Annotated in this window: 54 protein-coding genes, 1 tRNA gene and 1 riboswitch (2 of these 56 cut by a window edge); of the genes, 23 read left to right on the forward strand and 32 right to left on the reverse strand. The window is 66.2% G+C overall.

The annotated features are described in order from the left end of the window. On the forward strand, positions 1 to 75 hold the 3' end of the coding sequence (locus V6W80_RS02715) for a LysR family transcriptional regulator (protein ID WP_338545790.1). The gene continues 834 nt to the left of window position 1, outside the view; only the last 75 of its 909 coding nucleotides appear in the window; the start codon falls outside the window, past its left edge; the stop codon is at positions 73 to 75. Positions 76 to 180: 105 nt separating this feature from the next. Continuing rightward, on the forward strand, positions 181 to 549 hold the full coding sequence (locus tag V6W80_RS02720; protein WP_068385040.1) for a hypothetical protein: 369 nt from the start codon (positions 181 to 183) through the stop codon (positions 547 to 549). A 497-nt stretch (positions 550 to 1,046) separates the two neighbouring features. On the opposite strand, the gene V6W80_RS02725 is transcribed toward V6W80_RS02720, so the two are convergent. Beyond that, positions 1,047 to 1,922 (reverse strand): LysR family transcriptional regulator, encoded by an 876-nt coding sequence (locus tag V6W80_RS02725; RefSeq protein ID WP_338545791.1) that lies wholly within the window; start codon positions 1,920 to 1,922, stop codon positions 1,047 to 1,049. A 102-nt stretch (positions 1,923 to 2,024) separates the two neighbouring features. On the opposite strand from V6W80_RS02725, the gene V6W80_RS02730 reads away from it, so the two are divergent. Then, entirely contained in the window at positions 2,025 to 3,212 is a 1,188-nt protein-coding gene (locus V6W80_RS02730) for an MFS transporter (RefSeq protein ID WP_338545792.1), read from the forward strand. Between the two features lie 106 nt (positions 3,213 to 3,318). Further along, the gene (locus tag V6W80_RS02735) at positions 3,319 to 3,603 is read left to right on the forward strand and encodes a hypothetical protein (RefSeq protein ID WP_338545793.1); all 285 of its coding nucleotides are present in this window, start codon (positions 3,319 to 3,321) and stop codon (positions 3,601 to 3,603) included. Here V6W80_RS02735 and V6W80_RS02740 read toward each other — a convergent pair. The 9 genes from V6W80_RS02740 to V6W80_RS02780 all read right to left on the reverse strand — a co-directional run bounded on the left by V6W80_RS02740 (position 3,576) and on the right by V6W80_RS02780 (position 11,444). After that, positions 3,576 to 4,487, reverse strand: a complete 912-nt coding sequence (locus V6W80_RS02740) for a LysR family transcriptional regulator (protein WP_064309314.1) — start codon at positions 4,485 to 4,487, stop codon at positions 3,576 to 3,578. The two genes, V6W80_RS02735 and V6W80_RS02740, sit on opposite strands and share 28 nt — an antisense overlap. Before the next feature lie 167 nt (positions 4,488 to 4,654). Beyond that, a complete protein-coding gene (gene ychF / locus V6W80_RS02745) occupies positions 4,655 to 5,755 on the reverse strand; it encodes a redox-regulated ATPase YchF (RefSeq protein ID WP_064309308.1) in 1,101 nt (366 codons plus the stop codon). A 42-nt stretch (positions 5,756 to 5,797) separates the two neighbouring features. After that, entirely contained in the window at positions 5,798 to 6,382 is a 585-nt protein-coding gene (gene pth, locus V6W80_RS02750; RefSeq protein WP_338545794.1) for an aminoacyl-tRNA hydrolase, read from the reverse strand. 34 nt (positions 6,383 to 6,416) lie between these two features. After that, positions 6,417 to 7,040: a 50S ribosomal protein L25/general stress protein Ctc gene (locus V6W80_RS02755; protein WP_338545795.1), complete on the reverse strand. Its 624-nt coding sequence runs from the start codon at positions 7,038 to 7,040 to the stop codon at positions 6,417 to 6,419. 122 nt (positions 7,041 to 7,162) lie between these two features. Beyond that, positions 7,163 to 8,104: a ribose-phosphate pyrophosphokinase gene (locus V6W80_RS02760; protein WP_017641089.1), complete on the reverse strand. Its 942-nt coding sequence runs from the start codon at positions 8,102 to 8,104 to the stop codon at positions 7,163 to 7,165. Positions 8,105 to 8,145: 41 nt separating this feature from the next. Beyond that, positions 8,146 to 8,220 (reverse strand) — tRNA-Gln (locus tag V6W80_RS02765). A gap of 25 nt (positions 8,221 to 8,245) precedes the next feature. Next, positions 8,246 to 9,106 carry a 4-(cytidine 5'-diphospho)-2-C-methyl-D-erythritol kinase gene (gene ispE / locus V6W80_RS02770; protein ID WP_430707781.1) on the reverse strand — a complete coding sequence of 287 codons (861 nt, stop codon included), beginning with the start codon at positions 9,104 to 9,106 and terminating at the stop codon, positions 8,246 to 8,248. After that, the gene (gene lolB, locus V6W80_RS02775; protein ID WP_064309306.1) at positions 9,103 to 9,723 is read right to left on the reverse strand and encodes a lipoprotein insertase outer membrane protein LolB; all 621 of its coding nucleotides are present in this window, start codon (positions 9,721 to 9,723) and stop codon (positions 9,103 to 9,105) included. Before lolB ends, ispE begins: the two co-directional genes overlap by 4 nt. Beyond that, the gene (locus V6W80_RS02780; RefSeq protein ID WP_338545796.1) at positions 9,720 to 11,444 is read right to left on the reverse strand and encodes a tetratricopeptide repeat protein; all 1,725 of its coding nucleotides are present in this window, start codon (positions 11,442 to 11,444) and stop codon (positions 9,720 to 9,722) included. The genes lolB and V6W80_RS02780 overlap by 4 nt, the downstream gene beginning before the upstream one ends. 245 nt (positions 11,445 to 11,689) lie before the next feature. Between V6W80_RS02780 and hemA the strand changes: the two genes are divergently transcribed. From hemA to V6W80_RS02810, 6 genes are all read left to right on the forward strand, one after another. Further along, positions 11,690 to 12,958, forward strand: a complete 1,269-nt coding sequence (gene hemA, locus V6W80_RS02785; RefSeq protein WP_017641085.1) for a glutamyl-tRNA reductase — start codon at positions 11,690 to 11,692, stop codon at positions 12,956 to 12,958. Then, positions 12,955 to 14,037 carry a peptide chain release factor 1 gene (prfA, locus tag V6W80_RS02790; protein WP_017641084.1) on the forward strand — a complete coding sequence of 361 codons (1,083 nt, stop codon included), beginning with the start codon at positions 12,955 to 12,957 and terminating at the stop codon, positions 14,035 to 14,037. The genes hemA and prfA overlap by 4 nt, the downstream gene beginning before the upstream one ends. A gap of 3 nt (positions 14,038 to 14,040) precedes the next feature. Next, the gene (prmC, locus tag V6W80_RS02795; RefSeq protein ID WP_017641083.1) at positions 14,041 to 14,871 is read left to right on the forward strand and encodes a peptide chain release factor N(5)-glutamine methyltransferase; all 831 of its coding nucleotides are present in this window, start codon (positions 14,041 to 14,043) and stop codon (positions 14,869 to 14,871) included. After that, positions 14,865 to 15,620: a molybdopterin-synthase adenylyltransferase MoeB gene (locus V6W80_RS02800; protein WP_338545797.1), complete on the forward strand. Its 756-nt coding sequence runs from the start codon at positions 14,865 to 14,867 to the stop codon at positions 15,618 to 15,620. Before prmC ends, V6W80_RS02800 begins: the two co-directional genes overlap by 7 nt. Continuing rightward, the gene (gene murI / locus V6W80_RS02805; protein ID WP_160924125.1) at positions 15,613 to 16,404 is read left to right on the forward strand and encodes a glutamate racemase; all 792 of its coding nucleotides are present in this window, start codon (positions 15,613 to 15,615) and stop codon (positions 16,402 to 16,404) included. Before V6W80_RS02800 ends, murI begins: the two co-directional genes overlap by 8 nt. Before the next feature lie 151 nt (positions 16,405 to 16,555). Then, complete coding sequence (locus V6W80_RS02810; protein WP_017641080.1) at positions 16,556 to 17,083, forward strand: acyloxyacyl hydrolase; 528 nt, start codon at positions 16,556 to 16,558, stop codon at positions 17,081 to 17,083. 28 nt (positions 17,084 to 17,111) lie between these two features. On the opposite strand, the gene V6W80_RS02815 is transcribed toward V6W80_RS02810, so the two are convergent. The 4 genes from V6W80_RS02815 to V6W80_RS02830 all read right to left on the reverse strand — a co-directional run bounded on the left by V6W80_RS02815 (position 17,112) and on the right by V6W80_RS02830 (position 21,547). Next, a complete protein-coding gene (locus V6W80_RS02815; protein WP_338545798.1) occupies positions 17,112 to 18,533 on the reverse strand; it encodes a cryptochrome/photolyase family protein in 1,422 nt (473 codons plus the stop codon). Further along, positions 18,530 to 19,453: a MerR family transcriptional regulator gene (locus V6W80_RS02820; protein ID WP_064309298.1), complete on the reverse strand. Its 924-nt coding sequence runs from the start codon at positions 19,451 to 19,453 to the stop codon at positions 18,530 to 18,532. The genes V6W80_RS02815 and V6W80_RS02820 overlap by 4 nt, the downstream gene beginning before the upstream one ends. 10 nt (positions 19,454 to 19,463) lie before the next feature. Continuing rightward, the gene (locus tag V6W80_RS02825) at positions 19,464 to 20,435 is read right to left on the reverse strand and encodes a YbgA family protein (protein ID WP_093254280.1); all 972 of its coding nucleotides are present in this window, start codon (positions 20,433 to 20,435) and stop codon (positions 19,464 to 19,466) included. Between the two features lie 125 nt (positions 20,436 to 20,560). Next, entirely contained in the window at positions 20,561 to 21,547 is a 987-nt protein-coding gene (locus V6W80_RS02830) for an NAD(P)/FAD-dependent oxidoreductase (protein WP_338545799.1), read from the reverse strand. Positions 21,548 to 21,723: 176 nt separating this feature from the next. Between V6W80_RS02830 and V6W80_RS02835 the strand changes: the two genes are divergently transcribed. Together V6W80_RS02835 and V6W80_RS02840 are read left to right on the forward strand one after the other, a co-directional pair. After that, on the forward strand, positions 21,724 to 22,632 hold the full coding sequence (locus V6W80_RS02835; protein ID WP_338545800.1) for a TIGR01777 family oxidoreductase: 909 nt from the start codon (positions 21,724 to 21,726) through the stop codon (positions 22,630 to 22,632). Further along, positions 22,629 to 23,684 (forward strand): ferrochelatase, encoded by a 1,056-nt coding sequence (locus tag V6W80_RS02840; RefSeq protein ID WP_338545801.1) that lies wholly within the window; start codon positions 22,629 to 22,631, stop codon positions 23,682 to 23,684. Before V6W80_RS02835 ends, V6W80_RS02840 begins: the two co-directional genes overlap by 4 nt. Before the next feature lie 22 nt (positions 23,685 to 23,706). Here V6W80_RS02840 and V6W80_RS02845 read toward each other — a convergent pair whose 3' ends face one another. Together V6W80_RS02845 and upp are read right to left on the reverse strand one after the other, a co-directional pair. After that, positions 23,707 to 24,924 (reverse strand): uracil-xanthine permease family protein, encoded by a 1,218-nt coding sequence (locus V6W80_RS02845; protein WP_338547337.1) that lies wholly within the window; start codon positions 24,922 to 24,924, stop codon positions 23,707 to 23,709. A gap of 50 nt (positions 24,925 to 24,974) precedes the next feature. Next, complete coding sequence (gene upp / locus V6W80_RS02850; RefSeq protein ID WP_017641072.1) at positions 24,975 to 25,613, reverse strand: uracil phosphoribosyltransferase; 639 nt, start codon at positions 25,611 to 25,613, stop codon at positions 24,975 to 24,977. Positions 25,614 to 25,870: 257 nt separating this feature from the next. Between upp and V6W80_RS02855 the strand changes: the two genes are divergently transcribed. The 3 genes from V6W80_RS02855 (at position 25,871) to V6W80_RS02865 (ending at position 27,296) form a co-directional block, all read left to right on the forward strand. Further along, positions 25,871 to 26,425 (forward strand): hypoxanthine-guanine phosphoribosyltransferase, encoded by a 555-nt coding sequence (locus V6W80_RS02855; protein ID WP_017641071.1) that lies wholly within the window; start codon positions 25,871 to 25,873, stop codon positions 26,423 to 26,425. Beyond that, entirely contained in the window at positions 26,422 to 26,892 is a 471-nt protein-coding gene (locus V6W80_RS02860; RefSeq protein WP_173150299.1) for a WbuC family cupin fold metalloprotein, read from the forward strand. The genes V6W80_RS02855 and V6W80_RS02860 overlap by 4 nt, the downstream gene beginning before the upstream one ends. A 116-nt stretch (positions 26,893 to 27,008) precedes the next feature. Continuing rightward, positions 27,009 to 27,296: a PA4642 family protein gene (locus tag V6W80_RS02865; RefSeq protein WP_184291962.1), complete on the forward strand. Its 288-nt coding sequence runs from the start codon at positions 27,009 to 27,011 to the stop codon at positions 27,294 to 27,296. Between the two features lie 210 nt (positions 27,297 to 27,506). Here the strand turns inward: V6W80_RS02865 and V6W80_RS02870 are convergent, their stop codons facing one another. The 3 genes from V6W80_RS02870 to ahcY all read right to left on the reverse strand — a co-directional run bounded on the left by V6W80_RS02870 (position 27,507) and on the right by ahcY (position 31,870). Beyond that, positions 27,507 to 29,390 (reverse strand): DEAD/DEAH box helicase, encoded by a 1,884-nt coding sequence (locus V6W80_RS02870; protein WP_338545802.1) that lies wholly within the window; start codon positions 29,388 to 29,390, stop codon positions 27,507 to 27,509. A 184-nt stretch (positions 29,391 to 29,574) separates the two neighbouring features. Beyond that, entirely contained in the window at positions 29,575 to 30,411 is an 837-nt protein-coding gene (metF, locus tag V6W80_RS02875; RefSeq protein WP_017641067.1) for a methylenetetrahydrofolate reductase [NAD(P)H], read from the reverse strand. 52 nt (positions 30,412 to 30,463) lie between these two features. Further along, the gene (ahcY, locus tag V6W80_RS02880) at positions 30,464 to 31,870 is read right to left on the reverse strand and encodes an adenosylhomocysteinase (RefSeq protein WP_017641066.1); all 1,407 of its coding nucleotides are present in this window, start codon (positions 31,868 to 31,870) and stop codon (positions 30,464 to 30,466) included. A 22-nt stretch (positions 31,871 to 31,892) separates the two neighbouring features. Then, positions 31,893 to 32,034, reverse strand: a riboswitch (S-adenosyl-L-homocysteine riboswitch). 151 nt (positions 32,035 to 32,185) lie between these two features. On the opposite strand from ahcY, the gene V6W80_RS02885 reads away from it, so the two are divergent. Then, complete coding sequence (locus V6W80_RS02885; protein WP_064309293.1) at positions 32,186 to 32,581, forward strand: acyl-CoA thioesterase; 396 nt, start codon at positions 32,186 to 32,188, stop codon at positions 32,579 to 32,581. Here V6W80_RS02885 and V6W80_RS02890 read toward each other — a convergent pair. The 12 genes from V6W80_RS02890 to V6W80_RS02945 form a co-directional block, all read right to left on the reverse strand. Continuing rightward, positions 32,565 to 35,339 carry a hybrid sensor histidine kinase/response regulator gene (locus V6W80_RS02890; RefSeq protein ID WP_338545803.1) on the reverse strand — a complete coding sequence of 925 codons (2,775 nt, stop codon included), beginning with the start codon at positions 35,337 to 35,339 and terminating at the stop codon, positions 32,565 to 32,567. The two genes, V6W80_RS02885 and V6W80_RS02890, sit on opposite strands and share 17 nt — an antisense overlap. Before the next feature lie 94 nt (positions 35,340 to 35,433). Further along, the gene (gene purD, locus V6W80_RS02895; RefSeq protein WP_338545804.1) at positions 35,434 to 36,717 is read right to left on the reverse strand and encodes a phosphoribosylamine--glycine ligase; all 1,284 of its coding nucleotides are present in this window, start codon (positions 36,715 to 36,717) and stop codon (positions 35,434 to 35,436) included. Between the two features lie 90 nt (positions 36,718 to 36,807). Beyond that, positions 36,808 to 38,400 (reverse strand): bifunctional phosphoribosylaminoimidazolecarboxamide formyltransferase/IMP cyclohydrolase, encoded by a 1,593-nt coding sequence (purH, locus tag V6W80_RS02900; RefSeq protein ID WP_160924116.1) that lies wholly within the window; start codon positions 38,398 to 38,400, stop codon positions 36,808 to 36,810. A gap of 66 nt (positions 38,401 to 38,466) precedes the next feature. Further along, positions 38,467 to 38,784, reverse strand: coding sequence for a DNA-binding transcriptional regulator Fis (gene fis / locus V6W80_RS02905; protein WP_026083845.1), 318 nt, complete (start codon positions 38,782 to 38,784; stop codon positions 38,467 to 38,469). After that, positions 38,781 to 39,773 carry a tRNA dihydrouridine synthase DusB gene (gene dusB / locus V6W80_RS02910; RefSeq protein ID WP_338545806.1) on the reverse strand — a complete coding sequence of 331 codons (993 nt, stop codon included), beginning with the start codon at positions 39,771 to 39,773 and terminating at the stop codon, positions 38,781 to 38,783. Before dusB ends, fis begins: the two co-directional genes overlap by 4 nt. 155 nt (positions 39,774 to 39,928) lie before the next feature. Then, positions 39,929 to 41,353 (reverse strand): DUF3426 domain-containing protein, encoded by a 1,425-nt coding sequence (locus V6W80_RS02915; RefSeq protein WP_338545807.1) that lies wholly within the window; start codon positions 41,351 to 41,353, stop codon positions 39,929 to 39,931. 110 nt (positions 41,354 to 41,463) lie between these two features. Then, positions 41,464 to 42,339 (reverse strand): 50S ribosomal protein L11 methyltransferase, encoded by an 876-nt coding sequence (gene prmA, locus V6W80_RS02920; protein WP_338545808.1) that lies wholly within the window; start codon positions 42,337 to 42,339, stop codon positions 41,464 to 41,466. Between the two features lie 210 nt (positions 42,340 to 42,549). Beyond that, a complete protein-coding gene (gene accC, locus V6W80_RS02925; protein ID WP_064309286.1) occupies positions 42,550 to 43,896 on the reverse strand; it encodes an acetyl-CoA carboxylase biotin carboxylase subunit in 1,347 nt (448 codons plus the stop codon). Between the two features lie 16 nt (positions 43,897 to 43,912). Then, the gene (gene accB / locus V6W80_RS02930; RefSeq protein WP_017641057.1) at positions 43,913 to 44,374 is read right to left on the reverse strand and encodes an acetyl-CoA carboxylase biotin carboxyl carrier protein; all 462 of its coding nucleotides are present in this window, start codon (positions 44,372 to 44,374) and stop codon (positions 43,913 to 43,915) included. Positions 44,375 to 44,427: 53 nt separating this feature from the next. Continuing rightward, positions 44,428 to 44,874, reverse strand: coding sequence for a type II 3-dehydroquinate dehydratase (gene aroQ, locus V6W80_RS02935; protein WP_017641056.1), 447 nt, complete (start codon positions 44,872 to 44,874; stop codon positions 44,428 to 44,430). 116 nt (positions 44,875 to 44,990) lie between these two features. Beyond that, complete coding sequence (gene dsbD / locus V6W80_RS02940; RefSeq protein ID WP_338545809.1) at positions 44,991 to 46,754, reverse strand: protein-disulfide reductase DsbD; 1,764 nt, start codon at positions 46,752 to 46,754, stop codon at positions 44,991 to 44,993. 56 nt (positions 46,755 to 46,810) lie between these two features. After that, entirely contained in the window at positions 46,811 to 48,430 is a 1,620-nt protein-coding gene (locus tag V6W80_RS02945; protein WP_068384974.1) for a response regulator, read from the reverse strand. Between the two features lie 268 nt (positions 48,431 to 48,698). Between V6W80_RS02945 and V6W80_RS02950 the strand changes: the two genes are divergently transcribed. The 7 genes from V6W80_RS02950 (at position 48,699) to V6W80_RS02980 (ending at position 54,286) form a co-directional block, all read left to right on the forward strand. Next, entirely contained in the window at positions 48,699 to 49,715 is a 1,017-nt protein-coding gene (locus V6W80_RS02950; protein WP_064309283.1) for a DUF2333 family protein, read from the forward strand. Next, positions 49,715 to 50,266, forward strand: a complete 552-nt coding sequence (locus V6W80_RS02955) for an NUDIX hydrolase (RefSeq protein WP_017641052.1) — start codon at positions 49,715 to 49,717, stop codon at positions 50,264 to 50,266. Before V6W80_RS02950 ends, V6W80_RS02955 begins: the two co-directional genes overlap by 1 nt. A gap of 143 nt (positions 50,267 to 50,409) precedes the next feature. Further along, positions 50,410 to 50,754, forward strand: coding sequence for a translation initiation factor Sui1 (locus tag V6W80_RS02960; protein WP_017641051.1), 345 nt, complete (start codon positions 50,410 to 50,412; stop codon positions 50,752 to 50,754). Positions 50,755 to 50,840: 86 nt separating this feature from the next. Continuing rightward, positions 50,841 to 52,754, forward strand: coding sequence for an arginine decarboxylase (gene speA / locus V6W80_RS02965; protein WP_007161593.1), 1,914 nt, complete (start codon positions 50,841 to 50,843; stop codon positions 52,752 to 52,754). A gap of 206 nt (positions 52,755 to 52,960) precedes the next feature. Further along, positions 52,961 to 53,215 (forward strand): hypothetical protein, encoded by a 255-nt coding sequence (locus tag V6W80_RS02970; RefSeq protein ID WP_064309282.1) that lies wholly within the window; start codon positions 52,961 to 52,963, stop codon positions 53,213 to 53,215. Beyond that, on the forward strand, positions 53,212 to 53,775 hold the full coding sequence (locus V6W80_RS02975) for a lipocalin family protein (RefSeq protein WP_160924113.1): 564 nt from the start codon (positions 53,212 to 53,214) through the stop codon (positions 53,773 to 53,775). Before V6W80_RS02970 ends, V6W80_RS02975 begins: the two co-directional genes overlap by 4 nt. A gap of 16 nt (positions 53,776 to 53,791) precedes the next feature. Then, positions 53,792 to 54,286 (forward strand): YbhB/YbcL family Raf kinase inhibitor-like protein, encoded by a 495-nt coding sequence (locus V6W80_RS02980; protein WP_093254254.1) that lies wholly within the window; start codon positions 53,792 to 53,794, stop codon positions 54,284 to 54,286. Between the two features lie 17 nt (positions 54,287 to 54,303). Here V6W80_RS02980 and V6W80_RS02985 read toward each other — a convergent pair whose 3' ends face one another. Beyond that, a protein-coding gene (locus V6W80_RS02985; protein WP_338545810.1) for a hypothetical protein crosses the window boundary here: on the reverse strand, positions 54,304 to 54,945 show its 3' portion. Its footprint extends 162 nt past the window's final position; 642 of the gene's 804 nt are visible here — the last part of the coding sequence; the start codon falls outside the window, past its right edge; it ends in the stop codon at positions 54,304 to 54,306.

A 54,945-nucleotide genomic window follows, 5' to 3' on the forward strand; every position in this document is an offset into this window, starting at 1 on the left:
GCCGCCCAGGACCAGGATCCCGGCGAGCGCTGGTTGCGCGGCGAGATCGTCAGATTCATGGGCGAGACCTCCTAGCGAACTGGGCTATCAGCCACGTCGATATGCGCTATCCGCCGGTACGATTTATTGGCGAGGGGGTTGGCTTTCTAGGATGGCTGCATGTCTTCCGGAGCCCCTCCCATGAACCTCGCCACCTTCCGCAACGCCCTCCGCCTGCTGGCCTGCGCCGGCTTCCTCGCCCTGCTGGGCGGCTGCGCCAACTCCCACAACGCCTACCTCAAGGATGGCAGCACGGCCTACCTGGTGCAGTGCAACGGAGTCTTCGGCCGCTGGTCCGGCTGCGCTGGCGAGGCGGCCGCACGCTGCCCCACCGGCAGCTACCAGGTCCTTGCCCGCAACCACCTGGACGGCGCCAGCGAAGCCCAGGCCGAGGCCAGCGTTGCCGGCCAGTCCTATCCGGTGCGCAACCTGCTGGTGCAGTGTCAGGGCGAACAACTGGCCTGGCGAGTGGGCAACTTCGTGCGCCGGCTGCCGGTGAGCGAGGGATGAGGGTAGCTCAGCGGACTGCCGCGTTTTCCAGGCTGCGGCGCTGCAGTCAGACCGTAGGTTGGGTTGAGATGGCTCCAGCGTCGAAGCCCAACAGGGATGCTCAGCCTTGGGCAATGTTGGGCTTCGCTGCGCTCAACCCAACCTACGAGTGTCCGTAGGCGCGGCGCATCGGCGGACCACCAGCGCCGCTATAAAGCGCGCGGACGCCGGTCAGACCGTAGGTTGGATTGAGACGGCTCCAGCGTCGAAGCCCAACAGGGATGTTCAGCCTTGGGCGATGTTGGGCTTCGCTGCGCTCAACCCCACCTGCGCGGGCTATTAGCCGTAGCCGCATCGGCGGACCACCATGCGCGCGGACGGCGGTCAGACCGTAGGTTGGGTTGAGACGGCTCCATCGTCGAAGCCCAACAGGGATGCTCAGTCTTGGGCGATGTTGGGCGTCGCTGCGCTCAACCCAACCTACGAGGGCGCCGTGGGCGCAACCGCAGCGGCGAGGGCTACTCCGCCAGGGCCTCTTCCAGCACCTTGAGGAATTCCCGCGTCGCCGGTGTCGGCAGCGGCGACCAGATGGCATGGACGTTACGCTGGGGCGCATCGCTGACCGGCACCCGGGCGAGGCCGGCAAAGGTACTGGCGATACTGTCAGGCACCAGACCGATCGCCAGCCCGCGCCGGACGAAGCGTTCCAGCAACTGCATGTTGCCCGTCTCGAAACGCACCCGGTGGGGCAGACCCAGGGCGGCGAAGGCCTCATCGGTCTGCCGCCGCGCCCCGCTGCTGGCGGGCAGGTCCACCAGCGGCAGATCCATCAGCTCATGCAGAGAGAGTCGGTCGCGTCTGGCCAGGACGTGCCCTGCCGGCAGCACCGCCACCAGCTCCTCGCTGAGCAGCAGGCGGCTGTCGACCCCCTCCAGCCGCACCTGGCGCGACACCCCGATCAGAGCGAAATCCAGCTGCCGCTCGCGCACCGCCGCCAGCAGCGTCTCGCTCTTGTCCTGGCGCAGCTCGATGTCCACCTGGGGATGGCGGGCATGGAAGGCTGCCAGTAGCTCGACGATGTCCAGCCGCGGCACCGAGGAGATCAGGCCCACTGTCAGGCTGCCGCGAATGGCACCGACCGCCGCAGCCACGTCCTGCCGCGCTCTTTCCACCGCCGCCAGCGCCTGGCGCGCCTGGACCAACAGCGCCTCGCCGGCGGGGGTGATGCGTACCTGACGCGGCAGGCGCTCGAACAGGGTGGCGCCCAGCTCGGCTTCCAGCCGGGCGATCTGGTGACTGAGCGCCGACTGCACCACATGGCAACGCTCGGCGGCCCGGGTGAAGTGGCGCTCCTCGGCCAGGGCGACGGCGAATTCCAGCTGCTTGAGATTCATGGCGCTATCTTGAAATGAGATCAAGGTCATCTTAACGATTCATTTAACCGATAGCTGCCGTTGTCCGATACTGACCAGCCCCTCCCTTGCCGGACCCCGCGGATGTCGAACCCCACGCCTCCTCTCAGCCGCTGGCTGACCCTGCTCATGGCCGTCGCCACCGGCATCGCCGTGGCCAGCAACTACTACAACCAACCGCTGCTGCACACCATCGCCCAGCGCTTCGACCTCAGCTACACCCAGGCCGGCAGCATCGTCACCACCGCCCAGCTCAGCTACGCCGCCGGACTCCTGCTGCTGGTGCCCCTGGGCGACCTGCTGGAGCGCCGCCGACTGATCGTCACCATGAGCGTGATCGCCGCCGCCGGCCTGGCCCTGAGTGCCACCGCCACCAGCCTGACCTGGCTGCTAGTGGGCACCGCCATGACCGGACTCTTCTCGGTGGTGGCTCAGGTGCTGGTGCCCTTCGCCGCGACCCTGGCCGCGCCGGAGCAGCGGGGCAGGGCGGTGGGCACCGTCATGAGCGGACTCATCCTCGGCATCCTGCTGGCCCGCACCGTGGCCGGGGCGCTGTCGTCCCTGGGCGACTGGCGTACCGTCTACGCCGTGGCGGCCGGGCTGATGCTGGCCACCGCCCTTGCCCTGCGTCTGGCACTGCCGCGCTATCAGCAGTCGGCGGGCCTGAGCTACCCACGGCTGCTGGGCTCGGTGTTCGTGCTCTTGCGCGACGAACCTCTGCACCGGCTACGCACCCTGCTGGGCTGTCTGGGCTTCGCTGTCTTCGCGGTGTTCTGGACGCCCCTGGCCTTTCTGCTGGCCGCCGAGCCCTATGGCTTCAGCGATGGCACCATCGGCCTGTTCGGTCTCGCCGGGGCAGTGGGGGCGCTGGCCGCCAACCTGGCCGGGCGCATGGCCGACCAGGGCAAGGGTGGTCTCGCCACCAGCATCGGCCTGGCCTCCCTGACCCTCGCTTGGCTGCCATTGGCCTTCGCCCAGCAATCGCTGGCGGCGCTGCTGGTCGGCATCCTGGTGCTGGATCTCGCCGTGCAGCTCAGCCACGTCAGCAACCAGAACGTGGTCTACCGCCTGCGCCCGGAGGCCCGTAGCCGCCTCAACGCCGGCTACATGACCGGCTACTTCCTCGGCGGCTCCCTGGGTTCGCTGCTGTCGGCGCGGCTGTACGAGCACTTCGGCTGGACCGGCGTCAGCCTGGCCGGCTGCCTGCTGGCCGCCGCGGCGCTGGCCGTCTGGTGCCTGTTCCTGCTGCGCCAGCGTCAGGCGCGGGCCTGAGCGCCATCATCAGCGTGGTCGATGATCGCTATCCCGCGGGACGATTTCTAGGCGCGGGGTGGGCTGGTGACAATGAGTCCACACCCACCCGACACAGGTACTCGCCATGAAAGCCCTCACCTCTCTTTTCGCCGCCACTCTGCTCACTACCGCCATCGCCCAATCCGCCCAGGCTGAGGAAAGCGCCCTGCGCCCCCTGGGTTCGCTGATCGAAAAGCACCAGCAGCAGGATCGCACCCTGGCTGAGAACGGCACTGACCGCAGCCTGCAACCCTCGATCCAGCGCCAGCAGCAGCGTCTCGACCCGCGTCGCGCCCTGGCCGCCGACGGCGCCGAGCGGACCCTGCAGCAGTGGCCCCAGCGTCAACCGACCCGCGGCGCCGTGGCGTGAGTCGGCTGAACCGTCAAGCGGTCGCGCAGATAGTCCGAGAACAGCTGGACGATGCGCGCCGACTGACGATGCTGGGGATAGACCGCATAGACCGCCGCGCTGGGCAGGGCGAAGTCTTCCAGCACCTGCACCAGCGCCCCTGAGGCCAGCGCCGCGCCGATGATGAAGGTCGGCAGCACCGCGATGCCCTGACCGGCAATGGCCGCATCCCGCACCACCTCACCGTTGTTGGCCCGGAGCTGACCCTGCATGGGCAGTACCAGCGGCTTGCCTCCGCGCTGAAAGCGCCATTCCACCTGGCGGCCATGGCCATAGAGCAGACAGCTGTGCTCGGCCAGATCCTCCGGCTGCAGCAGCGGCGGCGCCTTCTGTAGATAATCCGGACTGGCACAGGTCACCAGTTGCATCTCGGTCAGCCGCTTGGCGATCAGACTGGAGTCGGCCAGGGTGCCGATGCGGATCGACATGTCGTAGCCCTCGGCGAGCAGATCCACCGCCCGGTCATTGAGATCCAGCTCCAGGCGGATCTGCGGATAGGCCGAGAGAAAATCCGGCAGCAGGGGACTCAGGTGCAGGGTGCCGAAGGTCATGGGCGCACTCACGCGCAGCACCCCCTGGGGCACCGTCCGCCGGCTGGAGAGCAATTCCTCGGTGTCGTTGACGTCCTCGAGGATCTTCACTGCCCGCTCATAGAGCAGCATCCCCAGTTCGGTCGCCTGCAGGCGTCGCGTGGTGCGATTGAGCAGCCGCACCCCCAGACTTTCCTCCAATGCCATGGTCCGCCGGCTGACGAACTGCTTGGAGAGCCCCAGCTTGTCGGCGGCGGCGGTGAAGCTGCCCTCGTTCAGGGTGGTGACGAACAGGCGTAGGTCATCGAAATTCATGGCGGCATCCAGGCAGCGGGTCGAGCTTTAGGCGATCGGACGACCGTCATTGTGCCAAATCGACGATCTATGAGCCGTGCCTTTGCGCTGCGACAGTTAATCTCCGCGCAAAAGAAAACCCCCTCGCCACCTTGCGGTGAGGAGGGGGTTCTGGCGTTCGCCGTCGCTTAGACGTTGAAGCGGAAGTGCATGACATCACCGTCCTTGACGATGTACTCCTTGCCTTCCAGGCGCCACTTGCCGGCTTCCTTGGCGCCGTTCTCGCCCTTGAAGGCGATGAAGTCGTCATAGGCCACCACTTCGGCGCGGATGAAGCCCTTCTCGAAATCGGTGTGGATGGCCGCGGCCGACTGGGGCGCGGTGGCGCCGACGCGGACGGTCCAGGCACGAACTTCCTTCACCCCGGCGGTGAAGTAGGTCTGCAGGTTAAGCAGTTCGTAGCCGGCGCGGATCACCCGGTTCAGGCCCGGCTCTTCCATGCCCATGGACTCGAGGAACATCTGCTTTTCCTCGTCGTCGTCCAGTTCGGCGATTTCCGCCTCGATCTTGTTGCACACCGGCACCACCACGGCGCCTTCTTCCTCGGCGATGGCGCGGACCACGTCCAGGTGCGGGTTATTCTCGAAGCCGTCTTCGGCGACGTTGGCGATGTACATCACCGGCTTGCTGGTCAGCAGGTGGAAGCTGCGCACCAGGCGCTTCTGCTCCTCGTCCAGCCCCTTCATCAGGCTACGAGCAGGCTTGCCGGCCTCGAAGTGGGGAATCAGCTGTTCCAACAAGGCCTTTTGCGCCAGGGCTTCCTTGTCGCCGCCCTTGGCGTTGCGGGTGACGCGCTGCAGCTGCTTCTCGCAGCTGTCGAGGTCGGCGAAGATCAGCTCCAGGTCGATCACCTCGATGTCCCGCTTGGGATCCACCGAATTCGACACGTGGATGACGTTCTCGTCTTCGAAGCAGCGCACCACATGGGCGATGGCATCGGTCTCGCGAATGTTGGCGAGAAACTTGTTGCCCAGGCCTTCACCCTTGGAGGCACCCGCCACCAGGCCGGCGATATCGACGAACTCCATGGTGGTGGGGATCACCCGCTCGGGCTTGACGATCTCCGCCAGGGCGTTCAGCCGCGCATCGGGCATGGGCACGATGCCGCTGTTGGGCTCGATGGTGCAGAAGGGGAAGTTTTCCGCCGCGATACCGGATTGGGTCAGGGCATTGAACAGGGTGGACTTGCCGACGTTGGGCAGGCCGACGATGCCGCAATTGAATCCCATGGTGTGTGTCCTCGCGGAAGAAAAGGAAGAGGGTAGGGTAGGTCAGGCTTTGCGGCTGTGCAGGCGTTGCATGGCCCGGGTCAGGTCGCCGGAGAGCAGCTCCGGTACCACTTCCAGGGCGGCGTCGATGCTGGTGTCGAGCAGCTCCTGCTCGCTGCGCGGGGCGCGACCCAGCACGAAGTTGGAGACCAGGCTGGCATGCCCCGGATGGCCGATGCCCAGACGTAGACGTTGGAAACCGTTCTGATTGCCGAGCTGGGCGATGATGTCGCGCAGTCCGTTGTGCCCCCCATGGCCGCCGCCGGTCTTGAGGCGGGCGGTGCCGGGTGGCAGGTCGAGTTCGTCATGGGCCACCAAAATGGCCGCCGGCGGGATGCGAAAAAAGCCGGCGAGTGCCCCCACGGCCTGGCCGCTGCGGTTCATATAGGTGGTGGGGATGAGTAGACGAACCTCGTTGCCCGCGTGGCGAAAGCGCCCCACGAGGCCATGATACTTGCGCTCGACAGCCAGGCTCGCACCTTGGGCAGCTGCCAGTCGCTCAACGAAAAGGGCCCCTGCATTATGCCGGGTCTGGTCGTATTCGGGGCCTGGATTACCCAGGCCGACGATCAGTTGAACGGCAGTCATGTCAGGAGCCCTTCTCTTTCAGGCGTGCGCGAACTTACTCGGCAGTGCCTTCTTCGGCAGCGCCGTTTGCAGCTTCTTCACGGATGCGCGGCAGGTGGATGCTGGCAACCGGCAGATCGCTGCCGTGGGCCAGGGACACCAGCTCGACGCCAGCCGGGACGTTCAGGTCGCTCAGGTGCACGATCTGGTCCAGCTCGACCTTGGCCATGTCGACTTCGATGAATTCCGGCAGGTCTTTCGGCAGGCAGGAGACTTCGACTTCGTTGATGGTGTGCAGGATCTCGCCACCCTGTTGCTTCACGCCCACGGAGGTTTCCTGGTTCATGAAGTGCAGGGGCACGTGAGCGGTCAGCTTCTGACCGGCGATGACGCGCAGGAAGTCGGCGTGCATGACGTAGCCCTTGGAGGGGTGACGCTGCAGGGCTTTGACCAGCACGCTTTCGTTGCTGCCATCAACCTTCAGGGTGATGACGCTGGCGAAGGCGGCTTCGCTTTCCAGCATCTTGGCCAGGTCTTTGCCGACCAGGGTGATGGACGTCGGAGCCTTGTCGCCACCGTAGATCACGGCGGGAACGTTACCGGCATTACGACGCAGGCGGCGGCTCGCACCTTTCCCCAGGTCGGAACGCACTTCGGCATTCAGAGTGAAATCAGACATTGTGAATCTCCAGGATAAGGAATCGGCAGACCGGGACTTGCGACCAGTTCCACGGCCCTACCGACTAAAAAGCCCCGGTAGACCGTCACGGCCTTCCGGGGCGCTTCCAGAGCGGCTGTTCCTTAACGGAACATCGCGCTGATGGATTCTTCGTTACTGATCCGGCGTACCGCCTCGGCCACCACCGGCGCGATGTCCAGTTGGCGGATACGGCTGCAGGCCTGAGCCGCGGCGGACAGCGGAATGGTGTTGGTCACCACCAGCTCGTCCAGCACGGAGTTGTCGATGTTCTCGATGGCGCGACCCGACAGCACCGGGTGGGTGCAGTAGGCCAGGACCTTGGCGGCGCCGTGTTCCTTCAGCGCCTTGGCCGCGTGGCACAGGGTGCCGGCGGTATCGACCATGTCGTCGACCAGCACGCAGGTGCGGTCCTGGATGTCACCGATGATGTGCATCACTTCCGACTGGTTGGCCTTGGGCCGGCGCTTGTCGATGATCGCCAGGTCCACACCCAGGCTCTTGGCCACGGCACGCGCACGCACCACGCCGCCGATGTCCGGGGAGACAATCATCAGATTTTCGAAACGCTGGTCTTCGATGTCATCCACCAGGGCGGGGGAGCCGTAGATGTTGTCCACGGGAATATCGAAGAAGCCTTGGATCTGGTCGGCGTGCAGGTCGACGGTGAGCACGCGATTGATGCCCACCACGGTCAGCATGTCGGCCACGACCTTGGCGCTGATGGCGACCCGCGCGGAACGCGGACGGCGATCCTGGCGCGCATAGCCGAAATAGGGGATGACTGCGGTGATACGAGTCGCCGAGGAGCGGCGGAAGGCATCGGCCATCACCACCAGTTCCATCAGGTTGTCGTTGGTCGGCTCGCAGGTAGGCTGGATGATGAAGACATCCTTGCCCCGTACGTTCTCGTTGATTTCGACGCTGATCTCGCCATCGGAGAATTTTCCGACGGAGACGTCACCGAGAGGGATGTGCAGCTGGCGCACGATGCGCCGTGCCAGATCGGGGTTGGCGTTCCCCGTGAAGACCATCATCTTGGACACGCTGCAGTTCCTGCGGCTTGAGGTGGGTCTTGGAAGGAAAATGGCAGGGGCGGCTGGATTCGAACCAACGCATGGCAGGATCAAAACCTGCTGCCTTACCGCTTGGCGACGCCCCTGTATCTTGCAGAGTACTAGCTGTACTCATTCTCTGGTCAGGCTTGCCAGCGCCCGGTGCAACATGGAAGTGTTGCTGCCTTTGGCTACGAAGCCTGGAAGTGATGCTGGTAGCTGGCTAGCTACTGTATCAGCTTCGGTCTTATTTGGAAAGCTTCCAAATATGCAACCTCCAGTGCCGGTTAATCTAGCTGAAACAAATTTGTTTAGCAAGATCAAAGCGTTACGAATTTCTGGGTAACGCCTTTCGACCGTACTCTGGCAGTCGTTTCGACCTGACCACTTGAGAACGGCGCAAACTTTAATGGCGGGAGTGTCCCGTGTCAACAGTGGATCTGAAAAAATTTCTGCTGTACTTACAGAGACTTGCGGCACCGCTACGAGATACCAGGGTTCCGGCGGCGCGACGGGGGTGAGCTTTTCCCCCACGCCCTCGGCGAAGGCGGCCTGGCCGCGGACGAATACCGGCACGTCGGCGCCCAGGCGCAGCCCCAGTGCCGCCAGGTCGTCGAGGCTGGCGCCCAGGCCCCAGAGATGATTCAGGCCGAGCAGGGTGGTGGCAGCATCCGAGCTGCCGCCACCGATGCCCCCACCCATGGGCAAGCGCTTGGTCAGCCAGAGGTCGGCGCCTTGCTGGGTACCGCTTTCCTGCTGCAGCAGCCGGGCGGCGCGCAGGATGAGATTCTGTTCGGGGGCGACGCCCGGCAGTCCATCGCGCAGGTGTAGTTCGCCATCATCGCGCCCGGCGAAGCCCAGGTCGTCGCCCCAGTCGAGAAACTGAAACAGTGTCTGCAGTTCGTGATAGCCGTCCGGACGGCGACCAAGAATGTGCAGGAACAGATTGAGCTTGGCCGGCGCCGGCAGGGTGAAAGCGGGCGCCAGGGTCATTTGCCCAGCTCGCGCGGCTGCCAGGTCTTCACCACCAGGATGACTTCCAGGTCCTTGCCGGTGAGCTTGAGGCGCTCGGGCAGGGTGTAGCCGCTCTGCTCGGTGTAGCGGGTGTACTCGACGGTCCAGCCGTCCTGCACCAGACGTGCCAGGTGGCTGTCGGCGTCCAGGGTCAGCTGGCTGCGACTGTCCGGCGCCGGCAGGCCACGCACCCACCAGAGCAGGTGCGAGACCGGCAGGCGCCAGCCGAGTTGCTGTTCCAGCAGGGCTTCGGGCGAATCGGCCTGATAGCTGCCCTGGCCGGAGACGTCGAGGGTGACGGCGCCCGGACGCCCGGTGAGGCGAGTGGCGCCACGGCCCAGGGGGCCGGCCAGGCGGATATCGTAGTAGTCCTGGCGCTGCAGCCAAAACAGGGTGCCGCTGCCGGAGTCGCGCGGGGCGCGGATGCCGACCTTGCCGTCGATCTGCCAGCCGTCGAGGGCGGCGATACGTTTCTTGTGAGCTTGCCATTGGGCGGCGTTGCCCTGGCCTTCCACGGCCTCCTGGCGAGAGGTGCTAGCGCAACCGGCCAGCAGGGCGAGCAACAACAGGGTGACGAAGGTACGGACGCGGATCATCGGAGGGTTTCGCTTCCAGTCAGGCGTTTGAGGGTACTGCGCAGGATGGCGTCGTCGGCGTCGGCGTCGAGGCCCACGCGCCAGACCTTGCGCGCTTCGCTGCGCTTGCCCTGGGCCCAGAGCACCTCGCCCAGGTGGGCCGCCACTTCGGCATCGGGGAAGCGCTCGTAGGCCTGGCGCAGATAGCGCTCGGCGTCGGCCAGCTGGCCCTGGCGATAGCGGATCCAGCCCATGCTGTCGAGGATGGCCGGATCGTCCGGGCTCAACTGGTGGGCCTTGTCGATCAGCTGGCGCGCCTCGGCCAGCCGCGGCGTGCGATCGGCCAGGGTGTAGCCGAGGGCGTTGAGCGCCATGGCGTTGTCGGGGTCGTGGGCGATGATGTAGCGCAGATCGCTTTCCAGCTGCCCGAGGTCGCCGCGCTTTTCCGCCAGCATGGAGCGGACATAGAGCAGGTTGAGGTCGTTGGGATACTGCTGCAGGGCCTGCTGCACGGTCTGGTCGGCGAGGGCGGTCTGGTCGGCACTGGCCAGGCCTTCGACTTCCAGCAGATAGAGCGGCACGGCGTATTCGCTCTGGCGCTTGCGCGCCTCGGCCAGGCGTTGACGGGCCTCGGCGATGCGGCCGCTGCCGAGCAGGATTTCCGCCTGACGCTGTTGGGCGGCCAGGTAGTCGGTGCCCGGGCCGACCTGGGCGTATTCGGCCAGCGCCTGTTCGGGCTGGTCGAGTTCTTCGTAGCTGCGGCCCAGGTTGAGGTGCGCGGCGTCCACGTGGCTGCCGCGGTCGATCAGTTCTTTCAGATAGATCTGGGCTTCGCGCCAGGCCTGGGCTTCCAGGCAGACCAGCGCCAGCGAGAATCTCAGGTCATCGTCGTCCGGGAACTGAGTGACCAGTTCGGCGAATTCGCGCTTGGCCTGGTCCAGGCGATCCAGCTCCACCAGCAGCCGGGCATGGGCCAGGCGCAGGCGGCGGTCTTCCGGATGCTGACGGATGCCGGCTTCGAGCAGCGGCAGGGCCTCGGCGCTGCGGTCCTGGCTCTGCAGCAGGCGCGCGCGCAGGAGCAGGGGCGCGACTTCGCGCTTGGCCGCCGGATTGCGCTCCAGCAATTTCAGCGCCTCGTCGGCGCGGCCGTCCTGTTGCAGCAGCAGAGCCTTGCCGAACAGCAACTGACCGTTGTGCGGATACTTGGCCAGCAGCCGGTCGAAGCTCTTGAGCAGGCCGGCGCGGGTGGTCTCGTCGGTTTCCGCCGCCGAGAGGGCGAGGAAGTCGAAATGGGTGTCGCCCTGGCCCTGGAGCACGCGCTCCATGTAGACCATGGATTCGTCATAGCGACCGGCGCGGGCCAGCATGATGGCGGCGGCACGCTGGGCATCCAGGTTGTCGGGGGCGTTGCGCGCCCAGATCTGCGCGGTTTCCAGCGCCGGGGTATCGGCGCCCAGGTACTCGGCGATGCGGAAGGCCCGCTCGGCGACCCCCGGGTCCTGGGTCGACTTGGCCTGCTCGACATAGTTGGTCAGGGCGATGTCGAATCGGTTGCGCTGGCCGGCCAGCTCGCCGACCAGCAGGTCATAGAGGGTGTCCTCGCGAAAGGAGCCGGCCGGTTGCGGCGTGCTGGTCTTGGCGGTGGGCGGCGGGATGGCGGCAGCGGGCGTCGGCTGACGGCCGAGGTTCTGGCAGCCGGCGAGCAGCAGGGCGGTCGTCAGCAGCGCAAGGTATCTGGTCATAGGGTCGGGGCGGCCTTTTTACAGTCGGTCCATCATGCCACAAGAGTCGCCGTGGCCGCGTTGCGCATGCGCAGCGGCCGGCCGAGAAGTGCGGTGGTCGAGGCTGTTGACGCCTTTTGCCCGGCAAGATTCATTCGCTCAGGCTATGACGGCGATTGTCCGACGTCTCGTCGCTGCTGGTTGTCGCCACCGCCCGCGCGTAGGACAATGTTCGGCTTTCCCAATCCGTTCGACTGCTTGCGTCCATGGCCTTTCTCGCGCTCGGCATCAATCACAAGACCGCCTCGGTTGAGGTGCGCGAACGCGTGGCTTTCACTCCGGAGCAGACGGTCGAGGCCCTGCGCCAGCTGGAGCAGGCCACCCACAGTCGCGAAGCGGCGATTCTGTCCACCTGCAATCGCAGCGAACTCTACCTGGAGCTGGAGCCCAGTCTGGCGGAAGCCGTGCTGGCCTGGCTCGCCCAGTACCACCGGGTGCCCCTGGAGGACCTGCGCGCCAGCATCTATCTGCACCAGGACGAAGCCGCGGTCCGCCACATGATGCGGGTGGCCGCGGGGCTGGATTCCATGGTGCTGGGCGAGCCGCAGATCCTCGGCCAGCTCAAGTCGGCCTATGCCGTGGCGCGTGAGGCCGGCACCGTCGGTCCGCTGCTGGGCCGGCTGTTCCAGGCCACCTTCAATACCGCCAAGGCGGTGCGCACCGACACGGCGATCGGTGAGAACCCGGTGTCGGTGGCCTTTGCCGCGGTCAGCCTGGCCAAGCAGATCTTCAGCGACCTCAGCCGCAGCCAGGCGCTGCTGATCGGCGCCGGCGAGACCATCACCCTGGTCGCCCGCCATCTGCACGAGCAGGGCGTGCGGCGCATCGTCGTCGCCAACCGCACCCTGGAGCGCGCCAGTCACCTGGCGGAAGAATTCGGCGCCCATACCGTGCTGCTGGCCGACATTCCCGACGAACTGGTCAACAGCGACATCGTCATCAGCTCCACCGCCAGCCAGTTGCCGATCCTCGGCAAGGGCGCGGTGGAGCGGGCGCTCAAGCAGCGTCGCCACAAGCCCATCTTCATGGTCGACATCGCCGTGCCGCGCGACATCGAGCCGGAGGTGAGCGAGCTGGAAGACGTCTACCTCTATACGGTGGACGACCTGCACGAGGTGGTGGCGGAAAATCTCAAGAGTCGCCAGGGCGCCGCCCAGGCCGCCGAAAAGCTGGTGCTGGCCGGGGTCGAGGACTTCATGCAGCGGCTGCGCGAGCGTGCCGCGGTGGACGTGGTCCGCGCCTATCGCCAGCAGGGCGAGCAGATCCGCGACGACGAACTGGCCCGCGCCCAGCGCCAGCTGGCCAACGGCGCCGATCCCCAGGAAGCCCTGGCGGCCCTGGCGCGCAGCCTCACCAACAAGCTGATGCACGCACCGAGCGTACAGCTCAAGAAACTATCCGCCGAGGGGCGCATCGATGCGCTGACCCTGGCTCAGGAACTCTTCGCCCTCGACGAGGGTTTGGACAAGACATGAAGACCTCTCTGTTGCACAAGCTCGACGGTCTGCAGGACCGCTTCGAGGAGCTGACCGCGCTGTTGGGCGACGCCGAAGTCATCAGCGACCAGACCCAGTTCCGCGCCTATTCCAAGGAATACGCCGAACTCGAGCCGGTCAGCCAAGCGTTCACCGAGTACCGCAAGGTGCAGGCCGATCTGGAGGGTGCCCAGGCGCTGCTCAAGGACAGCGATCCCGACCTGCGCGAGATGGCCGAGGAAGAGGTCGCCAGTGCCAAGGCGCGGTTGCAGGAGCTGGAGGACGAGCTGCAGCGCATGATGCTGCCGCGCGATCCCAACGACGGCCGCAACGTCTTCCTGGAAATCCGCGCCGGTACCGGTGGCGACGAGGCGGCGATCTTCGCCGGCGACCTGTTCCGCATGTATTCGCGCTATGCCGAACGCCAGGGCTGGCGCCTCGAGGTGCTCTCGGAGAACGAGGGCGAGCACGGCGGCTTCAAGGAGGTCATCGCCCGGGTCGAAGGCGACAACGTCTACGCCAAGCTCAAGTTCGAATCTGGTGCGCACCGGGTGCAGCGGGTCCCGGAGACCGAGTCCCAGGGCCGCATCCACACCTCGGCCTGTACCGTGGCGGTGCTGCCCGAGCCTGACGAGCAGCAGGCCATCGAGATCAATCCGGCCGATCTGCGCGTCGACACCTATCGCTCCTCGGGCGCGGGCGGCCAGCACGTCAACAAGACCGACTCCGCGGTGCGCATCACCCACCTGCCCACCGGCATCGTGGTGGAGTGCCAGGAAGAGCGCTCCCAGCACAAGAACCGCGCCAAGGCCATGGCCTGGCTGTCGGCCAAGCTCAACGACCAGCAGGACGCGGCGGCGCACAAGGAGATGTCCGACACTCGCCGGCTGCTGGTGGGTTCGGGTGATCGCTCCGAGCGCATCCGCACCTACAATTTTCCCCAGGGCCGGGTGACCGATCACCGCATCAACCTGACCCTCTATTCCCTGGGCGAGGTGGTCAACGGCGACGTCCAGCAGATCATCGACCCGCTGCTGCAGGAATACCAGGCTGACCAGCTGGCAGCGCTGGGAGACTGAAGCATGGCCACCATTGGCGCCCTGTTGCGCGAAAGCCAGTTGCCGGATTCGCCCAGCGCTCGTCTCGACGTGGAACTGCTGCTGGCCGCCGCTCTGGACAAGCCGCGCAGCTACCTGCGCACCTGGCCGGAAAAACTGGTGCCACGCGAGGCCCTGGCACGTTTCCAGGCCGATCTCGAACGTCGCCGGCAAGGCGAGCCGGTGGCCTATATTCTTGGGCAGCAAGGCTTCTGGTCGCTTGACCTGGAAGTGAGCGCCGACACCCTGATCCCGCGGCCCGACACCGAGGTGCTGGTGGAAACCGCCCTGGCGCTGCCGCTGGCCGACGAGGTGCGAGTACTGGATCTGGGCACGGGTACCGGCGCCATCGCCCTGGCCCTGGCCCATGAACGGCCACGCTGGCAGGTCAGCGGCGTGGATCGCATCCCGGCGGCGGTGGCGCTGGCCCAGCGCAATGCCCAGCGCCTGCGCCTGGGCAACGTCACCTTTCAGCCCAGTCACTGGTTCGCCGCCCTCGCCGGGCAGCGCTTCGAGCTGATCGTCAGCAATCCCCCCTATATCGCCGGCAGCGATCGCCATCTCGACGAGGGCGATGTGCGTTTCGAGCCACGCAGCGCCCTGGTGGCCGGGGCCGATGGCCTGGACGACATCCGCGAGCTGATCGGGGCGGCGCCCGCGCACCTGCAGCCGGGGGGCTGGCTGTGGCTGGAACACGGCTTCGACCAGGCCGCCGCGGTGCGCGAACTGCTGGTCCGCCAGGGTTTCGCCGAGGTCGAGAGTCGCCAGGACCTGGGCGGTCACGCGCGTATCAGTGGAGGCCGCTGGCCATGCTGAGCGACGGCGAACTGCTGCGCTACAGCCGGCAGATCCTGCTGGCCCAGGTGGATATCGCTGGCCAGCTGCGGCTGAAGGACGCCAAGGTGCTCATCGTCGGCCTCGGTGGGCTGGGTTCGCCGGTGGCGCTCTATCTGGCCGCGGCCGGCGTCGGCGAATTGCACCTGGCCGATTTCGACCAGGTCGACCTGAGCAATCTGCAGCGCCAGGTGCTGCATGACGAGAGTCGCATCGGCCAAGGCAAGGTGGATTCCGCCCTGCAACGGCTGGCGGCGCTCAATCCCGAGGTACGCCTGGTGCCGTGGCGCGAGGCGCTGGACGCCGACAGCCTGGCGGCGCGCGTCGCCGCGGTGGATCTGGTGCTGGACTGCTCGGACAACTTCACCACCCGGGCGGCGGTGAATGCCGCCTGCGTGGCCCAGGGGCGGCCGCTGGTGAGTGGCGCCGCCATTCGCCTGGAGGGCCAGCTCAGCGTCTTCGATCCGCGCCGCGCCGACAGTCCCTGCTACCACTGCCTCTATGGCGAGGGCAGCGAGGCCGAACTCAGTTGCAGCGAAGCCGGGGTGCTGGGTCCGGTGGTGGGCCTGGTGGGCAGTCTGCAGGCGCTGGAAGCGCTCAAGCTCCTGGCCGGTTTCGGCGAGCCGCTGGTGGGTCGGCTGCTGCTGGTGGATGCGGCAGGCAGCCGCTTCCGTGAATTGCGGGTCAAGCGCGATCCGGGTTGCCCGGTGTGCGGCGCCCGCCATGGCTGACGAGGCGCCGATCGGGGTCTTCGACTCAGGCGTCGGCGGCTTGTCGGTGCTGGCCGAGATACGGCAGCTGTTGCCGGCGGAAACCCTGCATTACGTCGCCGACTGCGGCCATATCCCCTATGGCGAAAAAACCCCTGCCTTCATCCGCGAGCGCTGCCAGCTGATCGCGGCGCGGCTGCACGCCCAGGGCGCAAAGGCGCTGGTGGTGGCCTGCAACACCGCCACCGTGGCGGCGGTCGCTGATCTGCGCGAACGCTATCCCCAGTGGCCCATCGTCGGCATGGAGCCGGCGGTTAAGCCGGCGGCCGCGGCTACCCGCAATGGCCGGGTCGGGGTGCTGGCCACCACCGGTACCTTGCAGAGCGCCAAGTTCGCCGCCTTGCTGGACCGCTTCGCCCTGGGCGTCCAGGTGCTGACCCAGCCCTGTCCGGGGCTGGTGGAGCAGGTCGAGCGCGGCGATCTGCACGGCCCCGAGACCCGGCGTCTGCTGCAGGGCTTTCTCGAACCGCTGTTGGCGGCGGAGTGCGACACCTTGATCCTGGGCTGCACCCATTATCCCTTCCTGCGGCCCCTGCTGGCCGAGCTGGTGCCGCCGGAAGTCATCCTGGTGGATACCGGCGCCGCCGTGGCGCGGCGCTTGCAAAGTCTGCTGGCGGTGGCTGGACGCCTGGCCAGCGGGCCGGCCGGCCCGACGCGCATCTGGACGTCTGGCCCACCCACCGAGCTAAGCGCGGTGCTGCCGCAGCTCTGGCCGGCAGGGGCCGAGGTAAAGGCGTTCGTCTGACTTTCTGCCCGGGTTTCGCTCGCCAAACGGTCGTCCAGCGACTAGCATCCGACCCTGTAGGTAAAAATGTCCAAGGCTGTGAACACCTTCACGTCTTGATGGTCAATGCTGGCAGTTCGTAAAAACTAGAAACATCCATAAGGGCACTTTCATGAACAACAAATTGCTTTCCCTTGCAGTGGCCGCCGCGCTTTCGCTGGGTGGCATGGCGTCGGCACAGGCTGTGGAAATCACCGGGGCAGTCGGAGCCACCAGCCAGAGCGGCATGACCTATCGCATTGGTGCCGGTTGGAATTGGGACAAGAGCTGGTGGCAGAGCTCTACCGGCCGCCTGACCGGTTACTGGGATGCGGGCTACACCTATTGGGAAGGCGACAACGGGCGCTCTTCCGATCAGCATTCGTTGTCCTTCGCCCCGGTATTCGTCTACGAATTCGGCCAGGGTCATGTGAAGCCCTTCGTCGAAGCCGGTATCGGCGTCGCGGTCTTCTCCAGCACCAAGGTTGGCGAGCAGGACCTAGGTTCGGCGTTCAACTTCGAAGACCGTATCGGCCTGGGCCTGAAGATCGGCGACACCCAGCGCGTCGGCATTCGCGCGACCCATTATTCCAACGCGGGCATCAAGCAGCCCAACGATGGCATCGAGTCCTATGCGCTGTTCTACAGCCACACTCTCTGATCCAGGGCTGATATGAAAAAAGCCGGATCTAGTCCGGCTTTTTCGTGTCCGTCTTGCGCGCCATGCCGCGGTAGGTGGCCAGCGCCCGCTGGCGACTTTCGCCCAGGTCCACCAGGGGGGTGAGGTAACGGCCCCCCGGGGTGTGCACGGCCTTGCCCTTGAGCTCGGCCAGTTCCGGTACCCAGGTGCGCACATAGTCGCCGCGGGCATCGATCTTGAGCGCCTGGGTGTGGGGATTGAACACCCGAAAATAGGGCACCGAGTCGGTACCGGTGGAGGCGCTCCACTGCCAGCCACCGTTGTTGGAAGCCAGGTCGCCATCGATGAGATGCTGCATGAACCAGCGCTCGCCTTCGCGCCAGTCGATCAGCAGGTTCTTGCAGAGGAACATGGCGGTCAGCATGCGCATGCGGTTGTGCATCCAGCCGGTCTGCAAGAGCTGGCGCATGGCGGCATCGATGAGGGGGATGCCGGTGCGCCCCTGTTGCCAGGCCGCCAGGCCCTCGGGGTCGTCGCGCCAGGGCAGGGCGGTCAGCGCCCGGTTGAACGGCTGGTGCCGCGATACCCAGGGATAGCCCACCAGCACGTGGCGATAGAATTCGCGCCAGAGCAACTCGGTGATCCAGGTGGCCGCGCCCTGCATACCGCCGCTGAGCAGGCCATCGTTGGCCCGAACCGCTGCCTGCAGGCATTGCCGCGGCGTCAGCACTCCCGCATTGAGATAGGCCGACAATTGGCTGGTACCGGGTTCTGAGGGGATGTCCCGCGCCTGGTGATAATCGCCCAGATCCTCCTGGATGAAGGCTTCCAGGCGCTGCAGCGCCGCCTCTTCGCCGGCCGGCCACAGCCGTTGCACCTCGAGCGAGGGGGTGACGAAGCCCTCGACCGAGCTGGGCGACTCGTCGGCCTGGAGCGGGCCCTTCCGCTGCTTGCCGGGGGCAGGCAGGGGCGCTGGCAGACCGGTTTCCAGGCGCGCCAGGCACGTCTTCTTGAATTGGCCGAAGACCTTGAAATAACCCCCGCTCTTGGTCAGTACCGTTCCCGGCGCGAACAGTGTCTGGTCCAGATAGCGATGGGCGGCCAGCCCTGCCGCATCGAAGGCCTCTGCCACGGCGTCATCCCGGGCGGCTTCGTTGACGCCGTATTCGTCGTTGAAGTGCAGGTGTTCGATGCCCAGTTCCCTGGCCAGGTCGAGCAACACCTGGGGTGCCTGCGCCCAGCGCTCGGCGTTGCGGATCAGCAAGGGAATGCCGAGGGACTTGAGCGTCTTGCCCAGGGCGGCGAGATTGCGCAGCCAGAAGTCGACCTTGACCGCGGCCTCGTCGTGCGCCTGCCACTGGGCAGGACTTAGCAGGAACACGGCCGTCACCGGCCCCTGCTCGGCGGCGGCGTGGAGAGCGGGGTGATCGAGGGTGCGCAGGTCGGTACGAAACCAGACAAGCTGACTCATGCATGCCGATCCTGACGCAGCAGTCCGGCACTCTGCAGGCGATCGAAGGCCTCGCCCGGACTACGCGCCGGGGCGGCGTCGGCGGTGAGGGATTCGCCCAGGGCACCCAGGGTCAGGCAGGGGCGGGCATGGCGATTGGCAAAGGTCTGCAGCTGGCGACGCAATTCACTGTCGGGACGGCTGTCACGGCAGAGGATCAGCGCCCGCGGGTCGAGCTGCTCGACCAGGCGATCGAGATTAGCCGCGGGAATCGACCATTCCACCACTTCGACGGGACAGTCCGTGGCGCTGATCAGCCAGGCGCAGAGCCACAGCGAGACATTCATCGGCGTCTCGTCGAGATTGAGCAGTACCAGCGGCGCACCGCGCAGGCTGTGCTGACTGTGGTAGATCCGCGCGCCCAGCTTGCTGCGCAGCCAGGACTGGAAAAACACCTGTTGCAGGCGACCGTCGTCGGTGGCCTGGCTGAGTCGCTCCAGTTCCCGCAGCAACGGCCACAGCAACTGATCCAGCAGCACCCGCGGCGGATAGAGGGAGGCGGCGCGGTTGTAGGCCTCGTCCAGGATGCGCGAGGCGAGCCGGCCAATGGCGTCCATCATCTCCTGGTGAATGCCCTGCCAGGGCGTATCGCTGGGCACCGCTGCCGGTCGTTGGTCGTCGAGCAGGCCCTTGACCTGGCTGACCGCCACACCGCGGGCGATCCAGGCGAGGATCTGCTGCACCCGAACCACATGGGCCTCGCTGTACAACCGGTGTCCCTTGGGGGTGCGCTTGGGGACCAGCAGGCCGTAACGCCGCTCCCAGGCCCTCAGGGTCACGGCGTTGACGCCGGTACGCCGGGCGATTTCCCGGATGGGCAGCCAGCCTTCGTGCAAGGCGGACTGATAATCCTGCTCCTCGCCATTCGACGGTGAGGGCAAGGGAATGACGCTAGATGGCATTTCGCAGACTCAGACGTTCAGGGTGCGGTTGGAGATAGGCCTGCTCGTTCACATAACGATCCGGATGCTGGCGGAAGTGGTGCTTGAGCAGCGTCAGGGGCACGACCAGGGGGACGATGCCCTCGTGGTACTGCTCGATCAGCTGCTGCATTTCCTGCTTCTCGCTGTCGCTCAGGACCCGGCGCAGATAACCGAAGAGATGATAGAGCACATTGCAGTGAGTACCACGGGTAGCGCACTTTTTCAGTGCAGCCATCAGGCCGCTGAAATACTCCTGACCCAGCTCGTCCAGATTGCGCTGACCGATGCTGCCGACCAACTGCCCAAGGGCCCGTGCACGATGGGCATCGTGGGCCATGAGCTGGTACTTGTAGCGCGAATGATAGGACAGCAGCGCCCGCGCCGTCAGACCCTGTTGCAGCAGTTGCTGCCAATGGGCATGGGCGAAAACCCGGGTGACGAAGTTTTCCCGCAGCACCGCATCGTTCAGCCGACCGGCCTCTTCGACCGGCAGGTCCGGGCGTAGACGCATGATGGCGGCGGCGAACAGACCGCGGCCGTCGGTTTCACTGCCTTGGCCATTGGCGTGATAGACCTTGACCCTTTCCATGCCGCAAGAGGGCGACTTCTGCATGAAGATGAAGCCGGATAGGTCGGCGAGCTCGCCCGCCATCTTTTCCCCGTAGGCGGTCAGGGCGGCGGTCACGTCCAGGCTGGGATTCAAGGTGCCGACGGCACGCGGCGCCTGGGAATCGCCCACCAGGCGGATGGGCTCGCGCGGCGTACCGAGGCCGATGGCCATCTCCGGGCAGACCCGGACGAAATCGAAATGCTCGGCGAAGGTCTGGCTGCAGAGCCGGGATTCCTTGTGTCCACCGTTGTAGCGGACTTCGTCACCCAGCAGGCAGGCACTGATGCCGAGGCGTGGACGGGGCAGGCTGGAAGAGGCGTTAGCAAGCATGGAGATCCCCTGTCGTGTATTTTCTTGTACAAGGATTTCTATTTTGTACAAGTTTGGTGCAACTTTCGACAGGGGGCTTCGGCAAAAGATTCGTCTCAGGTTACAGACGGTATGCGCTTCGTCGCTTAGTCCAGACTACCCAGGAGCTGCTGCGCGGCCTCATGACCACTCAACCAGGCACCTTCCACGCGTCCGCTGGAGCACCAGTCGCCACAGACGAAGACGCCCATGTCGGGATCGGCCAGGGCGCCCCATTGGTGGGGTTGCGCGGGTCGCGCATAGAGCCAGCGATGGGCCAGGGTAAAGCTCGGCGCCGGCAGCGGGCAGCCGATCAACTCGGCGAAGGCGCCATGCAGCCGTTCGATCACCTCTTCCTTGGAGGCGTCGAGATGCGCCTTGCTCCAAGCGCTGGTGGCGTGCAGTACCCAGGTGTCCAGGGTGGTGTCGCGTTCGGGCTTGCAGCGATTGCGCGCCAGCCAGTCCAGTTCGCTGTCCTGCACGAAGCAGCCTTCCACCGGGGTTTGCAGGGGCGTGGCGAAGGCCAGGGCCACCGACCAGGTCGGCTCCATGCTGACGCCGGCCACGGTGGCCGCCAGCTTGGGCACGCTGGAGAGCAGCGCCGTGGCCTGAGGCGCCGGCATGGCGATGACGACCTGGGCGAAAGGGCCGTGGGTCTCGCCGCTGGCGTCCAGCAGGTGCCAGTGCTGGGCCCCACGAAAGACGTCGGTGATACGGCAGTCGAAGGTGACCGGCAGGTCGCTCAGCAGATGGCGGGTGATGGCGCTCATGCGCGGTACCCCGACCCAGCGTGGCTGCTCGTCCTGGGACGGACTCAGGCGCCCGTCGCGATACTGGTAGAGCACCGGATTCCATTCGGCCGCGCAACCGGCCCGCCGCCATTCGTTGAGGGCGTCGATGAAGCGGCGATCGCGAGCGGTGAAATACTGGGCGCCCAGGTCCAGGGCCCCGGCTTCGCTTCTCTTGCTGGCCATGCGGCCGCCGCTGCCGCGGCTCTTGTCGAAGATCTGGACCTGCTGCCCGGCGCGAATCAGCGTCTGGGCTGCGGCAAGTCCGGCTATTCCTGCGCCAACGATGGCGATGGGGGCAGTCATGATGGACCTCGCTTGTCTGACGATTCGCCCTTGTCGAACGTTTGCGCGTGCAAGGGCTCTACGGCTACGACTGGCAACCGTTCTGGATCTTTCGACCCACGACCATACCAAACAATCCTCTTCCCTTCGTTCAGATGCATCCGGGCGGCAGGGCAATACGAGAAGGAAGTGACGACATGCATATCCTGCTGACAGGTGGCACCGGATTGATCGGCCGTGCGCTGTGCCGCCAATGGGCGGCCGCTGGGCACCAACTCACCGTGCTCAGCCGCGACCCGTCACGGGTGGCGCGTGAGTGCGGACCCGGCGTGCGCGGCATCGCTCAATTGGAGGCGCTGGGCGACGAGCACCTGGATGCAGTGGTCAATCTGGCCGGCGCGCCCATAGCCGACAAGCCCTGGACCCGCAGTCGCAAGGCCGAACTCTGGCAGAGCCGCATCGGCACCACCGAGCGGTTGATGGAGTGGCTGCGTGGGCGCAGCCAGAAGCCCGCGGTGCTGCTGTCGGGCTCGGCCACCGGCTTCTATGGCGACAGCGGCGAGAAGCCGGTGAGCGAAGCGGACAGCCTGGCCGGCGCCGACTTCGCCGGCGAGCTGTGCCTGGCCTGGGAGCAGATCGCCAACGAGGCCGAGCAACTGGGTATCCGCGTGGTCAACCTGCGCACCGGCCTGGTGCTGGCCGCCGACGACGGCTTCCTGCTGCGGTTGTTGCCGCCGTTCCGCTTCGGCCTGGGCGCGCGCCTGGGCAACGGACGCCAATGGATGCCCTGGATTCATTTACAGGATCAAATCGGGGCCATCGATTTTCTTCTCAACCGCAGCGACGCCCAGGGTCCTTATAATCTCTGTGCCCCCGAGCCAGTGCGCAACCGGGACTTCACCGAGGCGCTGGGACGGGCCTTGCGGCGCCCGGCGCGATTGCTGATTCCCGCCTTCGCCCTGCGCCTGATGGGAGAGCTGTCCATCCTCTTGCTGGGTGGTCAGCGCGCCCGGCCCGAGCGCCTGCTCGCTGCCGGCTATGTCTTTCGCTATCCCGAGCTGGATGCGGCCCTGGCCGACCTGCTCGCCGCCAAGGATTCACGATGACTACCAACGCTCTGCTGCTCGCCAACCTGGGTTCGCCCGATTCGCCCCACGTCCCCGACGTGAAGCGCTATCTGAACCAGTTCCTGATGGATCCCTATGTGGTCGATCTGCCCTGGCCACTGCGTCGGCTGCTGGTGTCGCTGGTGCTGATCAAGCGGCCCGCCGCCTCGGCCGAGGCCTATGAGTCGATCTGGTGGGACGATGGCTCACCGCTGATCGTGCTCAGCCGCCGGCTGCAGGAGGCCGTGCGGCCCCTCTGGCGCCATGGTCCGGTGGAGTTGTGCATGAGATACGGCGAGCCCTCGGTGGAGTCGGTGCTCAAGCGCCTGGCCAGCCAGGGCATCCGCGAGGTGACCTATGCGCCGCTCTATCCGCAATTCGCCGACAGCACCACCACCACCGCCATCGTCGAGGCGCGGCGGGTGATCGAGGCCCACCAGCTGCCGCTGACGCTGAAGATCCTGCCGCCCTTCTACGACCGCCCGGAATACCAGGCGGCACTAGCGGCCAGCGTCGAGCCCTATCTCGAGGAGCCCTACGACCACCTGCTGCTGTCCTTCCACGGCCTGCCCGAGCGGCACATCCGCAAGCTGGTCAAGGATCGCAGCCACGACCTGCGCGCGCCGGACAGCAGCAAGGTCACCGCCAAGGCGCTGGCCGTCTGCTACCGCAGCCAGTGCCAGCGCACCGCCGAGCTGGTGGCCCGGCGCCTGGGCATTCCTGATGGCAAGTGGTCGGTGTCCTTCCAGTCACGGCTGGGCAAGGACAAGTGGATCGAGCCCTACACCGAGGCGCGGCTGGACGAGCTGGCCAAGGCCGGCGTCAAGCGCCTGCTGGTGATGTGCCCGGCCTTTGTCGCCGACTGCATCGAGACGCTGGAAGAGATCGGCGATCGCGGGCGCGAGCAGTTCATCGAAGCCGGTGGCCGGGAGCTGGTGCTGATTCCCTGCGTCAACGACAACCCGGCCTGGGCGCAGGCGCTGGTAGAACTGTGCGAAGAGGTGGCGGAGCTGCCGCCGCAGCCGATCGAGCAACCCCGGATGCCGGCCTAGGCCGGCATCCTGAGGCCACTCCCTAGAGCAGCGGACGCTCCGGGGGTTCGGCGTCCTTCTTCCAGGCGTTGTGCCCGGGCAGGACCAGGTTGAGGCCGATGGCGATCAGGCCGCAGAGAGAGATGCCCTTGAGGCCGATCTCGCCGTTGCCGAAGACGATGCCACCGATGCCGAACACCAGGGTCACCGAGACGATCACCAGGTTGCGCGCCTCGGACAGATCCACCTGGTGGCGGATCAGGATGTTCAGCCCCACCACCGCGATGGAGCCGAACAGCAGGCAGAGGATGCCGCCCATGACCGGCACCGGGATGGTCTGCAGCGCCGCGCCGAACTTGCCGACGAAGGCCAGCACCATGGCGAAGCCCGCCGCCCACAGCATGACCCGCGGATTGTGGTTCCTGGTCAGCATCACCGCGCCGGTCACCTCGGCGTAGGTGGTGTTGGGCGGTCCGCCGAACAGGCCGGCGGAGGAGGTGGCCAGGCCGTCACCCAGCAGGGTGCGGTGCAGACCGGGTTGCTTGAGGTAGTTCTTGCCGGTCACCCCGCCCACCGCGATTACCCCGCCGACATGCTCGATGGCCGGCGCCAGGGCCACCGGGACCATGAATAGGATGGCGCCCCAATGGAATTCCGGCGCGACGAAGGCCGGGATCGCCAGCCAGGGCGCAGCGCCGATGCCCTCGGTATGGACGATGCCGAAGACGAAGGCCAGCGCGTAGCCGACAAAGACTCCGGCGAGGATGGGCACCAGGCGGAACATGCCCTTGCCGTAGATGGCCACCAGCAGGGTGGTGACCAGCGCCGGCATGGAAATCATCATCGCCGTGGCATAGGGCACCAGCTGGGCGCTGCCGTCACCGGCCTTGCCCATGGCCATGTTGGCCGCCACCGGCGACAGGCCCAGGCCGATGGAGATGATCACCGGGGCGATCACCACCGGCGGCAGCAGGCGATCAATGAAGCCCACGCCACGCAGCTTCACCGCCAGCCCCAGGAAGGTGTAGACGAAGCCGGCCGCCACCACCCCGCCCAGTACCGCCGGCAAGCCGAATTCCGCCTTGGCGGCGATGATCGGGGCGATGAAGGCGAAGCTCGATGCCAGGAACACCGGTACCTGGCGGCCGGTGACCAGATGGAACAGTAGGGTGCCGAAGCCTGCGGTGAACAGGGCCACATTGGGGGCCATGCCGGTGATCAGCGGCATCAGCACCAGGGCGCCAAAGGCCACGAAGAGCATCTGGGCGCCCACCACGATCTCCCGCCAGAGCGGTTCCCGCGCGGTCACGCTCAGGCGTCCTTCTGCTTGGTGCCGAAGATCTTGTCACCGGCATCGCCCAGCCCCGGCAGGATGTAGCCGTGCTCGTTGAGGCGCTCGTCGATGGAGGCGGTGTAGAGGCGCACGTCCGGATGGGCTTCCTCGACCGCGGCGATGCCTTCGGGCGCCGCCACCAGCACCAGGGCGCGAATTTCCTTGGCCCCGGCCTTCTTCAGCAGGTCGATGGTGGCGATCATGGAGCCGCCGGTGGCCAGCATGGGATCGATGATCATGGCCATCCGCTGGTCCAGTTCACCCACCAGCTTTTCCAGGTAGGTGTGGGCCTGCAGGGTGGATTCGTTGCGGGCGAGGCCGACCACGCTGACCCGGGCGCTGGGGATCAGGCTGAGCACGCCGTCGAGCATGCCGATGCCGGCGCGCAGGATGGGCACCACGGTGACCTTCTTGCCGGAGATCTTTTCCACCTTGACGGTGCCGCACCAGCCCTCGATGTCCACCTCTTCCACCGGCAGGTCCTTGGTCGCCTCGTAGGTGAGCAGGGCACCGACTTCCTGGGCCAGTTCGCGAAAGTTCTTGGTGCTGATGTCGGCGCGCCGCATCAGGCCGAGCTTGTGACGGATGAGCGGATGGCGGATTTCGTGAACGGGCATGGGATTCTCCAGAGACGGTAGGGCAGCGGATCGAGGACGGTTTCGGTACGACCGGCGGCCCGAAGGCCTGCCGCAGGAAGGGCAGGCGCACAAAAAAACCGCGGTACATTAAAGCATCCGACCCGAGGTGGGCAGTACCCTGCGACAATAGTAGCCGCCTGGCGGCGCTTGAGATCGGTCCGCGGTGTCTGTACCTTTGCCGCCTTTTATCCGCGCCAACCATCAGGCCGGCGCCCCGTCCCCCCCGGAGAAGCCCCATGTCCGCCGATCTCGCCCACATCCGCCAGGTCATGCAGGAAGCCGATTGCCTGTATGACGAAGCCCAGGTCGAAGCGGCCATCGACCGGCTCGCCGCATCCATCACCGCCGATCTCGCCGAGCGTAATCCGGTGGTCTTCTGCGTCATGAACGGCGGCTTGATCCTGACCGGCAAGCTGGCCACCCGGCTGAATTTCCCGCTGGAGATGTCCTATCTGCACGCTACCCGCTATCGCAACGAGACCACCGGCGGCGAGCTGTTCTGGAAGGCCAAGCCCGAGGTGTCCTTCATCGATCGCGACGTGCTGATCGTCGACGACATCTTCGACGAGGGCCACACCCTCAAGGCCATCATCGACTTCTGCCGCCACGCCGGTGCTCGCGAGGTCCATACCGCCGTGTTGATCGACAAGACCCACGACCGCAAGGTCAAGGGCCTGGAGGCCACCTACGTCGGCCTGCCCTGCATCGATCGCTACATCTTCGGCTACGGCATGGACTACAAGGGCTACTGGCGCAACGCACCCGGCATCTATGCCGTAAAGGGGCTGTGACCGCGCGGCTGTTCGATCAGGCGTTGTTCGCCGACCTGCTCCGGCAGGCGGCGGCCAGCCCGCGACGGCGCGCCCATCACAACCTGCACAGCATGGATGAGCCCTGCCATCGCCTGGTGGTGGGGATGTGCGAAGACAGCTACATACCGCCCCACCGCCATCTGGATCCGCGTAAGGCCGAGAGTCTGCTGGTGCTGCAGGGCCGGCTGGGGCTGCTGACCTTCAGCGACGAGGGGCAGGTGCTGGTGCGCCGCGAATTGTCCCAGCGCGCCGGTTGCCCGGGCGTCGATCTCGCCCCCGGGCACTACCATGCGCTGGTGGCCCTGGACGGCGACTGCCTGTTCTTCGAATGCAAGGCCGGGCCCTTCGTGCCGCTGGGCGAGGGTGAACGACCGGCCTGGGCCCCGCTGGAGGGTGCACCCGACGCCAAGCGCTATCGCAGCTGGATGCGCGCTCAATTCGATTGAACTTTCGACCAGGGTCGCGGTATCACCACGGTTTGTCACTGGCGGGCAGGCGAGGGGCAGGGTTAGAATCGGTCCTCCTTTTCTCCAAAGAATCCCCCAGCACAGGTAGCCAAAGGATGCGCAAGGATAAAAAGCAGGTCATCGGTGAAGCGATCAACGACGAGCAGATCAGGCTGTTCCTCGATGTCGAACCGGCGGACGATACCCCCGCGTCTCTGCACAAGCTGGTCAAGGCCTATCGCGGCCTGCGTCCGGACGATTTCGAGCGCTTCGTCGGCTTCTTCGTCGAGGCCGGCTACGACCTGGATGCCCGCAACGACCAGGGCGAGGACTTCATCGAACTGATCCGCAGCCATCGTCAGGCCGAGCCCTATATCGACGCCCTGCGCGCCGCCCACGCCTGATTCGGTTGATAAGTGCCTGCGCTCGGTTATGCTGCGTTAAAAACCGGCTCGGAATGCTCATTTACCCTGTGTAAACTCCGCTTCCTCGCCGATTTTTGCCTTGCCTGACCTTCGCTCGGCGACTTCTCAAGCAAGCCTAAAAAAGAAACCCCGCCATGGCGGGGTTTCTTTTTGCCTGGTGAACGAGCCGCCTGAGCGGCCCGTCGGCCATCAGGCGTCGCGGTTGCGGGTCAGCAGCGCGGGCTTCTCGCTGCGCGGCCGGCTTGGCATCTCTTCCAGCTGCTCCAGGGTCGGCAGGCGATCGGCACGCGACGGCTTGTGCACGATCTTCGGCTGCGGCTTGTTCGACGCCCGCTCTTCCGTAGCATAGGCGCGTGGCTCGCTGGGCGCGGCTTCATAGGGCCGGGCGGCGCGGGGCTGGCCGTTCTGACCACGCCGCTTGCCGGGCTGCTGCTGTTGCTGGCTGCGCGGACCGCGGGCAGCGCCCTGGCCTTGACCCTGACGGAGCTGGCCCTGGCCGCCGGTCGTGGCGGCGCGCGGCGCGTTGCCGCCGTTGCCACTGCGCGGACCCTTGCGGCCCTTGCCCTGGTAGGGACTCACGTAGTCGACGCTGTTGCCGAAGTTGTCGTAGGCGTCATCCAGAAATTCTTCCGGATCACGATTGCGCGGCTGCTGCACAACGGCCTGGCCGGGTTGCGCATTGGCCTGACCGGCGTCATCGCGATCGCGGCGGTCGCGACGATTGCGGGAACGACCCTTGCGCTCGCCCTGGGGCTGGGCGCCGGACTGCTCGCCACTGGCCGCCTTGCCCTGGTTCTGGCCCTGGCCCTGATTCTGGCCTTTGCCTTCGCTGCGCGCCGGCTTGTCGGCCTTCTTCTGGCGATTCTGCTGCGGCTTGCCACGGGGTTCGCGCGGGGCGCGCACTTCCGGCTGCTCGGGCGGCACGGACTGCGGATCGAAGCCCTGCATGTCGCCATCCGGAATGCTCTGCTTGGTCAGGCGCTCGATGGCCTTGAGTAGCTTTTCTTCGTCCGGCGCCACCAGCGAGATGGCTTCGCCACTGCGACCGGCCCGGCCGGTACGGCCGATGCGGTGCACATAGTCTTCCTCGACATTGGGCAGCTCGAAGTTGACCACGTGGGGCAACTGGTCGATGTCCAGGCCGCGGGCGGCGATGTCGGTGGCGACGAGGACGCGAACCTCGTTGCTCTTGAAGTCGGCCAGGGCCTTGGTGCGGGCATTCTGGCTCTTGTTGCCATGGATCGGCGCGGCCGGCAGGCCATGCTTGTTCAGGTACTCGGCCAGGCGGTTGGCGCCGTGCTTGGTGCGAGTGAACACCAGCACCTGTTCCCAGGCACCCAGGGTGATCAGGTGGGCGAGCAGGGCGCGCTTCTGGTTGGCCGGAATGCGGAACAGCCGCTGTTCGATGCGCTCGACGGTGGTGTTCGGCGGGGTGACCTCGATCCGCTCGGGATCCTGCAGCAACTTGCCGGCGAGGTCGGTGATGTCCTTGGAGAAGGTGGCCGAGAACAGCAGATTCTGGCGCTGCGCCGGCAGGCGGGCCAGGACCTTCTTCACGTCATGGATGAAACCCATGTCGAGCATGCGGTCGGCTTCGTCCAGCACCAACACCTCGACGGCGGACAGATCGACGCTCTGCTGGCCGGCGAGGTCCAGCAGCCGACCCGGGCAGGCGACGAGGACATCGACACCCTTGGCCAGGGCGGTGACCTGCGGCTTGAGGCCGACGCCACCGAAGACGCAGGCGCTGCGCATGGGCAGGTCGCGGGCATAGACCTTGAAACTGTCGTGCACCTGAGCCGCCAGTTCGCGGGTCGGGGTGAGCACCAGTACCCGGGGCTGCTTGGCCACATAGTGGTGACCGTCGGGATGACCGTTGGGAAACAGGCGCTCGAGCACCGGCAGCGCGAAGCCACCGGTCTTGCCGGTGCCGGTCTGGGCAGCCACCATCAGATCGCGACCCTGCAGGACGGCCGGAATGGCGCGTTGCTGAACAGGCGTGGGATTCGTGTAGCCAGCGTCTTCCACGGCGCGGGCAAGGGCCTCGGAGAGACCGAGGGAAATGAAGGACATGCGGGGTTCCTGTCTCTGTCGGCGTCCCGCCGACGTGGGGGCGCGGTTGCGCTGCCGGTTGACGTCCGAAAGGTTTCGGACGTCTCGCCCACCCTCATCATCCTGCGCTGGATGAAGAGTCGGGCGATGACCGGTAGCGGTAATCACGATTGGGCGAAGTCGCCGCCAGTTCGCCTGGCCGACTTCAAAAACCGAGGTTTCGCCAGATGGCGATACACGGCTCCGCTTGGTTCAGGGTGTAGAAGTGCACACCGGGTGCCCCGCCTTCGAGCAGTCGCTCGCAGAGGGCGGTCATGACTTCTTCGCCAAAGGCCTGGATGCTCTGGGTATCGTCACCGTAGGCTTCCAGTTGCTTCCGCAGCCAGCGTGGCAGTTCAGCGCCACAGGCATCGGAGAAGCGTGCCAACTTGCTGTAGTTGGTAATCGGCATGATGCCAGGGATCACCGGGGCTTCGACTCCCAGTTTGCGGACACGTTCCACAAAATGGAAGTAGCAGTCGGCGTTGAAGAAGTACTGGGTGACCGCGCGGTCAGCACCGGCCTCCATCTTGTACACGAAATTGCGCACGTCGTCCGTAAAGCTGCGCGCCTGCGGATGGGTTTCCGGATAGGCGGCGACTTCGATATGGAAGTGATCGCCGGTCTCCTCGCGGATGAAGGCGACCAGATCGCTGGCATAGCGCAATTCGCCACCGCCGGACAGGCCCATGCCGGACGGCAGGTCGCCGCGCAGGGCGACGATGCGGTTGATGCCGGCTTCCTGGTACTGCTGCAGCAACTCGCGCAGCTTGGCCTTGCTGTCGCCGACGCAGGACAGGTGCGGCGCGGTCGGTACCCCGACCTCGTCGTTGAGCTGGCGCACGGTGCGATAGGTGCCGTCGCGGGTGGAACCGCCGGCGCCGTAGGTGCAGGAAAAGAACTCCGGCCCGTGGCCCGCCAGCTGCCGCGCCGTGGCGATCAGCTTCTCGTGGCCCGCTTCGGTCTTGCAGGGAAAGAATTCGAAACTCAGACTGGGTTTCACGGCGTCTCTCTCGTGAGCAGCCTCCCGCTCCGGGGAGCGGGAGGCTTGGCCATCAGTAACGGTAGCTGTCGGGCTTGAAGGGGCCTTCCTGGGTCACGCCGATGTACTTGGCCTGAGCCTCGGTCAGGCGGGTCACCACGCCACCGAAGCCCTTGACCATTTCCAGCGCCACCTCTTCGTCGAGCTTCTTGGGCAGGACCATGACGGTGACGTTGGCGGTCTTCTCGGCGACCGGCAGGTCGGCGAACTTCTCCTGGTACAGGTGGATCTGCGCCAGCACCTGGTTGGCGAAGGAACCGTCCATGATGCGGCTGGGATGGCCGGTGGCATTGCCCAGGTTCACCAGACGGCCTTCGGCCAGCAGGATCAGGTAGTCGTCGTTGGTCGGATCGACGGTCAGGCCGGTGCGGTGGATCTTGTGCACCTGCGGCTTCACCTCTTCCCAGCCCCAGTGCTGGCGCATGAAGGCGGTGTCGATCTCGTTGTCGAAATGACCGATGTTGCACACCAGGGCACGCTTCTTCAGTGCCTTGAGCATGTTGGCGTCACAGACGTTGACGTTGCCGGTGGTGGTGACGATCAGGTCGATCTTGCCCAGCAGGGCGCGATCCACGGAGGCTTCGGTGCCGTCGTTCAGGCCGTCGACATAGGGCGAGACCAGCTCGTAGCCGTCCATGCAGGCCTGCATGGCGCAGATCGGGTCAACTTCCGAGACCTTGACGATCATGCCTTCCTGACGCAGCGAGGCAGCCGAACCCTTGCCCACGTCGCCGTAGCCGATCACCAGCGCCTGCTTGCCGGACAGCAGGTGGTCGGTGGCACGCTTGATGGCGTCGTTGAGGCTGTGGCGGCAGCCGTACTTGTTGTCGTTCTTGCTCTTGGTGACCGAGTCGTTGACGTTGATCGCCGGGACCTTGAGGGAGCCGTCCTTGAGCATGTCCAGCAGGCGGTGCACGCCGGTGGTGGTCTCTTCGGTGATGCCGTGCACGCGTTCCAGCACCTGGGGGTACTTGTCGTGCAGGATCTGGGTCAGGTCACCGCCGTCGTCCAGCACCATGTTGGCGTCCCAGGGCTGGCCATCCTTGAGGATGGTCTGCTCGATGCACCACTCGTATTCGGCTTCGGTCTCGCCCTTCCAGGCGAACACCGGGATGCCGGCGGCGGCGATGGCGGCGGCGGCCTGGTCCTGGGTGGAGAAGATGTTGCAGCTGGACCAGCGCACTTCGGCGCCCAGGGCCACCAGGGTCTCGATGAGCACGGCGGTCTGGATGGTCATGTGGATGCAGCCGAGGATCTTGGCGCCGGCCAGGGGTTGTTCACCGGCGTACTTGCGCCGCAGACCCATCAGGGCGGGCATTTCCGATTCGGCGATGATGACTTCGCGACGACCCCAGTCGGCCAGGGAGATGTCGGCGACCTTGAAATCGTTGAAAGCGGCAGGCGTGAGGACAGCGCTCATTGAAGAGTCTCCATTCGTTAGGTGCGAATGGGCGCCGTTGATGCGTTCTGATAACGCTCCGCTCGAGCCTGACAACGTCTGGCGTCATGCCCGCCGAGGGTCCGCGCCAGCGGCGGGTCGGCTAGGATGGGATAACGCAGCGTGCTGCAGCGCCCCTCGAACGGAAGGCGGAGCGGCCTGGTGGCCGCGATGCGCGGGCAGTATAACGAGGATCGCGATAAACCCAAAGGGTGGCGCTCTGCCTCAGGTCCGGCGGAATCTACCGCGCGCACCCCGATCTGATGCTCAAACCCCCCGGAAATTCAAGGAGCCCTGATGAACTTCCATACCCGTAAGTGGGTGAAACCCGAAGACCTCAACGCCAATGGCACCCTGTTCGGCGGCAGCCTGCTCAAGTGGATCGACGAGGAGGCGGCGATCTACGCCATCGTGCAGCTGGAAAACCCCAAGGTGGTGACCAAGTACATCTCGGAGATCAATTTCATCAGCGCCTCGCGTCAGGGCGACATCATCGAACTGGGCATCACCGCCACCGAGTTCGGTCGTACCTCCATCACCCTGAGATGCGAGGTGCGCAACAAGATCACCCGCAAGAGCATCCTCACCATCGACAAGATCGTCTTCGTCAACCTGGACGAGGAAGGCAATCCGGTGCCCCACGGCAAGACCCGGATCACCTACGTCGAGGACAGGTTCAAGGAGTCGCCTTAAGTCCGGCGCGGGTCACATCCAGTCGGCGCCGCTCGGCCCAGTAGAGCAGCAGTTCGCGCAGCTGGGAGAGTTCGATCGGCTTGCCCATGTGGCCGTCCATGCCGGCCTCCTGGGCGCGATCCTTGTGTTCGGCGAGGATATGGGCGGTCAGGGCCACCACCGGGGTGCGCGAACGATGATTCTGCTGTTCCCAGGCGCGTAGCCGGCGGGTGGCGCCGAAGCCGTCCAGCAGGGGCATCTCGCAATCCATAAGGATGAGATCATAGGTGTTCTGCTGGAGCTTTTCGAAGGCCTCCAGGCCGTTGCTCACGGTGTCGGGTTCGACCCCGAGTTTCTTGAGCATGCCGCGGATCACCTTGACCGAGATGCTGTTGTCTTCGGCCACCAGCACGCGGAAGTCGCTGGGAATGCCGCTGGGCTGTTCCTGGGGCTCGGGTTCGCTGACCCGCTGGCCACGGCGCGACAGCTCGTCGGCCAGGGTGGCCCTGAGGGTATAGCCGGCCACCGGCTTGGCCAGCACCCGCTTGATGCCGGCGTTGCGCGCGATGACCTTGCTCGGCGCATTGCTCAGGCCGGTGAGCATGATCAGCAGCAGGTCGTGGTTGAGATTCTCGTCTTCGTTGATGCGCGCGGCGAGCTGCATGCCGGTCATGCCCGGCATCTGCTGATCGAGCAGCACCACGTCGAAGTATTCCCGCAGGTGCGACTGGGTGCGCAGCAGGGCCAGGGCCTCGCGCCCGGAGGCGGCGGTGACCGCCTGCATGCCCCAGGCGCTGCACTGCTGCTGCAGGACCTTGCGGCACAGTTCGTTGTCATCGACCACCAGCACCCGCACGTCCTGCAGCGGATAGTCGCTGTCGCCGCGCGACAGCACCAGGGCCTGGGCCGGGATGGGCAGGCTGATCCAGAAGCTCGACCCCCCCTCGGCGTTGTTCTGGATGCCGAAGTCGCCCTGCATCAACAGCACCAGCTGGCGAGCGATGATCAGGCCGAAATCCAGGCTGTCGGTATCGCCGGTGAGGAAGTCGCGGCTGTTGAGGTGGGTGGACAGCAGCTGGCGACTCAGCGCCGCGTCCAGCGGGGTGCCGCTGTCCTGGACCGAGATGCGCAGGCGCGGCGCCTGGCCGGTGGCCTCTTCCAGAGAGATCACCAGCAGGATCTCGCCTTCTTCGGTGCGCTGGAAGGCGTTTTCCAGCAGGTTGAGCAGGATCTGGCGCAGGCGGGTGGGATCGCCGATGAAGCGCCGGGGTACCTGGGGCTGGATGAAGCTGAGCAATTCGACGCGGTGTTCCTCGGCGCGGGGCCGGAAGATGTCCAGGCAGTCGTCGAGCAGGGCATTGAGGTCGAAGGTGACCTCTTCCAGTTCGATCTGACCGCTTTCCAGGCGGGTGATGTCGATGATCTCGTTGATCAGATTGAGCAGCTCGGCGCCGGCGCTGTGAATGGTCTGCACATAGTCGCGCTGCTTGGCCGACAGAGCGGTGCCCTGCAGCAATTCGGTCATGCCCAGCACGCCGTTCATGGGGGTGCGGATCTCGTGGCTGATGCGCGAGAGGAATTCGGCCTTGCCCTTGAGCTCCGCATGGTTGGCCACGCGATCACGGGTACGGGTGAAGTGCTCTTCGCGCAGGTAGCGGCGGCGCTCCTCCAGGGCCAGGGTGAGCAGGATGCCGCTGAACATGCAGCTGGCGATCAGGCCGCGGCCCATCCACACCGGGGGGTTGGCATAGCCGGCCAGAATCGGCAGCGCGATCAGCCCGGCCAGGGCCAACAGGGCACAGCTCACCACCAGCAGGCGGGCATAGCGGGCGCCCTGGTGCCAGCGCTCCACGGCGATGCCCAGGCAGGCGAGCAGGGCCAGGCCGTTGACGGCCATCAACCAGTCGCCGACGTAGATATCGCCGGCGGCGATGCGACCCACCGCGGCCAGGCCGACCACGGCCAGCAGGACTCTGACCAGCTGACGCATCCAGGGTGGCAGGCGCCGCCAGCCAAAGAAGGCGCCGATCAGATTCAGCCCGGCGGCGCTGCAGGCCAGCACCGACAGATCGGTCAGCAAGGGCGCCTGGCCCTTGAAGCTGCCGAGCAGGAACTTGCTCAAGCCGAACAGGTTCAGCGCCACGCCCACCAGCATCACCAGCAGCAGGGTCAGGGCACTGGTGGCACGACTGCGGTGATAGAGCAGCTGGACGCCGTTATACAGCGCCAGCATCGCCAGGCAACCCAGCAGTACGCCGAACATCACCAAGCGGTGAGTGACCTCGGCTTCGGCACTGCTGCTCAGGGTCAGGGCGATCCGCAGCGGCTGGGGCGATTCGAACCTCAGGAAGAGGTCGAGCGGCTCATCGCTGTGCGGAATCGGAAAGACGAAGTCGCGACTGAGCTGCTGCGGATTGAGCAGCGGTCGCGACAGGCCATCGCGGATCTCGCTGAGCAGTTGAGCGTCGCGGTAGGCGAAGAAGTCGAGATAGCCCACATTGGGCGAAATGATGCGCAGCAGACGCTGTTGGGTATCTGGCTGGATGCGGGTGTGCAGCCAGAGCGCGCCGGTGCCGGCGGGGCGGTGGGCCTTGGCGGCGGTCAGCGGCTTGAAGGCGGACAGGCGGTCGCGGACGTCGTCGAGCGAGAATTCGCCGGTGACGTCCTCATACTGCGCCCAGCCCGCATCCGGCGTGTTCTCGGCCTGTACGGAATTGGCCACCAGCAGCAACAGCAGCCAGCTGATCACAAAGCCTATGGCGATCCAGAGCCGGTGCACGAGAGTTCCCTTCGCGAATGCGGACGTCGAGTATAGATCAGCTAGTCACGTCTGTTGACGTAACAGTGTAACAGGCTGATCCCTTGGGCGAGCTTCACTGTCGCTCGCGAGCGATGGCGCGGTAGCCGATGTCGCTGCGGTGGAAGCAGCCATTCCAGGAGATTTTCCGGGCTAGCACAGAGGCGTTCTGCTGGGCGGCGGAGACCGTTTCGCCCAGGGCCGTGGCGCACAGCACCCGACCGCCGGCCGTCACGACCTGACCGTCGCGCAGGCTGGTGCCGGCGTGGAACACCTTGCCCGGCAGGGCCGCGGCAGCTTCGAGACCGGCGATGGCATCACCCTTGGCATAGTCGCCCGGGTAGCCGCCAGCGGCCAGGACGATGCCCAGGCTCGGGCGCGGATCCCAGCAGGCTTCGATCTTGTCGAGGGCCTCGGCCAGGGCGGCTTCCACCAGCAGCACCAGGCTGGACTGCAGGCGCAGCATCACCGGTTGGGTCTCGGGATCGCCGAAACGGCAGTTGAATTCGATGACCTTGGGCGCACCGCTCTGGTCGATCATCAGACCGGCGTAGAGAAAACCGGTGTAGACATTGCCTTCGCGGGCCATGCCGGCCACGGTGGGTTCGATGATTTCGCGCATGACCCGGGCGTGGACCTCGGGGGTCACCACCGGCGCCGGGGAGTAGGCGCCCATGCCGCCGGTGTTGGGGCCGCTGTCGCCGTCGCCGACGCGCTTGTGGTCCTGGCTGGTGGCCATGGGCAGCACGTTCTTGCCGTCGACCATGACGATGAAGCTGGCTTCCTCGCCGTCGAGGAATTCCTCGATCACCACCCGCGCCCCGGCATCGCCGAAGGCGTTGCCGGAAAGCATGTCACGCACGGCGTCCTCGGCTTCGGCCAGGGTCATGGCGACGATCACGCCCTTGCCGGCGGCCAGACCATCGGCCTTGATCACGATGGGCGCACCCTGCTCGCGCAGATAGGCCAGGGCCGGCTCCACCTCGGTGAAGTTGGCATAGGCGGCGGTGGGGATCTGGTGCCGGGCCAGGAAGTCCTTGGTGAAGGCCTTGGAGCCTTCCAGCTGGGCCGCGCCGGCGGTGGGGCCGAAGCAGGGCAGGCCGCGGCGGCGGAACAGATCGACCACCCCGGCCACCAGCGGCGCCTCGGGACCGACGATGGTCAGCTCGACGTTGGCGGCGGCGAAGTCGGCCAACTGGTCCAGGGCCAGGACGTCGAGGGCGACGTTCTCGCACTTGGCTTCGGTGGCGGTGCCGGCGTTGCCAGGAGCGACATAGACCTTGGTGACCCGCGTGTCCTGGGCGACCTTCCAGGCCAAGGCGTGTTCGCGACCGCCGCTGCCGATGATGAGTACATTCATGAAGCTTTCCTCTGGGCGGACCGCACGTGGCCATCCGCCGTTGACGATGGAGTCGACGCCGAAGGCCCGATGCCTTCTGCGGGGTGGGCCTTAGTGACGGAAGTGGCGCATGCCGGTGAAGACCATGGCGATGCCGGCTTCGTCGGCGGCGGCGATGACTTCGGCGTCGCGCATGGAGCCGCCCGGCTGGATCACCGCGGTGATGCCATTGGCCGCGGCGTTGTCGATGCCGTCACGGAAGGGGAAGAAGGCGTCCGAGGCCATGACCGCCCCGGCCACGGCCAGACCGGCGTGCTCGGCCTTGATGGCGGCGATGCGTGCCGAGTTGACGCGGCTCATCTGGCCGGCACCGATACCCACGGTCTGCTGGCCCTTGGCATAGACGATGGCGTTGGATTTGACGAACTTGGCCACCTTCCAGGCGAAGATCAGGTCCTGCAGCTCCTGTTCGCTGGGCGCGCGCTGGGTCACCACCTTGAGGTCATCGGCGGTGATCATGGCGATGTCGCGGCTCTGCACCAGCAGACCGCCGTTGACGCGCTTGAGGTCCAGGCCGGGCTTGCGCTCGGCGGGCCATTCGCCGCATTCCAGCAGGCGGACGTTGGCCTTGGCCGCCACCACCTCGCGGGCCTCGGCGCTGACGCGCGGGGCGATGATCACCTCGACGAACTGACGTTCGACGATGGCGCGGGCGGTCTCGGCGTCCAATTCGCGGTTGAAGGCGATGATGCCGCCAAAGGCCGACTCGCTGTCGGTGGCATAGGCCAGTTCATAGGCCTGGCGGATGTCGCCGGCCACGGCCACGCCGCAGGGGTTGGCGTGCTTGACGATGACGCAGGCCGGCGCGTCGTAGCTCTTCACGGTTTCCAGGGCGGCGTCGGTGTCGGCGACGTTGTTGAAGGACAGTTCCTTGCCCTGCAGCTGGGTGGCGGTGGCCACACAGGCTTCGCTGGCGTGCTCGACATAGAAGGCGGCCTGCTGGTGCGGGTTCTCGCCGTATCTCATGTCCTGCGCCTTGATGAACTGGGCGCTGAAGGTGCGCGGGAAGGCGGCGCGGCCTGCGGTGGACAGGGTCTCGGCCTGCTGGTCGATGCTGCCCAGGTAGTTGGCGATCATGCCGTCGTAGGCGGCGGTGTGCTCGAAGGCCTTGAGCGCCAGGTCGAAGCGCTGGGCATAGGTCAGGCCGCCGGCCTTGAGGTCGTCGAGGATGGACGCGTAGTCGCTGGCATTGACCACGATGGCGACGTCCTTGTGGTTCTTCGCGGCGCTGCGGACCATGGTCGGCCCGCCGATGTCGATGTTCTCGATGGCATCGGCCAGGCTGCAGCCGGGCTTGGCCACGGTGGCGGCGAAGGGGTAGAGATTGACCGCGACCAGGTCGATCGGACGGATGCCGTGTTCGCTCATCACTTCGTGGTCGACGCCACGACGACCGAGGATGCCGCCGTGGATCTTGGGATGCAGGGTCTTGACGCGACCGTCCATCATCTCCGGGAAGCCGGTGTAGTCGGCAACTTCCACCGCCGGGATGCCTTCGTCGCGCAAGAGCTTGTAGGTGCCGCCGGTGGACAGGATTTCCACGCCGATGGCCGCGAGTTCACGGGCGAAGTCGACGACGCCCGTCTTGTCGGACACGCTGATCAGCGCACGGCGGACGGGGAGGCGAGAGGTCTGGTCGGTCATGGTCATGTCCATCAGGAGGAAGAAGACCGCCGGTCAAGCCCCCTGGGCCGCCGGCGAGGAGGCGGATCAGAGCAGGTCGTACTGCTTGAGCTTCTTGCGCAGGGTGCCGCGATTGAGCCCGAGCATCTCCGACGCCTTGGTCTGGTTGCCCTTGACGTAATTCATCACGCTTTCGAGCAGGGGTGCTTCCACTTCGCAGAGCACCATGTTGTAGACGTCGGTCACCGGCTGCCCATCGAGGTGGGCGAAGTAATTGCGCAGCGCCTTTTCCACGCTGTCGCGCAGCGTCTGGCCTTCCTGCAGGGGAGCGGTCAGGTGCTGCTTGAGGTCGCCGTTGTCACTCACGGGCGCTGTTCCAGTCAAAGTCTCGGTCATCGAATTCATGCCACCTGCTTCCCGGTCGGGGGCTGCGCGAAGAACGCGCGAATGCTGGCGTGCTGGGCTTGGGTGTCTTGCAGTCGGTTGAACTGGGCGCGCGATTCCGCGGCGCCCGGCCGGTCGGCCAGGTACCAGCCGACGTGCTTGCGGGCGATGCGCACGCCCATTTCCGGGCCGTAGAAGGCGTGCAGGGCGTCGAGATGCTCCAGCAGGATGGCCTCCACCTCGGCAGCGCTGGGCGCCGCCAGGTGTTCGCCGGTCGCCAGGTAGTGGGCGATCTCGCGGAAGATCCAGGGCCGACCCTGGGCGGCGCGGCCGATCAACAGGCCGTCGCAGCCGGTGTGTTCGAGCACCTTGCGGGCCTTTTCCGGGCTGTCGATGTCGCCGTTGGCGAACACCGGGATGTCGACCGCCTGCTTGATGGCGGCGATGGTGTCGTACTCGGCGGCGCCGAGGAACCGGTCGTCGCGGGTACGGCCATGCACGGCCAGGGCCTGGATGCCGGCCGCCTCGGCCAGCTGCGCGATGCGCAGGCCGTTGCGATTGTCGGGATTCCAGCCGGTGCGGATCTTCAGGGTCACGGGCACGTCCACTGCCGCCACCACGGCGGCGAGGATCTCGGCCACCAGGGCCTCGTCCTTCATCAGCGCGGAGCCGGCGGCCTTGTTGCAGACCTTTTTCGCCGGACAGCCCATGTTGATGTCGATGATCTGGGCACCCAGTTCGACATTGCGCTGGGCCGCTTCTGCCAGCATCGCCGGATCGCCGCCGGCGATCTGCACTGAACGCGGTTCCTGCTCGCTGGCGTGGATCAGGCGCAGCCGCGACTTGCGGCTGTCATAGAGCCGCACGTCACTGGTCACCATTTCCGACACGGCCATGCCGGCGCCGAGTGCCAGGCACAGGCGCCGGAAGGGCAGGTCGGTGACCCCGGCCATGGGCGCGAGAATCAGCGGATTGGGCAAGGTATAAGGGCCGATGCGTACCATCGACATATCTTTTTCCCTGGCGAATAGGCGCCTGTTCCGCCTGCGCCGGAAACCGGCCGCGGACAGGGGCTGCTGTGCTTGAAAAGGGTTGGGAATGATACCCGCTCGCCGCCTCGGGATAAAGCGCGAGTTGGCTAGTTTATGAGCAATTCACCCTGGGGCTACTCCGGCGAGAAGAAGCTCAGACTGTAGTTCACCGCCCGCGGGCCGGGGTCGAGAATGTCCAGCGCGATGTGGATCGGCGTCTGCGGCGGCATCTCGTCCTGGCCTTTCAGTTCGCCATTCAGGTATTCGCCCGGCTTGAAACGGCGGCTGGCGAGCAGCTGGCCGTTGAGGTCGGCGAAGCGCAATTCCAGCATCGGAAAGGGCTGCGAGAAGGGCGCCCGGTTGTAGAGGATGGCATCGACGCGCAGGGCGCCAGAGAATTGCGGATGGCTGCGCACCACTAGGTTGCTGCTGCGGATCTGCTGGACATCGACCTTGGACGGCACCTTGCAGCCCAGGCTAGCACAGGCCTGGACGAACAGCGGGCGATAGCTGTCCTGCCGTGCCAGTTCGTCGAAGTGGTAATAGACGTACTGGCCGGCCAGGCCGAGCAGTGCCAGCAGGCAGAGCAGTAGCCACAGCAGGCGGCGCCCCCAGTGTGGGCGCTGCTGGTGACTGTCCAGTTGCAGCGGTTCGTCGTGCAGGTCCAGCAGCGGATCGTCCTGCCATTCCGGCTCGCTGCGCAGGACGCCCGCGGACTTGGCCGCCGGCGCCTCGTCGTCGCGGTCGGCGCTGAGAGGTTCGACTGCGGGCTCCTGCCAGTCGTCGAGGCGGCCCAGGCCGGGTTCGGCGCGTTCGTCTTCGTCGGCCTCGACCCGGCCGAGTGCCGGCTCCTGGCGCTCGGTCGGGGCGGCGGTGAGGGGCGCGGGCGGCGTGGCCGGGGCCGGTTTCAGCGGGGCGCGCAGGGCCGTGAGCGGGGCCGCCGGCGCGACGGCAGGCAAGGGGCTGATGGCTGGCTCGGACTCTGGTTCCGACGCGAATGCGGGTTCCGGCGCAAGCGCTGGTTCCGGTTCGGCGGCGGTGAGGGGCGCAGACAGCGGTTCGGGCTCGAACGCCACTTCGGGCTCGGTCGGCAGGCGCAGGAATTCCGGCTCAGGTTCGCGTGCGGCGGATAGGGCGCCAAGCGAAGGCAGCGCGAAGGCCTCCTCGTCTTCCTGGAGGCGACGGGCAGCCAGGCCTTGGGCCGGTGCCGGTTCTTCCCGCGGCGTGGTGACGGCAGGCGGCGCGGCGATGGCGGGAGGCGCAGTCGGCGCGCGGCGCTGTTCTTCCAGGGCGCCCAGGCGAGCAACCTCGGCGTCCAATTCCAGATGGCTCAGGTCTAGTTCGTCATGGGGCCAGGCCGCTTCACTGGGCGTCGGCGCCGGCATGGGCGGCGCGGGCACGGGTTCCGGTGCCGTCAAAGGCGCGGCCTGATTGCTGGCGTTGAACACTTCCAGGCAGACGCCACAGCGTACGTCGCCATCCGCGGCGGCCAGGTGTTCCTGGGTGACGCGGAAGCGGGTATGGCAATGCGGACACTGAGCGACGAGGGATTCGGTCATGGCGAGGCGACAGCCAGGGAATTTAAGCGCGCTAGTGTACCCGAAGGCCCAGGCGAAAGAAGGGGCTCCACCGGGCCGCCGGGTAAGCGGCCTGGTGGAACTTTGGCCGATCAGCGGCGGCGGGTCCCGCTGATGCGCACCCAGCCGTCCAGGGTGGCGGTGGGCTCCAGGTCGAAGCAGCCGACGTAGGCGGCGCGCACGTCCTCGGCCTGCTCGGCGAGGATGCCGGAAAGCGCCAGGCGCCCACCGATGCGGGTCAGGCGGGTGATTTGCTCGGCCAGGCCGACCAGCGGACCGGCAAGGATGTTGGCCACCACCACGTCGGCCGGCTCGTCTGGCAGATCGGCGGGCAGATAGAGCGGAAAGCGTGCCGGGTCGATGCCGTTGCGATTGGCGTTCTCCCGCGAGGCTTCCAGGGCCTGGACGTCGATGTCGGTGCCCACGGCGCGCTCGGCGCCCAGCAGCAGGGCGGCGATGGCGAGGATGCCCGAGCCGCAGCCGAAATCCAGCACCTGCCGACCTGCGACCGGTTCGCCGTCCAGCCATTGCAGGCACAGCGAGGTGGTGGGATGGGTGCCGGTACCGAAGGCCAGGCCCGGATCCAGCAGCAGATTGACCGCCTCGGGTTCCGGGGCCTCGTGCCAGCTGGGCACGATCCACAGCCGCTGGCCGAAGCGCATGGGCTGAAAGTTGTCCATCCAGCTGCGCTCCCACTCCTGGTCTTCCAGGCGCTCCACCTCGTAGGTCAGGCCGTTGGCCAGCAGCTGCACGCGCTGTTCCAGAGCCGCGGCGTCGGTGTCGCCTTCGAACAGCGCCAGCAGGTGGGTCTGGGACCACAGCGGGGTGGTGCCCAGATCCGGCTCGAAGATCGGCTGGTCTTCGGCGTCCATGAAGGTCACCGAGACCGCACCCAATTCGAGCATGAGGTCTTCGTAGGTTTCCGCCTGGGCGGGGGTGAGGGCGAGGCGGACTTGCAGCCAGGACATGGTGGGCTACCTGAATCGGGTCAAAGCGGGGAGGGTAAATGAAAACGGGCTGCCCGAGGGCAGCCCGTTTACTAGGTAAGAAGCCGACGGGGCGAGCGAGCTAGGTCAGGCAAGGCGGAAATCGCCGAGGAAGCGCAGTTTACATAGAGTAAATGAGCATTCCGAGGCGGTTTCCAACGCAGCCTGGCCGACGCGCAGCCGTCACGCTAGTTAGTGGCGCATGCCGAGCTTCTTCTCCAGATAGTGGATGTTCACCGCGCCCTGGCCGAAGGCCTGGTCGCGGGTCAGCATCCGGTGCAGATCGGCGTTGGTCTTGATGCCGTCGACGATCAGCTCGTCCAGGGCGTTGCGCATCCGGGCCATGGCTTCGTCGCGGGTCTTGCCCCAGGTGATCAGCTTGGCGATCAGCGAATCGTAGTTCGGCGGAACCTTGTAGCCGCTGTACAGGTGCGAATCGACCCGCACGCCGTTGCCGCCCGGGGCATGGAAATGCTTGACCAGGCCCGGGGAGGGCATGAAGGTCTTGGGGTCTTCGGCGTTGATCCGGCACTCGATGGCGTGACCGGTGATCTTGATGTCTTCCTGCTTGATCGACAGTTTGTTGCCAGCGGCGATGCTGAGCATCTCCTTGACGATGTCGACACCAGTGATCATCTCGGTCACCGGATGCTCCACCTGCACGCGGGTGTTCATCTCGATGAAGTAGAAGCGGCCGTCTTCGTAGAGGAATTCGAAGGTGCCGGCGCCCCGGTAGCCGATGTCGATGCAGGCCTTGACGCAGCGCGCCAGGACTTCTTCACGGGCCTTTTCGTCGATCTGGGGCGCAGGCGCCTCTTCGATGACCTTCTGGTGGCGGCGCTGCAGCGAGCAGTCGCGATCGTAGAGGTGCACGGCATTGCCCTGGCCATCGGAGAGTACCTGGACTTCCACGTGACGCGGATTGCCGAGGAACTTCTCCATGTAGACCATGGAGTTGCCAAAGGCGGCGCCGGCTTCGGTCTGGGTCAGCTTGATCGATTTGATCAGCTCGGCCTCGTCCTCCACCACGCGCATGCCACGACCACCACCGCCACCGGCGGCCTTGATGATCACCGGATAGCCGACTTCGCGGCCGATGCGCAGGCACTCGGCCTCGTCATCCGGCAGGGCGCCATCGGAGCCCGGTACGGTGGGTACGCCGGCCTGCTTCATGGCGTTCTTGGCGGAGACCTTGTCGCCCATCAGGCGAATCACGCTGGCGGTGGGGCCGACGAAGGCGAAACCGGACTGCTCCACCTGCTCGGCGAAGTCGGCGTTCTCGGCGAGAAAGCCGTAGCCGGGATGGATGGCGGTGGCACCGGTGACTTCCGCGGCGCTGATGATGGCCGGGATGTTCAGGTAGGACAGGGGCGAGGGGGCCGGGCCGATGCACACCGATTCGTCGGCGAGGGACAGATGCATCAGTTCGCGGTCGGCGGTGGAATGAACCGCCACCGTCTTGATGCCCAGCTCCTTGCAGGCACGCACCACGCGCAGGGCGATTTCCCCGCGGTTGGCGATCAGGACTTTTTCCAGCATCGTGGGCTCCACGGGCTTAGACAATGGTGAACAGCGGCTGGTCGAATTCGACGGGCTGACCGTTCTCGACCAGCACCTGGCCGATGGTACCGCTGGCTTCGGCTTCGATGTGGTTCATCATCTTCATGGCTTCGACGATGCACAGGATGTCGCCTTTCTTCACCTGCTGGCCGACTTCGACGAAGGCCGGGGTGGTGGGCGAGGACGCGCGGTAGAAGGTGCCGACCATGGGCGAGCGAGCCACGTTACCGGTCAGTTGCGGAGCGGCGGCTTCGGCAGGAGCGGCGGCGGCCGGCGCAGCGGCCGGAGCCGGAGCGGCGACCGGCGCGGGGGCAGCGGCGTAGACGGTCTGCATGCCTTGGTTGCGGCCGGTGTTGCGGCTGATGCGTACGGACTCTTCGCCTTCGCGGATTTCCAGCTCGTCGATACCGGACTCTTCCAGCAACTCGATCAGTTTCTTGACTTTACGGATGTCCATTGGCGTTGGCTCTCCCCTCGGGTTCAGGTGATGTTCTGGATATTGAGTCGCGCTCAGCCGCGGGCGGCGAGCTGTTCGCAGGCGGCTTCCAGGGCCAGGCGATAGCCACTGGCACCGAGCCCGCAGATGACACCGACCGCCACGTCGGAAAAATAGGAGTGGTGGCGGAAGGCTTCGCGCTTGTGCACGTTCGACAGGTGCACTTCGATGAATGGGATGCTCACCGCGAGCAAGGCGTCACGTAGGGCGACACTGGTATGGGTGAAGGCAGCCGGATTGATCAGGATGAAATCCACCCCTTCGTCGCGCGCGGCGTGGATGCGTTCGATCAGCAGGTGCTCGGCGTTGCTTTGCAGAGACTGCAGGCGATGCCCCGCCGCGGTGGCGCGGGCTTCGAGATCGGCATTGATCTGGGCCAGGGTGGTGGCACCGTAGACGCCCGGCTCGCGGGTACCCAGCAGATTCAGGTTGGGCCCGTGCAGTACCAGCAGATGCGCCATAGCCACTTGCCTCGCGATTTCGCAACCAGATTGGCCGCGGACTATGCCGCAACCAGAGGTGACTGTCCAGTCGCTAGACGTTTGCCGGAAATAGCCGCACGTTGGGCGAAATTCTTTTAATCGCTGGCGATAAGCCTTTTTGCTTCGTCCAGTCGGGCGAGAAAGCCCGCGGCGTCGATTTCGCCGACGATGCGTCCCTTTGCCTGTTCCTGGCCGTTGGCCGCATAGAACAGGATCGCCGGCGGGCCGAATAGGCCGTGCTGCTGCAGCCACTGCCGCTGTTCCCGGGTGCTTTGCGTCATATCGAAGCGGATCAGCTCGAAGTCCCTGAGTTGTGCCTGGACTTCGGGGTTACCGAATACCTCGCGCTCGATCAGCTTGCAGCTGATGCACCAGTCGGCGTAGACATCCACCAGCACCGGTCGACCGCCGCCGAGACTGCTGGCCAGCGCAGCCGGATCGCTGAGGCTGCGCATGCCGTCGGGGTGCGCAGCCACTCCAGGCACCGCCGAGTCACCCAGAGGCCGCAGCGGATCGCTGGCGCCGTGCAGGGCACCGATACCCGCCGCCACCCCATAGACTACCAGGGCCAGTCCGGCCAGTTGCAGCAGACGCTGGCGGGGCGGCTTGGGCACCAATTCCAGGGCCCCGAGAAACAACCCGACGCCGGCCGCCAGCAGGCCCCAGGCGGCCAAGGCCAGTGGTCCCGGCAACAGCCGTTCGAGCAGCCACAGGGCCACCGCCAGCAGCAGCACGCCAAAGGCGTTGCGCATGCCCACCAGCCAGGCGCCGCTGCGTGGCAGCAGGGCGCCGCCACCGGCGGCGATGAGGACCAGCGGGGTACCCATGCCCAGGCCCAGGGCGAACAGGGCGAGTCCGCCGCCAAGCCAGTCGGCGGTGCTGCTGATGTAGAGCAGTAGGCCCGCCAGGGGCGCCGAGACGCAGGGCGAGACGATCAGGCTGGAGAGCACGCCCAGGGTGGCCGCGCCGCCGAGGGAGCCGCCGCGGGTGCCACTGGCCAGCTGTTCCAGGCGCTCGCGCAGGGCCGCCGGCAGGCGCAGTTCGAAAAGGCCGAACATGGCCAGGGCGAACAGCAGGAACAGCGCGGCGAAGGGAATCAGCACCCAGGCCGACTGCAGTTGCGCCTGCAGATTGAGACTGGCGCCAAAGACGCCCATGAGCGCGCCCAAGGCCGCGAAGCTCAGGGCCATGGGCACCACGTAGGCCAACGCCAGCAGCAGGCCACGACCCGGACGCGCCTTGCCGGCCAGCACCACCGCCGAGACGATGGGCAGCATCGGCAGGACGCAGGGGGTGAAGGTCAGCCCCAGCCCGGCGAGAAAGGCCAGCAGGAGTCTGTTCCAGCCGACCTGATCGGGGGCAGGGGCGCTGGCCGCCGGGCTCGCCGTGGGCAAGGCCGCGGAGCTGGCGATATCCAGGATGCGGGTTTCCGGTGGATAGCAGAGACCTCGGTCGGCGCAACCCTGGTAGGTGACCGTGATCCGACCGCCGCGGCCGGGCGCGAGGGGCAGGGGGATGTCGACGCCGGCGTGATAGACCTGGACATCGCCGAACCATTCATCGTGCTTGGGCTCGCCGGGCGGCAGGACCACCGGTGCGCTCAGCAGGCCGGGATCGGCGTCGAAGGCGAAGCGCTGCCGATAGAGGTAGTAGCCCTCGGCGATGGTGAAGCGCACCAGGGGGCGGCCCTCGGCATCACGGCGCTGCTCCAGGCGAAAGGCCTGATCCACCGGCAGGAATTGCTGGCCGCCGCGCTGACCGTCCAGGCCCAGCGTGGCGGTCGGGCGCGGTGCATCGAACAGGCCGGCGGCGGCGGGCAGGGTCAGCAGCAGGGTGAGCAGGAACAGCAGGACACGCATGGGCTTCTCGATGATCGGCAGCGGCCGATCATAGCAGAGGCACCCGGCTCGCCAGATCAGTCCTGGCCGTACTGACGCACGCAATTGCGTCCCGCATGCTTGGCGGCATAGAGGGCTTCGTCCGCCTGCTTGGCCAGCGCGGGCATCTCCTGGCCGGGCTGCAGCTGCGCCACGCCGGCGCTGAAGGTGCAGCTGAGTTCCTTGGGCGGTGCCGGATAGTGGATCTCGGCGAAGCGCTGGCGGATCTCGTCGATCAGGCGGGTGGCGGTGGCCAGGTCGGTGTCGGGCAGTACGACGGCGAATTCCTCGCCGCCATAACGGCCGATATGGTCGGACTTGCGCAGGCGCTGCTTGAGAAACAGCGCCAGGCTCTTGATCACCCGATCGCCCATGGGGTGGCCGTAGTGGTCATTGACCTGTTTGAAATGGTCGATGTCCAGCATGGCGAAGGTGATCGGTCGCTGGCTGCGCCGCGCGCGGAAGCAGGCGTCTTCCAGCAGTTGCAGGGTATGGGTGTGGTTGTACAGCCCGGTGAGGCTGTCCTGGACGATGCGCGCCTGCAGGCTGCGCGCCCGGGCGGCGCGGGTGCGCACCGTGGCGATCAGGTGGCGCGGCTTGATCGGCTTGGTGAGGAAGTCGTCACCGCCTTCGCTCATGGCGTCCAGCTGCTTGTCGAGATCGTCCTCGGCCGACAGATAGATGATGGGCACGCTGACATAGCGCTCGTGCTGGCGGATGACCTTGGCCAGCTCGGTGCCGATGCACTCGGGCATGTACATGTCGAGGATGATCAGATCAGGGGCGAATTCCGCCAGGTGCGCCATCACCGCCCCGGGTTGCATCAGGGTGCGGGTGACGATGCCGGCGCTGTTGAGCGCCATTTCCGTGGCCATGGCCTGGGCGCGGGAATCGTCCACCACCAGGGCGCGGATCGGATCGTAGTAGACGGTGCGGGTGAGGGTCTCGATCTTTTCCAGCAGCCGCGCCGAATCCAGGGTGCCGGTATAGAACTCCTGGCCACCGGCGCGCACCGCCGCCAGGCGAAAGGGCGTATCGGCCTCCTGGTGGCTGTAGAACAGCACCGGCAACTTACGTTCGAGACCGGTCTGGGCCTCCAGCGCCAGCTGGATGCCGGCGCCTGCGCCGCCGAAGTCCACGTCCATGACGATGACCGCCGGATGGCGACTGTCCATCATCGCGCGGAAGTCGTCGGCATGGTGGACGATCTGGATGGTGACGCCGAAGTACTCCATCTGCTGCGCCAGGCGCTCGGCGCGCTCGCTGTCGAGCAGGGCGATGTAGATCGGCTTGCGCAGCGGCGGCAGGCTGGTGGTTTCCAGCTGGTCGCCCTGGCGCAGCCCGGTGCGCGACAGGCTCTGCATGGCCTGGCTGAGTTCGGTGATGGCCTGGCTGTTGAGGCGGCCGCGATTGGCGGCGACCTGGGCCAGGGAGGCGCCGATGGTCTCGGCGAGCTCGGCATGGCCCTGCTGCTCGAAGCGCTTCGCGTATTGCAGCAGGCGCGCATTGGCGTCGGTCAGTTCGGCCAGGCTGCCGGCCGTCCATTCGTCTCGTTGCAGCCGCTGCCAGATCTCCAGCACCTGACGCGACTGGTGGATGACCCGTTGCGCGAAGTGCAGCTTGAGGCGGTCCCGGCTCGGATCATCTGGTTCGCTCACGAATTGTTCCGTCATTCTTGAGGTGGTGGCCCTATGCTACCAATTGCTGGCTGGCAGGGGAGAGGCGGTACCCTGGTTAGCGGCGGCGATGCCGCTCGCATGGACACTGTCGGTCGCTTCTGGAGTAGCGTTTGTCGCCTGTTACCCTAGGCTCGGAGGCGGCTGCCCAGGTGCATTGCGCCCGAGCGGCCTGCGAGGGCTGCGCAACCGGCGCCGCGGGCAGGGGTCCAAGCGCCGACACCTTTGAAATCATTGCAAGGAATTGCCCATGCGGGAGTGGAACTTGAGATCGGGATGGCTCCGGCTGGTAGCAGCGCTCGTCGCGCTCTACCTGCTGGTCAGCCTGGCGATAGGCTGGTACTGGAGTCGTGAGCCGGATTTCTTCCCGGTGCAGCAGCATGCCCAGGAGGCGGCCACGGCCAGTGGTCGCAAGCTGGTGCTCGGCTACACCACGGTCGAGACCCTCAAGCAGGTGGCCGGCACCCTGCTGGACAAGCCGGGCGGCTATCTCTCCAACGACATCTTCCCGCCGGGCCTCTGGCTCGACGACATGCCGTCCTGGGAATATGGCGTGCTGGTGCAGACCCGTGACCTGGCGCGCGCCCTGCGCAAGGACTTCGCCCGTTCCCAGTCGCAGTCCACCGAGGACGTCGATTTGGCCCAGGCCGAGCCGCGCTTCAACTTCGACAACCACAGCTGGGCCATGCCCTCGTCGGAATCCGAGTACCGCGCCGGCATCGCCTCCCTGGATCGCTACCTGGCGCGCCTGGGTGGCCAGAACGCCCAGGGTCAGCCCGCCGCCTACTTCTATTCGCGCTCGGACAACCTGCGCAACTGGCTGGGCGACGTCGAGACCCGGCTGGGCTCGCTGTCCCAGCGACTCTCCGCCAGCGTCGGTCGCGTACGCCTCGATGCCGAGGTGCGGCCGAACCAGGACATCCCTGCCGGCCAGGTGCCCGAGGTGCATGAGCAGCGCGTCGAGACGCCCTGGCTGCAGATCGACAACGTCTTCTACGAGGCCCGCGGTCAGGCCTGGGCGCTGTCGCACATCCTGCGCGCCATCGAGGTGGACTTCGCCGACACCCTGGCCAAGAAGAACGCTACGGTCAACGTGCGCGAGATCATCCGCGAACTGGAAGCGGCGCAGCAGCCGGTCTGGAGTCCGATGATCCTCAACGGCAGCGGCTTCGGCATCCTGGCCAACCATTCGCTGGTGATCGCCAACTACATCTCCCGCGCCAACGCCGCCATCATCGACCTGCGCCAGTTGCTGGAACAGGGCTGATGACGCCGGACGCACGCGAGGCGGCGCATCGCGCCGCCTCCGACCGGGAGCTGGTGGTCTGGGTCGATCACCAGGACTGCATCCAGGGCGAATTGCCGCGGGCAGAACTGCGTGCCCGTGGCCTGATCGGCCGCTGCACCTTCATCCTGCTGTTCAATGACGCCGGCGAACTCTGCGTACATCGGCGCACCCTGAGCAAGGCGCTCTATCCCGGCTACTGGGATGTCGCTGCCGGCGGCATGGTGGCGCCCGGCGAGAGCTATGCGCAATCGGCGGCCCGCGAGCTGGCCGAGGAGCTGGGCGTCAGCGGCGTGGCCTTGCGCGAGCATGGCACCTTCTATTTCGAAGAGCCCGGCAATCGCCTCTGGGGCGGCGTGTTCAGCGCGCGCTGGAACGGCCCGCTGCGGCTGCAGCCGGAAGAGGTACTGGAGGCACGCTTCCTGGCGCCGGCCGCCATTCTCGATGAGGCTCGCCAGCGACCCTATTGCCCGGATTCGCTGGAGGCCCTGCGCCTGGCCGTCAGTCGGTCGGATGTCGCATCCCTGCCTTAATTTCTCGCATTCGCGCCTTAGCATCCGCGGGCGATGCTGCTACATTGCGCGGCCCCGGACTAGCGCGGCCCGTGCCGGCCGGCGCTGCATCCAAGGTTTCCTCCAGGCGCCCGGCGTCTGAATCGAACTGGGAGAACCGTCCCTTGAGCAAGAAAACCTCCTCGCTGTCGGATCTCAGCCGGCTGGTGTATTCCACCGACGTCGGCCGCATTCGTCCGGAAGAACCCCAGGCACCGACCCCGGCCGGTGACGGCATCGCCCGCGTGCGGCGCGAGACCAAGGGCCGCGGCGGCAAGACGGTGACCACGGTCAGCGGCGTCCCCCTGGGCGAGGAAGAGCTCAAGGACCTGGCCAGCGCGCTCAAGCGTCGCTGCGGGACCGGTGGGGCGCTCAAGGATGGCGTCATCGAGATCCAGGGCGATCATGTCGACCTGCTGCTCGGCGAACTCGAAAAGCGCGGCTTCAAGACCAAGCGGTCGGGCGGTTAGGCCAGGCCTTCCAGCCCCCGCGTACAACTTACCGCCCCTGGCGGCGGTCCATCCAAAGCAAGATTCCCTACAGGAGATTCCCGCGAATGTCCCCACGACGCACGCGCAAAGATGACGGCAGCCAGTGGACCGTGGCGGACAGCCGCAGCGTCTATGGTATTCGCCACTGGGGTGCCGGCTACTTCGCCATCAGCGATGCCGGCAACGTCGAAGTCCGCCCCCACGGCCCGGACGGCCAGCCGATCGACCTCCATGTGCTGGTCGGCCAGCTGCGCGAAGCGGGGCTGTCGCTGCCGCTGCTGGTCCGTTTCCCCGATATTCTCCAGGGCCAGGTGCGGCACCTGACCGGCGCTTTCGATCGCAACATCGAACGCCTCGACTACCAGGGCCGCTACACCGCCCTCTATCCGATCAAGGTCAACCAGCAGGAAGCGGTGGTGGAAAACATCATCGCCACTCGCGACGTCTCCATCGGCCTGGAGGCCGGCTCCAAGCCGGAGCTGATGGCGGTGCTGGCGCTGGCGCCCAAGGGCGGTACCATCGTCTGCAATGGCTACAAGGATCGCGAATTCATCCGTCTGGCGCTGATGGGCCAGAAGCTCGGTCACAGCGTCTTCATCGTCATCGAGAAGGAATCCGAGGTCCCGCTGGTGATCGAGGAGGCGGCCGAGCTCAAGGTCACGCCCCAGGTCGGCCTGCGGGTGCGGCTGTCGTCCCTGGCGTCGAGCAAATGGGCCGATACCGGTGGCGAGAAGTCCAAGTTTGGCCTCTCCGCCGCCCAGCTGCTGTCGGTGATCGAACGCTTCCGCGCCGCCGGCCTGGAGCAGGGCGTGCGCCTGCTGCACTTCCACATGGGCTCGCAGATCGCCAACCTGGCCGACTATCGCCAGGGCTTCCGTGAAGCCATCCGCTACTACGCCGAGTTGCGCGCCCTGGGCCTGCCGCTGGATCACATCGACGTGGGCGGCGGCCTGGGCGTGGACTACGACGGTACCCACTCGCGCAACGCCAGCTCGATCAACTACGACATGGACGACTACGCCGGTACCGTGGTCGGCATGCTCAAGGAGTTCTGCGACCAGCAGGAATTGCCGCATCCCAACATCTTCTCGGAAAGCGGCCGTGCCATGACCGCCCACCACGCCATGCTGGTGATGCAGGTCACCGACGTCGAGCGCCACAACGACAGCGTGCCGGCCAGCGAGCGCTTCGAAGGCAAGGCCGAGGTGGTGCAGTGGCTGGCCGAGCTGCTCGGCGACACCGATCCGGAGATGGTCACCGAGACCTATTGGCGCGCCACCCAGTACGTCAGCGAGGCCGCCGCCCAGTATGCCGCCGGCACCCTGAGCCTGAGCGACAAGGCCCTGGCCGAGCAGTGCTACTTCGCCATCTGCCGCCGCCTGTACAACCAGCTCAAGGCGCGCCAGCGCTCCCACCGCCAGGTGCTCGACGAGCTCAACGACAAGCTGGCCGACAAGTACATCTGCAACTTCTCGGTGTTCCAGAGCCTGCCCGATACCTGGGCCATCGACCAGATCCTGCCGATCGTGCCCCTGACCCGCCTGGACGAGGAGCCGGTGCGTCGCGCCGTGCTGCAGGACCTGACCTGTGATTCCGATGGCAAGATCAAGCAGTACGTCGACGAGCAGAGCATCGAGACCAGCCTGCCGGTGCACGAGGTGCGCGAGGGCGAGGACTATCTGCTGGCGGTGTTCCTGGTGGGCGCCTACCAGGAGATCCTTGGCGACATGCACAACCTGTTCGGCGACACCGATTCGGTGAACGTCTACCAGGACGCCGACGGCAGCGTGCGCCATGGCGGCATCGAGACCCACGACACCATCGAGGACATGCTCAGGTACGTGCACCTCTCGCCCGAGGAGCTGATGACCTACTACCGCGACAAGGTCGCCAGCGCCCGTCTCACCGCGCGCGAGCGCACCCAGTTCCTCGACGCCATGCGCCTGGGCCTGACCCGTTCCTCCTACCTCGCCGGCTAAGAAGCCGCTCACGATCTGCTGCGCGTCGGCCAAGCGGCGTTGAAAATGCCTTCGAAATGCTCATTTACTATCTGTAAATTCCGCTTTCTCAGGCATTGTCGTCTTGCTTGGCTCTAGCTCGCGAGATCGTGAACGGCTTCTGACGAAGCGAACCCTGGCGGCCAGGCGGGCTCTATAGCCTTGCCGTCAGGATGGAGGAGGCAGGTATGAAGTGGCGCTTGGCGCTGTTGCTGGTGGGCAGCCTGGTATTGGCCGGCTGCGGCAAGGTCAATCAGGAAAACTATTCCCGGCTCAAGGCTGGCCAGACCAAGGCCGAGGTGGAGCAGATCCTGGGTGCACCCACGGAATGCGCAGGCGCCCTGGGCGTCACCACCTGTACCTGGGGCGACCGCGGCTCCTTCATTAGCGTGCAGTATCTCAACGACAAGGTGGCGATGTTCGCCGGGCAGGGTCTGCGATGAAAACCTCTACCAAGATTCTACTGCTGGCGGGTGCCGCCGGGCTGCTCGCGGCCTGTGCCAGTGGCCCGCGCGAGGTCCCGCCGCTCACCGCGGGCAATGTCGATCTGCAGCGCTACCAGGGGCACTGGTACGAAGTGGCGCGGCTGCCGATGTTCTTCCAGCGCAAGTGCGCCCAGTCTGAAGCCAACTATCACGTCATGGCCGATGGCTCGGTTGCCGTGTTCAACCGCTGCCGCACCCTGGACGGCAAGGTGCAGGAAGCCACGGGCACCGCTACCCCGATCAAGCCGGGCGTGACCGATCGTCTCGAAGTGCGCTTCGACACCTGGTTCAGCGGCGTCCTGCCCAACGTGGCCAAGGGACCCTACTGGATCCTCTATGTCGACGACGACTACAAGACCGCCCTGGTCGGCAGTCCGGATCGCAAGTACCTCTGGTTGCTGGCGCGCAAGCCCGAGCTCTCCGCGGCGCAGAGCGAGAAGCTGCTGCGCATCGCCCGCGAGAAGGGTTACAACCTCAATCGTCTGGTCTGGCGCGAGACCGACGCCCATATGCCCTAGGCCACAGGAGCTCTCCGTGAAACTCTGGACCGATGCCTTCACCGACAACGGCTTCATGCCCAAGCGCCACGAATTCGACGTGGCCGACTTCGGCGCCCACGGCGACAACATCTCGCCTGCGCTGCAGTGGTCCGACCTGCCGGCTGATACCAAGAGCCTGGCGCTGACCGTCTACGATCCGGATGCCCCCACCGGCAGCGGATTCTGGCATTGGGTGGTGGTCAACATCCCGGTCGGCACCCAGGGCCTGGCGGAAGACGCCGGCCGCGCCGATGGCTCGGGCCTGCCGGCAGGCGCCCTGCAACTGATCAACGACTACGGCACCCGCGGCTTCGGTGGCGCGGCGCCGCCCAAGGGTGACAAGCCGCACCGCTACATCTTCCAGCTGCATGCGCTCAAGGTCGAGCAGCTGCCGGTGCCGGCCGACGCGACCAATGCGGTCGGCCGCTTCATGATCCACCTCAACCAGCTGGCCGCGGCGACCTACACCGGTCTCTACGAGATCAAGTAGGACAAAGCACGGACGGGCTAGAACTCGTCCGTCGAGGCCGCCAGGCGGATGCCGGCGGCACGCATCTCGGCCAGGAAGGCTTCACCCTGGGCTTCGAAGCCTGGCACCGAATGACTGCAGTCGGTCAACAGCACCAGGTCCTGGCGCCGCTCCACCGGCCAGAATTCCAGCAGGTCGCGCAGGGTGCTGGCCACGCAGTGGGACAGCGCCTCGCCCGCCACCAACAGGGTATCGGCCGCCTGTAGCCGGGCGATCAGCCCGGCGTCCACCGCGGTGCCCGGGTCCGCGAGGTCCAGCACCTCGGCGCGCAGGGCCGAATAGTGTTCGGTATGGGGATTGCCGCCCTTGGCGATGAACTCCACCAGGCGCCCCTGCTCTCGGCCCCAGGCATTGAGCGCCTGGTGGACATCCTCCTGCACCCCATGGCCCCAGCCGCCTACCAGGCAGTGTTCCGGCCAGATCACCAGGCGATAGCGACCGCCAGCCTCCAGCGCCTGCACATAGGCCAGCGCCCGGGCACGCTCGCTCGGCTCGCGGGTCTGCCAGCGACCATCGGCCACCTCGTCCGCGCTGATCTGGGTAAAGGGCGCCGGTGGCTGCCCGGCGGCGTCCTGCCAGCCGTGCGGATGGGCGATGTGCAGCGGCTGGTGGGAATCCAG

Source organism: Pseudomonas benzopyrenica (genome assembly GCF_036884265.1).
GTDB lineage: Bacteria > Pseudomonadota > Gammaproteobacteria > Pseudomonadales > Pseudomonadaceae > Chryseomonas > Chryseomonas benzopyrenica.

What these genes read in the sequence shown, in the direction of transcription:
- dsbD (WP_338545809.1), bottom strand. Translation starts at nt 46,754, where the DNA reads ATGCGTGTCCTGCTGTTCCTGCTCACCCTGCTGCTGACCCTGCCCGCC.
- V6W80_RS02970 (WP_064309282.1), top strand. Translation starts at nt 52,961, where the DNA reads ATGAAGTGGCGCTTGGCGCTGTTGCTGGTGGGCAGCCTGGTATTGGCC.
- V6W80_RS02735 (WP_338545793.1), top strand. Translation starts at nt 3,319, where the DNA reads ATGAAAGCCCTCACCTCTCTTTTCGCCGCCACTCTGCTCACTACCGCC.
- pth (WP_338545794.1), bottom strand. Translation starts at nt 6,382, where the DNA reads ATGACTGCCGTTCAACTGATCGTCGGCCTGGGTAATCCAGGCCCCGAA.
- purH (WP_160924116.1), bottom strand. Translation starts at nt 38,400, where the DNA reads ATGACCGACCAGACCTCTCGCCTCCCCGTCCGCCGTGCGCTGATCAGC.
- V6W80_RS02865 (WP_184291962.1), top strand. Translation starts at nt 27,009, where the DNA reads ATGCGCAAGGATAAAAAGCAGGTCATCGGTGAAGCGATCAACGACGAG.
- accC (WP_064309286.1), bottom strand. Translation starts at nt 43,896, where the DNA reads ATGCTGGAAAAAGTCCTGATCGCCAACCGCGGGGAAATCGCCCTGCGC.
- V6W80_RS02725 (WP_338545791.1), bottom strand. Translation starts at nt 1,922, where the DNA reads ATGAATCTCAAGCAGCTGGAATTCGCCGTCGCCCTGGCCGAGGAGCGC.
- V6W80_RS02825 (WP_093254280.1), bottom strand. Translation starts at nt 20,435, where the DNA reads ATGCTTGCTAACGCCTCTTCCAGCCTGCCCCGTCCACGCCTCGGCATC.
- V6W80_RS02955 (WP_017641052.1), top strand. Translation starts at nt 49,715, where the DNA reads ATGACGCCGGACGCACGCGAGGCGGCGCATCGCGCCGCCTCCGACCGG.
- V6W80_RS02815 (WP_338545798.1), bottom strand. Translation starts at nt 18,533, where the DNA reads ATGAGTCAGCTTGTCTGGTTTCGTACCGACCTGCGCACCCTCGATCAC.
- prmA (WP_338545808.1), bottom strand. Translation starts at nt 42,339, where the DNA reads ATGTCCTGGCTGCAAGTCCGCCTCGCCCTCACCCCCGCCCAGGCGGAA.
- ychF (WP_064309308.1), bottom strand. Translation starts at nt 5,755, where the DNA reads ATGGGATTCAATTGCGGCATCGTCGGCCTGCCCAACGTCGGCAAGTCC.
- fis (WP_026083845.1), bottom strand. Translation starts at nt 38,784, where the DNA reads ATGAATTCGATGACCGAGACTTTGACTGGAACAGCGCCCGTGAGTGAC.
- dusB (WP_338545806.1), bottom strand. Translation starts at nt 39,773, where the DNA reads ATGTCGATGGTACGCATCGGCCCTTATACCTTGCCCAATCCGCTGATT.
- lolB (WP_064309306.1), bottom strand. Translation starts at nt 9,723, where the DNA reads ATGATCCGCGTCCGTACCTTCGTCACCCTGTTGTTGCTCGCCCTGCTG.
- V6W80_RS02915 (WP_338545807.1), bottom strand. Translation starts at nt 41,353, where the DNA reads ATGACCGAATCCCTCGTCGCTCAGTGTCCGCATTGCCATACCCGCTTC.
- V6W80_RS02830 (WP_338545799.1), bottom strand. Translation starts at nt 21,547, where the DNA reads ATGACTGCCCCCATCGCCATCGTTGGCGCAGGAATAGCCGGACTTGCC.
- ispE (WP_430707781.1), bottom strand. Translation starts at nt 9,106, where the DNA reads ATGACCCTGGCGCCCGCTTTCACCCTGCCGGCGCCGGCCAAGCTCAAT.
- V6W80_RS02835 (WP_338545800.1), top strand. Translation starts at nt 21,724, where the DNA reads ATGCATATCCTGCTGACAGGTGGCACCGGATTGATCGGCCGTGCGCTG.
- V6W80_RS02740 (WP_064309314.1), bottom strand. Translation starts at nt 4,487, where the DNA reads ATGAATTTCGATGACCTACGCCTGTTCGTCACCACCCTGAACGAGGGC.
- V6W80_RS02975 (WP_160924113.1), top strand. Translation starts at nt 53,212, where the DNA reads ATGAAAACCTCTACCAAGATTCTACTGCTGGCGGGTGCCGCCGGGCTG.
- V6W80_RS02720 (WP_068385040.1), top strand. Translation starts at nt 181, where the DNA reads ATGAACCTCGCCACCTTCCGCAACGCCCTCCGCCTGCTGGCCTGCGCC.
- V6W80_RS02730 (WP_338545792.1), top strand. Translation starts at nt 2,025, where the DNA reads ATGTCGAACCCCACGCCTCCTCTCAGCCGCTGGCTGACCCTGCTCATG.
- V6W80_RS02870 (WP_338545802.1), bottom strand. Translation starts at nt 29,390, where the DNA reads ATGTCCTTCATTTCCCTCGGTCTCTCCGAGGCCCTTGCCCGCGCCGTG.
- accB (WP_017641057.1), bottom strand. Translation starts at nt 44,374, where the DNA reads ATGGACATCCGTAAAGTCAAGAAACTGATCGAGTTGCTGGAAGAGTCC.
- prfA (WP_017641084.1), top strand. Translation starts at nt 12,955, where the DNA reads ATGAAGACCTCTCTGTTGCACAAGCTCGACGGTCTGCAGGACCGCTTC.
- speA (WP_007161593.1), top strand. Translation starts at nt 50,841, where the DNA reads ATGTCCCCACGACGCACGCGCAAAGATGACGGCAGCCAGTGGACCGTG.
- purD (WP_338545804.1), bottom strand. Translation starts at nt 36,717, where the DNA reads ATGAATGTACTCATCATCGGCAGCGGCGGTCGCGAACACGCCTTGGCC.
- hemA (WP_017641085.1), top strand. Translation starts at nt 11,690, where the DNA reads ATGGCCTTTCTCGCGCTCGGCATCAATCACAAGACCGCCTCGGTTGAG.
- upp (WP_017641072.1), bottom strand. Translation starts at nt 25,613, where the DNA reads ATGCCCGTTCACGAAATCCGCCATCCGCTCATCCGTCACAAGCTCGGC.
- V6W80_RS02950 (WP_064309283.1), top strand. Translation starts at nt 48,699, where the DNA reads ATGCGGGAGTGGAACTTGAGATCGGGATGGCTCCGGCTGGTAGCAGCG.
- V6W80_RS02840 (WP_338545801.1), top strand. Translation starts at nt 22,629, where the DNA reads ATGACTACCAACGCTCTGCTGCTCGCCAACCTGGGTTCGCCCGATTCG.
- ahcY (WP_017641066.1), bottom strand. Translation starts at nt 31,870, where the DNA reads ATGAGCGCTGTCCTCACGCCTGCCGCTTTCAACGATTTCAAGGTCGCC.
- V6W80_RS02780 (WP_338545796.1), bottom strand. Translation starts at nt 11,444, where the DNA reads ATGACCAGATACCTTGCGCTGCTGACGACCGCCCTGCTGCTCGCCGGC.
- V6W80_RS02855 (WP_017641071.1), top strand. Translation starts at nt 25,871, where the DNA reads ATGTCCGCCGATCTCGCCCACATCCGCCAGGTCATGCAGGAAGCCGAT.
- aroQ (WP_017641056.1), bottom strand. Translation starts at nt 44,874, where the DNA reads ATGGCGCATCTGCTGGTACTGCACGGGCCCAACCTGAATCTGCTGGGT.
- V6W80_RS02755 (WP_338545795.1), bottom strand. Translation starts at nt 7,040, where the DNA reads ATGTCTGATTTCACTCTGAATGCCGAAGTGCGTTCCGACCTGGGGAAA.
- murI (WP_160924125.1), top strand. Translation starts at nt 15,613, where the DNA reads ATGGCTGACGAGGCGCCGATCGGGGTCTTCGACTCAGGCGTCGGCGGC.
- V6W80_RS02810 (WP_017641080.1), top strand. Translation starts at nt 16,556, where the DNA reads ATGAACAACAAATTGCTTTCCCTTGCAGTGGCCGCCGCGCTTTCGCTG.
- V6W80_RS02800 (WP_338545797.1), top strand. Translation starts at nt 14,865, where the DNA reads ATGCTGAGCGACGGCGAACTGCTGCGCTACAGCCGGCAGATCCTGCTG.
- V6W80_RS02845 (WP_338547337.1), bottom strand. Translation starts at nt 24,924, where the DNA reads ATGCTCTTCGTGGCCTTTGGCGCCCTGGTGCTGATGCCGCTGATCACC.
- prmC (WP_017641083.1), top strand. Translation starts at nt 14,041, where the DNA reads ATGGCCACCATTGGCGCCCTGTTGCGCGAAAGCCAGTTGCCGGATTCG.
- V6W80_RS02885 (WP_064309293.1), top strand. Translation starts at nt 32,186, where the DNA reads ATGAACTTCCATACCCGTAAGTGGGTGAAACCCGAAGACCTCAACGCC.